We start from the raw sequence: 47902 nt of genomic DNA on the forward strand, positions 1-47902 counted from the left end.
ACGCCCGGTTACATTCCGAACCCGGAAGCTAAGCCTTACAGCGCCGATGGTACTGCAGGGGGGACCCTGTGGGAGAGTAGGACACCGCCGAACAATCATTCAAAAGGGTTGGACTCTGAACTTCGGTTCGGGGTCCAACCCTTTTTTGTTTGTGGTCACTTGAAGTTCATGTTCCGTCCGCAGCATCCACGGCATGAGTACTGCTGCAATGCTCAGAGCTGCCGGCGTCGGAATCGGTGACGAGGTCATCGTGCCGGCCTTCGGGAATGTGGAAGTCGCCGGAGCGATCGCCCTCGCCGGTGCGCTGCCGGTGTTCGCAGATGTCGACCCGGTAACCTACTGTCTGGATCCGGCCGCCGTCGAAGCGACCATAACTCCCCGTACCGTGGCCGTCGTTGTCGTTCATCGCTTCGGGCGGCCCGCGGATGTCCGGCGGTTGCACGAGGTGGGGCAGCGGCAGGGGTTGTTGGTGTTGGAGCAGGGGGAGTCCGAGGCGCCGTACGACGAGATCGCGCAGCGTCGGGAGCGGGCCGCTTATCTGGACGGGCGGTTGCGTGGTGTTCGGATGCCCGATGGCGGTGACGGGCATACGTATCAGCAGTACGTCGTGCGGGTGCCGGGGAACGGGCGGCCGGATCGGGATGCGTTCGCGCGGGCGTTGCGGGGGAGGCGAATCGACTGCCGGATTCCGGTGCGGACTCCGCTGCACCGGTTGCCCGAGTTCAGGCAGTGTGTGGCACTGCCGGCGACCGAGCTGGCCGCTGACGAGACGCTCGCGTTGCCGGTGGATGCCTCGTTGACGAAGCGGGACATGCAGCGGATCGTCTCGGCCTGTAATGCCCTCGGCGGACTGCTTCAGCCCGCCTTCTGAACGGGTTTGGGAACACCGGCCTGTTCGGGGTATGATCTATTCCGTTGCCGCGAGGGAAACCTCGAAAAGTGACTGGCCCCCTTAGCTCAGTCGGCAGAGCGTCTCCATGGTAAGGAGAAGGTCAACGGTTCGATTCCGTTAGGGGGCTCCACGAAGAAAGCCCCCGCCCTTTCGGGCGGGGGCTTTTCTCATGCCGTTCTTCTCATGCCACCCGCATGGCCAGGATCGCCATGTCGTCGGACGGGGCGTCGGATGCGAAGCGTTCCACCGCGCGCATGATGCGGGCCGCGACCGCGCCGGCCGTGAGGCCCGTGCAGGTGGTGAGGACGTCGGCGAGGCCGTCGTCGCCGAGCATGCGGGCGCCCTCGCGGCGCTCGGTGACGCCGTCCGTGACGCAGAGCAGGACGTCGCCCGGGTCGAGGGTGATCGTCTGCTCGTAGAGCTCCAGGTCCTCGATGACGCCGAGGAGGGGCTGGGGTTCGGCCGCGGGCTCGACCGTGCCGTCCTGGCGGAGGCGGAGGGGGAGCGGGTGGCCGGCGCAGACCACCTTCAGCTCGGCGCTGCCGTCCGCCTGGGGGCGCATCTCGCCGTAGAGGAGGGTCAGGAAGCGGCTGCGCGCGCCCTCGTCGAGGATGGCCGAGTTGAGGCGTTCCAGGACGGCCGGGCCGCTGAGGCCTTCTCTCGCCAGGAGGCGCAATGCGTGTCTGGCCAGGCCCGTCACTGCCGCCGCGTTCGGGCCGGTGCCGCAGACGTCGCCGATGGCGAAGCCGTAGACGCCGTCGCTGATGGGGAAGACGTCGTAGAAGTCGCCGCCGACCTCGTTGCCCTCGCCGGCCGCGCGGTAGATGACCTCGACCTCGACGCCGTCGATCTTGGGGGTCTCCGGGGGCAGCAGGCTGCGCTGGAGGGCCTGGCTGATGGCTGTCCGCTCGGAGTAGAGGCGGGCGTTGTCGAGGGCGAGGGCCGCTCGGCGGCTCAAGTCCTCGGCCAGTTCGAGGATTTCCTGGCGGAAGTGTTCGTCGGTGGGCTTACCGAGCGTCAGCATGCCGATGACGCGGTTGCGGGCGACCAGGGGGAGCACGACCGTCTCGCCGCCGACGGCGGACGCTGTGGCGAGGGTCGGGCCGATGCCCGAGGAGACCTGGTGGGTGGGGCCGCCGGTCAGGCCGAGGCTGCGCATGGAGCTGCGCAGGGCCGCGTCGTGGGCCGCCTCCGCGGGGGCCGCCCAGACGCGGGCGCCCGGGGTGGGGACCGGGTCCGGGGGTGCGATCTTCGACAGCAACGACTTGATGCCGTCGATGAGTTCCTCGTCCTCGTGCAGGACGTAGGAGAGGTACGGGTCGGAGGCCTGGTCGGCGATCGTGTAGACCGCGCACCAGGTGGCCAGCGTGGGGACCGTCATCTGGGCCATCAGGGCGAGGGTCTGGTCGCGGTCCAGGGTGCCGGCGAGGAGGTCGGAGGCCTCGACGAGGAAGCTCAGGGAGCCTCTGCGCAGGCGTTCCAGCTCGCCGAGGCGGGCCGACTCCACGGCCAGCGCGATGCGGTCGGCCGCGAACTGCAGGCGCAGGGCCTCCTCGTTGGAGTAGCGGCCGGGGGCCTCCGCCGCGACGCCGAGGGAGCCGGTGAGGCGGCCTTCGACCTTGAGCGGGACGGTGACGACCGAGCGCATGCCCGTGCCGTTCAGCAGCGGAACGGCGCCGGGGACGGCCAGGAGGTCCTCATGGACGGCCGGCATGCGGGCCGAGCCGTAGCGGCCGGGGCCCGCCTCCACGGGCACGCGCGCGAAGCGCTGGCGGGCGGAGGGCAGGCCGGTGGAGGCACGGACCTCCAACTCCGTCTCGTCGTCGGTCGCGAGGAGGAGGAAGGCGGAGTCGGCGTCGAGCATGTCGCGGGCGCGTTCCACCGTGCGCTGGAGGAGGCCGTCGAGGTCGTCCGGGGCCGGGGAGCCGATGAACACCTCGAAGGGGTCGGCGCTCTGGCCGTCGGAGCCGACGGGCGGGTCGGAGGCCGGGACGCGCAACGGGGTCTGCAGGACCGCGCGTTCGTGGTCGCGCACGAGCAGGCAGACGGTGGAGGGCTCGCCGCCGGTGTCGCGGACGCGCAGGTGGGAGGCGTACACGGGGGTGACACGGCCGTCGGCGCCGCGGATGCCGTAACTGCCCTCCCAGCGGGAGAGTTGGAGGGCCTCCACGATGCCGGTGCTGGTGCCGGGGGTGTGCGGCCAAGCCGCGATGTCGGTGAGGGGTTTGCCGGTGACCTGGTCGGCGGGGTGGCCGAAGAGTTCCTCGGCGTCCTCGTTCCACGCCGAGATGGCGCCCGCGCGGTCGATCTGGACGACCGCCACGCGTACCCGGCTGTCCGCGATCGGCAGGAGATCGGCCGGGAGGGACGGGCCGGCCGCGCGCGTGCCCACCGGGCGGTCGGGGAGGTCGAGTCGGAACCAGACCTGTTTGTGGGTGGGGGTGTACTCGACGCCCCAGCGGCCGGCGATGGCCGCGCACAGCTGGAGGCCGCGGCCGCCTTCGCGGTCCGGGCTGCCCATGGTGGCGAGGGAGCCCTGGAGGGGGATCTCGCGCTCGGGATAGCGGTCGGCGACCTCGATGCGCACGCCGTCGTCGCTGCGCAGACAAAGGACCTCGGCGTGGGTGCCCGCGTGGACGACCGCGTTGGTGACCAGTTCGCTGGTGAGGACCACGGCGTCGTCGACGATGTCGGCGAAGCCCCAGCCCTGGAGGGTGTCGCGGACGAAGGCGCGGGCGGTCGCCACCGATCGCCCCACGGGCTCGAAGCTGGCAGCCGCGCGCGCGGTGATCACTGAACTCCTCGGCCGGTCGTCTATGTGCAGGGCTCCCGGGCCGGTCTGGTCGCGCCGCTGCTGTGGTGCGCGCGTGCTTGAAGGCCGGGGGTCCGGGGTCTGTCCCCCCGGGATCAGTCCGGTGGTCATGTGTGCGGCCGCCCCTCCGATGCCCGCTCGTGCTCGTGCCACCGCCCAGGCCGGTCGGACCGGTGTGGCTGGACAGCCGCATGCAAGGTTACTTACCTTCCCGGTCCGTGCGGATGCCGGTCACCAAGTGTTTCCGCCGAGGGTGTGCGGACCATGTGCGAAGCTGCCGAACTGTTATGGCCTGGTTCCGCAAGGGTGAAACACTGGGCAAGCTTCTTGTGAAGGTCCGGGCAGACTGGGTGTCTTCTGAGTACAGGGGGCAGCAGCCTCCCGGGTCGGCCTGGTTTCATCAGGCGGAAAACCCGGCGGCGACAGGCACGGCGGGCAGCAGCACCCAGCACGGCAGCAGAACCCAGGCACAGCGGTAACGGTCGACCCCTGCGGGAGGGACAAGTGGAGTCTGGCGCAGCGACGCGGGGCACTAAGACGCGCGCGAAAGGCGGACAGTCCCCTAGCAGGCAGCGCTCACCACGCGGCGGGACGACCGTTGTGGACACAGCGGCCCTGGACCGGCTGCTGGTCGCTCTGGGCTCGATGCGGGACGGGAATTTCCGCCGACGGCTGACGGTGTCCGGCGACGGCGTGATGTCGGAGATCGCCGCCGTGTTCAACGAGGTGGCGGACCGTAATCTCCACCTCACGGGTGAGCTCTCGCGCGTACGTCGCATGGTCGGACGGGAGGGCAAGCTCACCGAGCGGCTGGAGACGGGCGCCTGCGAGGGGTCCTGGGCGACCGCGATCGACAACTCGAACGCGCTGGTCGACGACCTCGTACGGCCGGTGTCCGAGGTCGGGCGGGTGCTGTCGGCGGTGGCCGAGGGTGATCTGTCGCCGCGTATGGAGCTCAGGACGCACACGCCGGAGGGGACCGGGCATCCGCTGCGCGGGGAGTTCCTGAAGGTCGGGCGGACGGTCAACAACCTGGTCGACCAGTTGTCGACGTTCACCGACGAGGTCACGCGGGTGGCCAGTGAGGTGGGCACCGAGGGCAAGCTGGGCGGTCAGGCCCAGGTGCGCGGTATGTCGGGTTCGTGGAAGGACCTCACGGAGTCCGTCAACACGATGGCGTACCGGCTGACGGCGCAGGTGCGGGACATTGCGCTGGTGACGACGGCGGTGGCCAAGGGTGATCTGTCACGGAAGGTGACGGTTCACGTCGAGGGCGAGATGCTCGAGCTGAAGAACACCGTCAACACGATGGTGGACCAGCTCTCCGCGTTCTCGGTCGAGGTGACCCGGGTGGCCCGCGAGGTGGGCACCGAGGGCATCCTCGGCGGCCAGGCGCAGGTGTCCGGTGTGGACGGGGTGTGGAAAGAGCTCACCGATTCGGTGAACACCATGGCCGGGAACCTGACGGCCCAGGTGCGCGGGATCGCGGAGGTGACGACGGCGGTCGCCAACGGCGATCTGTCGCAGAAGGTGACGGTGTCGGCGCGCGGTGAGGTCGCGCAGCTCGCGGACACGATCAACCAGATGACCGAGACGCTGCGGACCTTCGCGGACGAGGTCACGCGCGTGGCCAACGAGGTGGGAGCCGCGGGGCAGCTGGGGGGCCAGGCGAACGTGCCGGGCGCGGCCGGTACCTGGAAGGACCTGACGGACTCCGTCAACACGGTGTTCCGCAATCTCACCACTCAGGTGCGGGACATTGCGGCCGTGACGACGGCCGTGGCCAGCGGTGATCTGTCGCAGAAGGTCACGGTGGACGTGGCCGGCGAGATGCTGGAGCTGAAGAACACCGTCAACGGGATGGTGGACCAGCTGTCGGCGTTCGGCGCCGAGGTCACCCGGGTGGCCCGGGAGATCGGGGTCGAGGGTGAGCTGGGCGGGCAGGCACAGGTGTCGGGCGCGGCCGGCACGTGGAAGGACCTGACGGACTCCGTCAACACGGCGTTCAGGAATCTCACCGGACAGGTGAGGAACATCGCGCAGGTCACCACGGCGGTGGCCAACGGTGACCTTTCGCAGAAGGTCACCGTGGACGTCTCCGGCGAGATGGCCCAGCTGAAGAACACCGTGAACACGATGGTGGACCAGCTGTCGTCGTTCGCCGATCAGGTGACCCGGATGGCGCGGGACGTGGGCACCGAGGGTCGGCTGGGCGGGCAGGCGCGCGTGGACGGCGTCTCGGGCACCTGGAAGGAGCTCACGGACTCCGTGAACTCCATGGCCGGGAACCTGACCTCGCAGGTGCGCAACATCGCGCAGGTGACCACGGCCGTCGCCCGGGGCGATCTCTCGCAGAAGATCGACGTCGACGCGCGCGGCGAGATCCTGGAGCTGAAGAACACCATCAACACGATGGTGGACCAGCTGTCGGCCTTCGCCGATCAGGTGACCCGGGTGGCCCGTGACGTGGGCACCGAGGGGCGGCTGGGCGGGCAGGCGCAGGTGCCCGGGGTGGCCGGTGTGTGGCGGGACCTGACGGACTCGGTGAACGGCATGGCGGGCAACCTGACCGCCCAGGTGCGCAACATCGCCCAGGTCGCCACCGCGGTGGCGAGGGGTGACCTCTCCCAGAAGATCACCGTGGACGCGCGCGGGGAGATCCTGGAGCTGAAGAACACCCTGAACACGATGGTGGACCAGCTGTCGTCGTTCGCCCAGGAGGTCACCCGGGTGGCCCGTGAGGTGGGTACGGAGGGGCAGCTCGGCGGGCAGGCCGAGGTGCAGGGGGTCTCCGGCACCTGGAAGGACCTCACGCAGTCCGTGAACTTCATGGCGAACAATCTGACCATCCAGGTGCGTCAGATCGCCGAGGTCACGACCGCGGTCGCCAAGGGCGATCTGTCGAAGAAGATCACCGTCGACGCCAAGGGCGAGATCCTCGAACTCGTCACGACCGTCAACACGATGGTGGATCAGCTGTCGTCGTTCGCCGAGCAGGTGACCCGGGTGGCCCGCGAGGTGGGCACCGAGGGCATTCTGGGAGGTCAGGCGCATGCGTCGGGTGTCACGGGCATCTGGAAGGACCTCACCGACAACGTCAACCTGATGGCCAAGAACCTGACCATGCAGGTGCGCAACATCTCCCAGGTCGCGGCGGCCGTCGCCAACGGCGACCTGACGCGGACGGTGACGATCGAGGCGCGCGGCGAGGTGCAGCAGCTCGCCGACACCTTCAACACCATGGTGAAGACGCTGAGTTCGTTCGCCGAGCAGGTCACCAAGGTGGCCCGTGAGGTGGGCACGGACGGCATCCTGGGCGGTCAGGCGCATGTGCCGGGTGTGGCGGGCACGTGGAAGGACCTCACCGACTCGGTGAACGGCATGGCGTCCAACCTGACCGGCCAGGTGCGCAACATCGCCATGGTCACGACGGCCATCGCCAAGGGCGACCTGACGAAGAAGATCGACATCGACGCGCGCGGGGAGATCCTCGAGCTGAAGACGACCATCAACACGATGGTCGACCAGCTGTCGTCGTTCGCCGAGGAGGTCACCCGGGTGGCCCGCGAGGTGGGCACCGAGGGTCAGCTCGGCGGTCAGGCACGCGTGCGTGACGTCGACGGCACCTGGCGCGACCTCACCGAGTCGGTGAACGAGATGGCCGGGAACCTGACCCGGCAGGTGCGCGCCATCGCGCGCGTGGCGACCGCGGTGACCCGCGGCGACCTGAACCTGAAGATCGACGTGGACGCGTCCGGGGAGATCCAGGAGCTCCAGGACTACATCAACAAGATGATCGCCAACCTGCGTGACACCACGATCGCCAACAAGGAGCAGGACTGGCTCAAGGGCAACCTCGCGCGCGTGTCCGCTCTGATGCAGGGCCGGCGCGACCTTCAGGACGTGGCCTCGCTCATCATGAGCGAACTGCCGCCCCTGGTGGCCGCGCAGCACGGCGCGTTCTTCCTGGCGATGCAGCCGGCCGACGGCGGCGGCGAACAGTACGAGCTGCGGATGCTGGGCTCGTACGGCTACTCGATGGGCTCCATGCCGACGTCGTTCCGGCCCGGTGAGGCGCTGGTGGGGACGGCCGCCGAGGAGAAGCGCACGATCCTCGTGGCGAACGCCCCGTCCGGCTATCTGAAGATCTCCTCGGGGCTCGGCGAAGCGCCGCCCGCGCAGGTGATCGTGCTGCCGGTGCTCTTCGAGGGCAAGGTGCTCGGGGTGATCGAGCTGGCGTCGTTCACGCCGTTCACGCAGATCCAGAAGGACTTCCTCAACCAGCTCGCGGAGATGATCGCGACCAGCGTCAACACGATCTCCGTCAACACCAAGACGGAGCAGCTGCTGAAGAACTCGCAGGAGCTGACCGAGCAACTGCGGGAGCGGTCGGCGGAGTTGGAGCAGCGGCAGAAGGCCCTGCAGGCGTCCAACGCCGAACTGGAGGAGAAGGCCGAGCTGCTGGCCCAGCAGAACCGTGACATCGAGGTGAAGAACACCGAGATCGAGGAGGCGCGCCAGGTCCTGGAGGAGCGCGCCGAGCAGCTCGCGGTGTCGATGCGCTACAAGAGCGAGTTCCTCGCCAACATGTCGCACGAGCTGCGCACTCCGCTCAACTCGCTGCTGATCCTGGCCAAGCTGCTCGCCGACAACGCGGAGGGCAACCTCTCGCCCAAGCAGGTCGAGTTCGCCGAGACGATCCACGGGGCCGGTTCCGACCTGCTCCAGCTGATCAACGACATCCTCGACCTGTCGAAGGTCGAGGCGGGCAAGATGGACGTCTCGCCGACGCGGATCGCGCTCGTCCAGCTGGTCGACTACGTGGAGGCCACGTTCCGTCCGCTGACGGCGGAGAAGGGCCTCGACCTGTCGGTGCGGGTGTCGCCGGAGCTGCCGGCCACGCTGCACACCGATGAGCAGCGGCTGCTGCAGGTGCTGCGCAACCTGCTGTCCAACGCGGTGAAGTTCACCGACTCCGGGTCGGTCGAGCTGGTCATCCGACCGGCCGGGGCGGAGGTGCCGGTGGCGATCCGGGAGCAGTTGCTGGAGGCCGGTTCGCTGACGGACGCGGATGCGCCGCTGATCGCGTTCTCGGTGACCGACACCGGCATCGGGATCGCGGCCAGCAAGATGCGGGTGATCTTCGAGGCGTTCAAGCAGGCGGACGGCACGACCAGCCGCAAGTACGGCGGCACGGGCCTCGGGCTGTCGATCTCGCGGGAGATCGCGCAGCTGCTCGGCGGTGAGATCCACGCGCAGAGCGAGCCGGGCCGCGGTTCGACGTTCACGCTGTATCTGCCGCTGCACCCGAGCGAGCTGCCCCCGCAGGGCTACCAGCAGGTGGTGCCCGCGCTGGAGGCCGGCGACCTGGTGGCCTCGGAGAACGGGGCGCGCGAGCTGTCGGAGCTGTCCGAGGCGGAGATCGCGATGCCGGCCGAGGTGAGGTCGTACCAGGACGCGCAGAACGGTCCGGCGGCCCTCTTCCGGCGTCGGCGCCGGCTGGTGAGCGGCGGCGAGCAGGTCGGACAGCCGGAGCAGTGGCCGGCCCGCGGGCAGCAGACGGAGGCGCACGCGCGCGTGGGCATCCGCTTCGGCGGCGAGAAGGTGCTGATCGTCGACGACGACATCCGCAATGTGTTCGCGCTGACCAGCGTCCTGGAGCAGCACGGCCTGTCGGTGCTGTACGCGGAGAACGGCCGGGAGGGCATCGAGGTCCTGGAGCAGCACGACGACGTGGCGGTCGTCCTGATGGACATCATGATGCCCGAGATGGACGGCTATGCGACGACGACGGCGATCCGGCGCATGCCGCAGTTCTCCGGGCTGCCGATCATCGCGCTGACGGCGAAGGCGATGAAGGGCGACCGGGAGAAGGCGATCGAGTCCGGCGCGTCCGACTATGTGACCAAGCCGGTCGACCCGGATCACCTGCTGTCCGTGATGCGGCAGTGGATGCGGGACGAGTGAGTGGGCCTGCGGCGTGAGGGGGACCGCGGCGTGACGGGAACCTTCGGGGTGCGCTCGGAGTTGCTGACTCTGGGTGGCCGCCGCCGTGTAGCGGGGCGGAATTCGGGGAACCTTCTGGTCTCCGCTTACGTTCCTGCTACGTGCACAGTGACATCACGGTGACAGGGTGTGGCGACGGTCGGGGTGCGGCTACCATGACCGGCACAAGGAAGGGCGGCGCAAAGGAGTCGTCCCCAGGGGCGGCGCCCGGTGCACTGCCGGGGCGAGGAGGGCGGGCCATGGTGCAGAAGGCCAAGATCCTCCTGGTCGATGACCGGCCGGAGAATCTGCTGGCGCTGGAGGCGATCCTCTCTGCGCTCGATCAGACGCTGGTTCGGGCATCGTCCGGGGAAGAGGCGCTCAAAGCACTGCTGACGGACGACTTCGCGGTCATTCTGCTGGACGTCCAGATGCCGGGAATGGATGGATTCGAGACGGCCGCGCACATCAAGCGGCGAGAGCGCACCAGGGACATCCCGATCATCTTCCTCACCGCGATCAACCACGGGCCGCACCACACTTTCCGCGGTTACGCGGCGGGTGCGGTGGACTACATCTCCAAGCCGTTCGACCCGTGGGTGCTGCGCGCGAAGGTTTCGGTGTTCGTCGAGCTGTACATGAAGAACTGTCAGCTGCGCGAACAGGCGGCGCTGCTGCGGCTGCAGTTGGAGGGCGGTGCCGGCAAGACCTCGGCGGGCGGCGGCGCCAAGGAGTCGCCCGGGCTGCTCGCGGAGCTCTCCGCGCGGCTTGCGGCGGTCGAGGAGCAGGCGGAGGCCCTGTCCAAGCAGTTGGACGACGAGTCGGCGGACGCGGCGGCGGTGGCCACCGCGGCGCATCTGGAGCGCAAACTGACCGGCCTGCGCAGGGCGCTGGACGCGCTGGAGCCGGGAACCGGCAGCGGCACGGCTTCGGTGCCGTCGCAGAACTAGCCGGCAGAAGTGGCTTGCAGAGGTGAGCTCGTAGAACCGGGCTTGCAGAGGTGAGCTTGCGGGCCGGAACTGACGCGTGTCATGCGAGGAGTTGTGCATGAGGACGCGTCAGTTCCGGGCCTCCGTCAGTTCCGGGCCGCTGCGAGAGCGACACGAACGGGTGAAGCAGTAGGCACACGTGTCCGTTGTGGCCTCCACCGGTAACCTCACACCCATGGCCTCACGTCCCTCCGCAGCCAAGAAGCAGCCCGCCAAGAAGGCGGCTGCTCCCGAGAAGGCTCCGGCGAAGAAGGCCGCTGCGAAAAAGGCCCCGGCGAAGAAGGCGCCCGCCAAGAAAGCCGCGGCCAAGAAGCCCGAGCCCGCGCCCGCCCCCAGCCCGACCGGGGGCATCTACCGGCTCGTGCGCGCCGTCTGGCTCGGCCTGGCGCACGGTGTGGGCGCCGTGTTCCGCGGCATAGGGAACGGCGCGAAGAACCTCGACCCGGCCCACCGCAAGGACGGCGTCGCCCTGCTGCTGTTCGGCGTCGCCCTGATCGTCGCCGCGGGTACCTGGGCCGACCTGCGCGGTCCCGTCGGCGACCTCGTCGAGATCCTGGTCACCGGCTCCTTCGGCCGGCTCGACCTGCTCGTGCCGATCCTGGTGGCGGTCATCGCCGTGCGCTTCATCCGGCACCCGGAGCAGCCCGACGCCAACGGCCGTATCGTGATCGGCCTGTCGGCGCTCGTGATCGGCGTCCTCGGCCAGGTCCACATCGCCTGTGGATCGCCCGCCCGCAGCGACGGCATGCAGGCGATAAGGGATTCCGGCGGCCTCATCGGCTGGGGCGCGGCGACCCCGCTGACGTACATGATGGGCGAGGTCCTCGCCGTACCGATGCTGGTGCTGCTCACGGTCTTCGGGCTGCTCGTCGTCACGGCGACCCCGGTCAACGCCATCCCGCAGCGGCTGCGTCAGCTCGGCGTGCGGCTGGGCGTGCTGCACGATCCGGCCGAGGACGAGTTCGACGGGTTCGACGACGGCGCGCGCTACGAAGAGCAGTGGCGCGAGGCGCTGCCCGGGCGCCCCCGCCGACGCTCGGGCGCCCCCCAGGAGTACGACCCCGACAGCGCCGAGCAGGAGGCGCTCTCCCGGCGGCGCGGACGCCCCCGGCGCTCCGCGGTGCCGCAGCCGGCCATGGACCGGCAGCTGGACGCGGTGGACATCGCCGCGGCCGCCGCGGCCGACCTCGACGGCGCCGTCCTGCACGGCATGCCGCCCTCGCCGATCGTCGCCGACCTCACCCAGGGCGTCGGGCTCGGCGACCGGGAGCCGACGACGCCGACGCCCGTCCCGGCGCCGGCCTCCCGCCCGAAGCAGGAGAAGCTCAAGGTCGGGGCGGTGCCCGATCTGACCAAGTCGGCCCCCGAGGAGATGCGCGAGCTGCCGCCGCGCGCGGAGCAGCTCCAGCTGTCCGGTGACATCACCTACGCGCTGCCCTCGCTCGACCTGCTGGAGCGCGGCGGACCCGGCAAGGCGCGCAGCGCGGCCAACGACGCCGTCGTCGCCTCGCTGACGAACGTCTTCACCGAGTTCAAGGTCGACGCCGCCGTCACCGGCTTCACCCGCGGGCCGACGGTCACCCGCTACGAGGTCGAGCTCGGCCCCGCCGTGAAGGTCGAGCGGATCACCGCGCTCGCGAAGAACATCGCGTACGCCGTCGCCAGCCCCGATGTGCGGATCATCAGTCCGATCCCGGGCAAGTCCGCGGTCGGCATCGAGATCCCGAACACCGACCGGGAGATGGTCAACCTCGGCGACGTGCTGCGGCTCGCCGAGTCCGCCGAGGACGACGACCCGATGCTGGTCGCCTTCGGCAAGGACGTCGAGGGCGGCTATGTCATGCACTCGCTGGCGAAGATGCCGCACATCCTGGTCGCCGGCGCCACCGGCTCCGGCAAGTCGTCCTGCATCAACTGCCTGATCACCTCGGTGATGATAAGGGCGACACCCGAAGACGTCCGGATGATCCTGGTCGACCCCAAGCGCGTCGAGCTGACCGCCTACGAGGGCATCCCGCACCTCATCACGCCGATCATCACCAACCCCAAGCGGGCCGCCGAGGCGCTCCAGTGGGTCGTGCGCGAGATGGACCTGCGCTACGACGACCTGGCCGCGTACGGCTACCGGCACATCGACGACTTCAACCGCGCGGTGCGCGAGGGGACCGCCAAGCCGCCCCTGGGCAGCGAGCGCGAGCTCCAGCCGTACCCGTATCTGCTGGTGATCGTCGACGAGCTCGCCGACCTGATGATGGTCGCGCCGCGCGACGTCGAGGACTCGATCGTGCGCATCACGCAGCTCGCGCGCGCGGCCGGCATCCACCTGGTGCTGGCCACCCAGCGCCCGTCGGTGGACGTCGTCACCGGTCTGATCAAGGCGAACGTGCCCTCCCGGCTCGCGTTCGCGACCTCCTCGCTCGCCGACTCGCGCGTCATCCTCGACCAGCCCGGCGCCGAGAAACTGATCGGCAAGGGCGACGGGCTGTTCCTGCCGATGGGCGCCAACAAGCCCACCCGTATGCAAGGCGCCTTCGTGACCGAGGCCGAGGTCGCGGCCGTCGTCCAGCACTGCAAGGACCAGATGGCGCCGGTCTTCCGGGAAGACGTCACCGTGGGCGCCAAGCAGAAGAAGGAGATCGACGAGGACATCGGCGACGACCTCGACCTGCTGTGCCAGGCGGCCGAACTGGTCGTCTCCACCCAGTTCGGGTCGACGTCCATGCTCCAGCGCAAGCTGCGGGTCGGCTTCGCCAAGGCCGGCCGCCTGATGGACCTCATGGAGTCGCGGAACATCGTCGGGCCCAGCGAGGGCTCCAAGGCGCGAGACGTCCTCGTGAAGCCGGACGAGTTGGACGGAGTGCTCGCGGTGATCCGAGGGGACTCCGCGGGGTAGACGTCAGGGAGAGAAGCGGCGATCGGCCGTGACTCACCCGTTAGAGAGAGATGGGCAACCGTTTCCCTTTGACGTACGTCCAGTTGAGCGAGAGGACAGGTGCGGCTCCCCGCCGGGGCCGTAACCGGCCCGTCATCGGCGTGTCCGGCCATACCGATGGCGTACAAAGTCGTACCGCCCGGTTGCCCCTCCCTTTGGCACCCCCCCTAGACTGAACTTCCAGCACAGGTGGCTACACGCTCGAAAGGCGCCCCCGTGTCCATCGGCAACTCCCCTGAAGACGAGCGTCCCTTCGAAGACCCGTCCGAGGAAGCCTCCTTCTCCATCGGTCGCGCCCTGCAGCAGGCGCGCATCGCGGCCGGGCTGACCGTCGACGACGTCAGCTCCGCCACCCGGGTCCGTATCGCCATCGTCCACGCCATCGAGGCGGACGACTTCGCCCCCTGCGGCGGAGACGTCTACGCGCGCGGGCACATCCGGACCCTGGCCAGGGCCGTCCACCTCGACCCCGTCCCGCTGATCGACCGGTACGACGCCACCCATGGCGGCCGTCCCGCACCCACCCCGGCTGCACCCATGTTCGAGGCGGAACGTATCCGCCCCGAGCGGCGTGGGCCGAACTGGACCGCGGCCATGGTCGCCGCGATCGTCGCCGTCGTCGGCTTCGTCGGCTTCACCGCCTTCAAGGGCGGCGAGGACGACGGCACGAAGCAACAGGTCGCCGAGGGCACCACACCGGCGGCCGGCAAGACCGCCTCGCCCACGCCGAAGACCGACAAGACCGTCGACGAGAAGCCCGAACCCTCCGACAGCGCCATCGCCGCGGCCCCCCAGGACAAGGTGACCGTCCAGGTCACCGCCCCCGACGGCCGCAGCTGGATCTCCGCCAAGGACCACAACGGCCGGCTGCTCTTCGACGGCCTGCTCAAGCAGGGCGACTCCAAGACCTTCCAGGACAGCGAGAAGATCAACCTCGTGCTCGGCGACGCCGGCGCGATCGATCTCTACGTCAACGGAAAGAAACTCGACGACGACTTCCAGCCCGGCGCGGTGGAGCGACTGACCTACACGAAGGGCGATCCGCAGGCCGGATGAGCCAGGCGGGCCTTCGGACGAACGGGGTTGGCGATCTTCGCCAACCCCGTCGACGTTCGGTGTCGGTGGGACAAAGTAGTCTTGAGCCCATGCCTGAACGCCGTACCGTCGCACTCGTCACCCTTGGCTGCGCCCGTAACGAGGTGGACTCGGAGGAGCTCGCAGGCCGTTTGGAGGCGGACGGCTGGCACCTCGTGGAGGACGCCGAGGACGCGGACGTCGCCGTCGTCAACACCTGCGGTTTCGTCGACGCCGCCAAGAAGGACTCCGTCGACGCCCTGCTGGAGGCGAACGACCTCAAGGGGCACGGCAGAACCCAGGCCGTCGTGGCGGTGGGCTGCATGGCCGAGCGATACGGCAAGGAGCTCGCCGAGGCGCTCCCCGAGGCCGACGGCGTGCTCGGCTTCGACGACTACGCCGACATCTCCGACCGCCTCCAGACCATCCTCAACGGCGGCATCCACGCCTCCCACACCCCGCGCGACCGGCGCAAGCTGCTGCCGATCAGCCCCGCCGAACGACAGTCGGCCACGGACGTGGCCCTGCCCGGGCACGGCGCGCCCACCGATCTGCCCGAGGGCCTGGCCCCGCAGTCCGGCCCGCGCGCGCCCCTGCGCCGGCGGCTGGACGGCGCCCCCGTCGCCTCGGTCAAGCTCGCCTCCGGCTGCGACCGGCGCTGCTCCTTCTGCGCCATCCCGTCCTTCCGCGGCTCCTTCATCTCACGCCGGCCGAGCGATGTGCTGAACGAGACGCGCTGGCTGGCCGAGCAGGGCGTCAAGGAGATCATGCTGGTCTCCGAGAACAACACCTCCTACGGCAAGGACCTCGGCGACATCCGGCTGCTGGAGTCGCTGCTGCCCGAGCTCGCCGCGGTCGACGGCCTGGAGCGGGTGCGCGTCAGCTACCTCCAGCCGGCCGAGATGCGGCCCGGTCTGATCGACGTGCTGACCTCCACGCCGAAGATCGCGCCCTACTTCGACCTCTCCTTCCAGCACTCCGCGCCCGGCGTGCTGCGCGCGATGCGCCGCTTCGGCGACACCGACCGCTTCCTGGAGCTGCTCGACACCATCCGGGGCAAGGCGCCCCAGGCGGGCGTGCGCTCCAACTTCATCGTCGGCTTCCCCGGCGAGTCCGAGGCCGACCTGGCCGAGCTGGAGCGCTTCCTCAACGGCGCGAGGCTGGACGCGATCGGCGTCTTCGGCTATTCCGACGAGGAGGGCACCGAGGCCGCGACCTACGCCGACAAGCTCGACGTGGACGTGGTGGCCGAGCGGCTCGCCCGGATTTCGCGGCTCGCCGAGGAACTCGTCTCGCAGCGGGCCGAGGAACGGGTGGGTGAGACCGTGCACGTGCTCGTGGAGTCGGTGGACGACGAGGGCGTGTACGGGCGCGGCGAGCACCAGGCGCCGGAGACGGACGGCCAGGTGCTGCTGACATCGGGCGCGGGTCTGAGCGTCGGCCGTATGGTCGAGGCGAAGGTGATCGGTACGGAGGGTGTCGACCTGGTGGCCGAGCCGCTGCAGAGTGCACTGCACGGTTCGCCGCAGGGTTCGCTGCAGGACTCGTCGCAGGGCTCGTCGCAGGGTTCGTTCGGGTGTAGTGAGGAGGCGGGCAGATGACGGGTGTTCCGGCATCGGCTGCGGGCGGCTCCTCGCCGGCATCGGCCGCGACGGCCGAGGAGAAGACCGTCACGGCGGCTTCGGACGGGTCAGCCGACGTCGGCGCGAGCGCCGATCCGCAGGGCGCCGGCCGGCCGCCGCGGGGCGCGAAGCTGGCGGCCGCCGCCGTCAACCAGGCGAGCGTCTGGAACATCGCCAACTTTCTGACGATGCTTCGGCTGATCCTGGTCCCCGGCTTCGTCGCGCTGATGCTGGCCGACGGCGGCTACGACCCGGCGTGGCGTTCGCTCGCCTGGGCGGCCTTCGCGATCGCCATGATCACCGACCTGTTCGACGGGCACCTGGCGCGGACCTACGACCTCGTCACCGACTTCGGGAAGATCGCCGACCCCATCGCCGACAAGGCGATCATGGGAGCGGCGCTGATCTGCCTCTCCTCGCTCGGCGACCTGCCGTGGTGGGTGACGATCGTGATCCTCGGCCGGGAACTCGGGATCACGCTGATGCGTTTCCTGGTCATCAGATACGGCGTCATCCCCGCGAGCCGGGGCGGCAAGCTCAAGACGCTCACCCAGGGCGTGGCGGTCGGGATGTACGTCCTGGCGCTGACGGGCTGGCTGGCCACGCTGCGGTGGTGGGTCATGGCCGCGGCGGTCGTCCTGACCGTGGTGACCGGGCTCGACTATGTGAGACAGGCCATTGTGCTGCGCAGGCAGGGAATCGCCGAGCGCAAGGCGGCGTCGGGGGAGACGGAAGCGTGAGTTCCACGGCCGCCGACGTGGTGCGACTACTCACGGTGAGCGGATCCACGCTTGCCGTGGCCGAGTCGCTGACCGGTGGCCTGGTCGCCGCGGAGATCACCTCGGTCCCCGGGGCGTCCAGGGTGTTCCGCGGGTCGGTCACCGCGTACGCCACCGAACTCAAGCATGAACTGCTCGGTGTCGACGCCGCTCTGCTGGCGGCCCGCGGCGCGGTGGACGCGCAGGTCGCGGCCCAGATGGCGGCCGGCGTACGCAAGGCACTCGGCGCCGACTGGGGCGTCGCGACCACCGGCGTCGCCGGTCCCGACCCACAGGACGGACAGCCCGTCGGCACGGTTTTCGTGGCCGTGGACGGGCCGTTCGGGGCGGATTCCGGTTCCGCCGCTGGCGGAAAAGTGGAGGCCCTGCGGTTGAACGGCGACCGGGCGGAAATTCGTAGAGAGAGTGTACGGAGCGTACTCGCACTGCTCCTGACAGAGCTTGCGGGCGAACAGACCGGGAATGAGCGGGCACAGGATACGGAACAGAACGGGGGGTTTTGATGTTTGCAGCCCTGAGTGAACACGACATCGCTCCCCGCACGGCCGCAGCGCAAGGCGGTACGGTGGGGCGTGAAGGATGCGGCTACGCGGTCCGAGGAGGGAGCCACCGATGATTCTGCTCCGTCGCCTGTTGGGTGACGTGCTGCGTCGGCAGCGCCAGCGCCAGGGCCGTACTCTGCGCGAAGTCTCCTCGTCCGCCCGAGTCTCACTCGGCTATCTCTCCGAGGTGGAGCGGGGGCAGAAGGAGGCATCCTCCGAGCTGCTCTCCGCCATCTGCGACGCGCTGGACGTACGGATGTCCGAGCTCATGCGGGAAGTGAGCGACGAGCTCGCCCTCGCCGAGCTGGCCCAGTCTGCTGCCGCCACCCCCAGCGAGCCTGTGCCCGCGTCGGTCCGTCCGATGCTGGGTTCCGTGTCGGTGACCGGTGTGCCACCGGAGCGGGTGACCATCAAGGCGCCCGCCGAGGCGGTGGACGTGGTCGCGGCGTAGGCATATGCAGCACGAGGCACGTGTGTAGACGCGCGTGCAGGATTGTGTGAGGCCCCGGCCGGGGCTTCTCCGGGGAGACCCGGGGAAGGTGCGGCCGGGGTTTTTCGCGTCCTCGGCCCGTCGTCCGTTTGCCGGTGCCGGGCGCCGCGGTCATCGTGGAGGGGCACGGGCACCGCGGGGGCTGCCCACCACCCGGGGGTACGGAGGTACGGATGTACGTCGTGAAGAGTCCCCTGTCCGAGGCCGATCTGAAGACCGTCTCCGGGGCGTTGCAAGGCGCGCTCGTCGATCTGATCGACCTGTCGCTCGTCGCCAAGCAGATCCACTGGAACGTCGTCGGGCCCCGCTTCCGGTCCGTGCACCTCCAGCTCGACGAGGTCGTGGACGTCGCCCGCACGCACTCCGACACCGTCGCGGAGCGCGCCTCGGCGCTGGGCGTCTCGCCGGACGGGCGGGCGGCGTCGGTGGCGGCCGGCAGCGGGATCGGTGCGGTGTCCGAGGGATGGATCAAGGACTCCAGAGCGGTCGGGACGCTGGTCGACGCTCTGGGCGCTGTGATCACCCGGATGAGGGAACGGGTGGCTGCCACGGGTGACGCCGATCCCGTGAGCCAGGACATCTTCATCGGGATCACCGCCGACCTGGAGAAACATCACTGGATGTTCCAGGCGGAGAACGTGTGAGGGTCCCTGCGGTGCGTGCGGTGTGTGCGGTGCGTGCGCAGGGCGGCGGGCATGGGGTGGGAGCGGGAGGCTGCGGGAGGCGCTCGGGTCGGGTGATGCGCCGGTGTGCCACCCGTGCGCCCTGCCGGGAGTGAGGGTGGGCGCTTAGCGTCGTCCTCTTCGGAGGTGTGCGGTCCGCAGATGTGCGGGCTTTTCTGATGTCGTGGAGGGACTCCGCGTGAGGCTCGGGCTGGAGGTGACGGCCGTGGCGGGACGAATAGTGGGGCGGGGGGTCGTACTCGGGCTCGGCCTGGGGCTCGGCGCGGTGTGGTGGTGGGCCGTGGTGCGGATCGCCGTGCTGCCCGACGCGGGGGCGCTGGAGGGCGCCGTCGCCGCCGGAGGGTGGGGGCTGAGCCTGTTGCCGGTGCACTGCGTGGCGAAGGCGCGGGCCGTGGGCGCGGTGGGGGACGGGCGGTGGAGGGCTGCTTGGCGGGGGTCGGGGCAGGGGTCGGGGATGGGGCAGGGGCAGGAGCGGGGGGATGACGGAGAGGGGGGTCGGGCGGTGGGGAGTGACTGCGGGGGTGGTGGGAGTGCGGGTGCGGAGGGTGATGGGGGTGTCGGGGAGACGGTGCGTTAGGTGGCTGGGGGCGTGGGCTGGGGAGTGGGGCGTGGGCGTGGGCTGGGGGTAGGGCCGCGATGGCGGTTGTGACGCTTGGGGGGGCTGAGGGTGGGCTGGTGGCGGGCTGGGGGTGTCGTGGGGAGGGGCTCGGCAAGGATGTTCGTAAGGGCGTCCGTGAAGGGGGCCGGGGTTACCAGGGCATCGCTACGCCGCCGTTCGGGCGGAGGATCTGGCCTGTTGTGAACGCGGACGCGTCCGAGGCCAGGTGGAGGACGGCGTGGGCGATGTCCTCCGGTTCGCCGACCCGGCCCAGCGGTGACATGCGGGACATGACCGCCTCGGTGCGGGCCTGTGCGGCGGTGTCGTGACGGTCGGTCATGGGGGTGCGGATCCAGCCCGGCGCGACCGCGTTGACGCGGATGCCGTGGCGGCCGACCTCCGTCGCCAGAGTCTTCGTCAACTGGACGACGGCTGCCTTGGCGACGCCGTAGCAGAGCAGGCCGGGGCCCCCGGTGTCCACGGCGCCCGAGGCCATGGTGACGATGCTGCCGCCGGTCTCGCGCGCCAGCATCAGCCGGGCCGCCTCCTGGCAGGCGTACAGCACGCCCTTGAAGTTGACGGCGAAGACCCGGTCCAGGTCCTCGTCCCGGGTCTCCAGGACCGGGCTGCTGTGCATGATCCCGGCGACCGCCGCCATGACGTCCAGCCGTTCGCAGGATTCCACGGCCTGCCGGACCTGGACGCGGTCGGTGACGTCGAGGTGGTGGGTGCGGGCGGTTCCGCCCTGGTCCTTGATCAGCGTCGCCGTCTCGTGCAGGCCCTGGGCGTCGAGGTCCGCGCCGTGCACGGTGGCGCCTGCCTGGGCGAGCAGTACGGCGCAGGCGCGGCCGATTCCGCTCGCTGCGCCGGTGACGAATGCGGTGCGTCCGGTGAGGTCGTACGCCTTCACGGCCATGTAGGGACGGTACGAGGGTTTCTGACGGTCCGTCAATTGTGGTGCGTGGTGCGGGGCGTCATCGCGTGGTTCTGGGGCGGATGCGGTGTGTCGGCGGGGAACCCGGGGGCGGTGCGGGGCCCGTCTGGCAGGTGGGGCACCAGTAGGTCGGGCGCTCGCGGGAGCCGTCGCCCTGGTCTGCCGCGCGGATCGGTGTTCCGCAGCGCAGACACGGGCGGGGTGACCGGCCGTAGACGAACAGGTCCTGGCCTCGGCGACCCGTGGTGCTGCGGACCGGACGGTCGCGGTTGGCCTCCAGCAACTTCTTCGCGAGCGTGGGCAGTTCGGCGGCGCGGGCGGCGGGGAGCGCCCCGACCGGGAGCCAGGGGGTGGCCCCGAGGAGGAAACAGAGCTCGCTCTTGTAGATGTTGCCGATGCCGGCGAGATTGCGTTGATCGAGGAGGGCCTCGCCGAGGGGGCGGGCAGGGTCGGTGAGGAGGTTGGCCAGGGCTTGTTCGGGGTTCCAGTCGGGGCCCAGCAGGTCGGGGCCGAGGTGGCCGACGACGCGTTGTTCGTCTGTGGTGCGCAGCAGGTCGAGGACGGGGAGACGGTAGCCGACGGCTGTGCGGTCGTCGGTGCCGAGGATCACCCGGATCTGGTGGGCCGGTCCGCCGGTCCACCGCTGGTCGTGTCCGTACACCTTCCAGGAGCCGTCCATCCGCAGGTGCGAGTGGAGGGTCAGGCCGCCTTCGATACGGGTGAGGAGGTGCTTTCCGCGCGGGGTGACCTCCAGGACGGTGCGGCCGGTCAGGTCGGCGGTCGCGTACTTGGGGACCCGGAGATCCGAGCGGATCAGCGTCTTGCCCGCGAGGGCGTCGTGCAGCCGCCTCGCGGACTGCCAGACCGTGTCACCTTCGGGCATGCGTCAAGGGTGACATGGGAGTCGCTCTCAGGGGGGATGCGGTGGCGGGGGTGCGGTCTGTGTGTGGGCGGTCTGTGGTTCGTGCGGGGTGCGGGGTGCGGGGTGCGGGGTGCGGGGTGCGGGGTGGGGCGTGCGGGGTGGGGCGTGCGGTTGTGCGGGATGTGGTTGTCATGCGCGCAGCCGCAGGCCTCGTGGGGTCGCGATGAAGCCTGCTCCTTCCAGGAGGGCGCCTATGGGGGAGGTGAGGGCCGAGGCGCCGTTGACGCGCTCCACGGTGACCGTGCCGAGGGAGCCCGCGCGCGCGGCCTGCGCGAGGGCCTCCGCGGCGGTGTGCAGGCGGGGGTCGTCGGCGGGCTTTTCCTGGCCTTCCGGGGCGGAGGGCCAGGCCAGCAGGGTCTTACCGCCGCGCTCCATGTAGAGCGTCAGCTCGCCGTCGACGAGCACCACCAGGGAGCCGGCTTTGCGGCCCGGCTTGTGCCCTGCGCCGCTCGGTGGTTCGGGCCAGCCCAGGGCGGCGCCGTACGCGTTCGCCGGGTCGGCGGCCGCGAGGACGACGGCGCGAGAGGCGAGGGACCTGTCGGCTCCGTGGTTGCGGTCATGTGCGTGGCGGTGGTGGGGGCGACTGGGGCGGCGGCCCGAGCCGTTCGGGAAGCCGCTGCCTCCTCGGGGGCCGCCGGCGCCTGGGGCGTCGAAGTCGGTGTCGAGATCGGGGAGGGCGCTCCACGCGTCGTCGGCCGGCGCATTGCCGGACCAGGCGATCGGCGCGTTGCCGGACCACGCATCGCCGGACGGCGCGTCCTCGGGGAACGCGAAGTCGTCCCGGGTGCCCGCTGTCGGGTTCGGGACGGGGAGGGGTTCGCCACGGTCTCGTGCGTTTGCCACCGCGCGCAGACGGTCCACCGCGCCGTCCATGGCGAACTGCGCGGCGCCGAGGCCTTCGACGACGTACCCGCGCCGGGCCTGGCCGCTCTCCTCGAAGACGGACAGGACGCGGTAGGTCGCCGAGAAGCCGCCCTCGATGCCCTCCGCCGCGACCGCGCCCCGGGTGACCACGCCGTGCCGGTCGAGGAGGGTGCGGGCGACCGCATGCGCGCGGACCGTCGGGTCGGGCTCGTGGGCCGGCAGGAGGGACCAGCGCCCCGCCACGGTCGGGGGACCGCTCCGGGAGGCGGGGCGGGCCGCGGCCGTCAACGAGCCGTAGCGCCCGCGCGGGACCGTCCGCTTGGCGCGATGGGCCGTGGAGCCGGCCGTGCGACCCGAGCCCAGCAGGGAGCGCATGGGCGCGAGCGTGTCGTTGGTGAGCCGGCCGGACCAGGCCAGATCCCAGACGGCGTCGGCGAGTTGGGGGTCGGTGGCGTCGGGGTGGGTGGTGGCGCGGACCTGGTCGGCGATCTGGCGGAAGAACAGGCCGTAGCCGCCGGAGAGTGCGTCCAGGACGGAGCTGTGCAGTGCCGTCGGCTCCAGGGGGTGGGGCGGAGGCAGCAGCAGGGGCGCCGCGTCCGCCACATAGAGGGAGACCCAGCCGTCCTTCCCGGGGAGGGCGCCCGCCCCGGCCCAGACCACCTCGCCGGCCGCGGTGAGTTCGTCGAGCATTGCGGGGGAGTAGTCCCGTACGCGCGACGGCAGGACGAGCTTCTCCAGGGCCGAGGCGGGCACCGACGCGCCCTGCAACTGCTCGACGGCGCGCACCAGTCCGTCGACGCCGCGGAGGGAGTGGCCCTTGCCGATGTGCTGCCACTGGGGCAGGAACTGGGCGAGCGCGGGCGGCGGGACCGGCTCCAGCTCGTGTCGCAGGGCGGCCAGGGAGCGGCGGCGCAGCCTGCGCAGGACCGTGGCGTCGCACCACTCCTGGCCGATGCCGGCCGGGTGGAACTCGCCCTGGACGACGCGCCCGCTCGCCGCGAGCCGCTGGAGGGCGCCGTCCGTCACGGCCACGCCGAGGCCGAAGCGGGCGGCGGCGACGGTGGAGGTGAAGGGGCCGTGGGTGCGGGCGTAGCGCGCGAGGAGGTCGCCGAGGGGATCCCTGACCGGTTCCGTGAAGGCCTCCGGCACGCCTACCGGCAGTGCGGTGCCGAGCGCGTCGCGCAGGCGGCCCGCGTCCTCGATCGCGGCCCAGTGGTCGGTGCCGGCGATCCGGACCCGGATGGCGCGGCGGGCGGCGGCCAGCTCCTGCGCCCAGTGCGGCTGCGCGCCCCGCTCGGTCAGCTCGGCTTCGGTGAGCGGGCCGAGGAGGCGCAGCAGGTCCGCGACGCTTTCGGTGTCCTTCGCCCGGCGGTCCTCGGTGCGCCACTGGAGTTCTCGTTCCAGTTCGGTGAGGACCTCGGCGTCGAGCAGTTCGCGCAGCTCCGCCTGGCCGAGCAGCTCGGCCAGCAGCCGGGAGTCCAGCGAGAGCGCGGCTGCGCGGCGCTCGGCGAGCGGGGAGTCCCCCTCGTAGAGGAACTGGGCGACGTAGCCGAAGAGGAGCGAGCGGGCGAACGGGGACGGCTCCGGGGTGGTGACCTCGACCAGCCGTACCTTGCGGGACTCCAGGTCGCCCATCAGCTCCACGAGACCGGGGACGTCGAAGACGTCCTGGAGGCACTCGCGGACCGCCTCCAGGACGATCGGGAACGAGCCGAACTCGCTCGCCACCTGAAGCAGTTGGGCGGCGCGCTGGCGTTGCTGCCACAGCGGGGTGCGCTTGCCCGGGTTGCGGCGCGGAAGCAGCAGGGCGCGGGCGGCGCACTCGCGGAAGCGGGCCGCGAACAGGGCCGAGCCGCCGACCTGGTCGGTGACGATCTGATCGACCTCGCCCTTGTCGAAGACGACGTCCGCCGCGCCGACCGGCGCCTGTTCGGCGTCGTACTCCGTGCCCGCCTTCATCGGCTCCTGGTCGAGGAGGTCCAGGCCCATGAGGTCGGCGTCGGGCAGCCGCAGGACGATGCCGTCGTCCGCGTGCATCACCTGGGCGTCCATCCCGTACCGCTCGGAGAGCTTGGCGCCGAGGGCGAGCGCCCAGGGGGCGTGGACCTGGGCGCCGAAGGGGGAGTGGACGACGACCCGCCAGTCGCCCAGTTCGTCCCGGAAGCGCTCCACGACGATCGTGCGGTCGTCCGGGACATGGCCGCAGGCCTGCCGCTGTTCGTCCAGGTAGGAGAGCACGTTGTCGGCCGCCCACGCGTCCAGGCCCGCGGTGAGCAGGCGGAGCCGGGCGTCGTCCTTGGGCAGGGAGCCGACCTCGCGCAGGAACGCGCCCACCGCGCGGCCGAGCTCGAGCGGGCGGCCCAGCTGGTCGCCCTTCCAGAAGGGCAGCCGGCCCGGGACGCCGGGGGCCGGGGAGACCAGGACCCGGTCACGGGTGATGTCCTCGATGCGCCAGGAGCTGGTGCCCAGCGTGAAGACGTCACCCACGCGCGACTCGTAGACCATCTCCTCGTCCAGCTCGCCGACCCGGCCGCCGCCCTTCTTGGGGTCGGCGCCCGCCAGGAAGACGCCGAAGAGGCCCCGGTCGGGGATCGTGCCGCCGGAGGTGACGGCGAGGCGCTGGGCGCCGGGGCGGCCGGTGATCGTGCCCGCGACGCGGTCCCACACCACGCGCGGGCGCAGCTCCGCGAACGCGTCGGACGGGTACCGGCCCGCCAGCATGTCCAGGACGGCCGTGAACGCGGACTCCGGGAGCGAGGCGAAGGGGGCGGCGCGGCGGACCATGGCCAGCAGGTCGTCCACCTGCCAGGTGTCGAGAGCCGTCATGGCGACGAGCTGCTGGGCCAGGACGTCCAGCGGGTTGGCGGGGACCCTCAGGGACTCGATCGAGCCCGTGCGCATCCGCTCCGTCACCACGGCCGCCTGCACCAGGTCGCCGCGGTACTTCGGGAAGACCACGCCGGTGGACACCGCGCCCACCTGGTGCCCCGCGCGGCCGACGCGCTGGAGACCGGAAGCCACGGACGGCGGGGACTCCACCTGGACGACGAGGTCCACCGCGCCCATGTCGATGCCGAGCTCGAGGCTCGACGTCGCCACTACGGCGGGCAGCCGGCCCGCCTTCAGATCCTCCTCCACGAGCGCGCGCTGCTCCTTGGAGACCGAGCCGTGATGGGCGCGCGCGATGACGGCCGGGGCGCCCTGGGCCGCGCCCGAGCCGCCCATGAGCTGGGCGGGGGAGTGATGCTCGTCCAGAGGCTCGCCGGTGGCCCGCTCGTAGGCGATCTCGTTCAGCCGGTTGCACAGGCGCTCGGCGAGCCGGCGGGAATTGGCGAAGACGATCGTGGAGCGATGGGCCTGCACCAGGTCGGCGATCCGCTCCTCCACGTGCGGCCAGATCGACGGGCGCTCCGCCCCTTCGGAGCCGTCGGCGACCGGGGAACCGCCCAGCTCGCCCAGATCCTCCACCGGGACGACGACCGAGAGGTCGAACTCCTTGCCGGCCTTCGGCTGGACGATCTCCACCTTGCGGTGCGGGGAGAGATAGCGCGCCACCTCGTCGACCGGCCGGACCGTCGCCGAGAGGCCGATACGGCGGGCCGGCCTCGGCAGCAGTTCGTCGAGCCGCTCCAGGGACAGCGCGAGGTGTGCGCCGCGCTTGGTGCCCGCGACGGCGTGCACCTCGTCCAGAATCACCGTCTCGATGCCGGTCAGTGCGTCGCGCGTGGCCGACGTCAGCATCAGGAACAGGGACTCGGGGGTCGTGATCAGGATGTCCGGCGGGCGAGTGGACAGCGCGCGGCGCTCGGCGGGCGGGGTGTCCCCGGAGCGGATGCCCACCTTGACCTCCGGCTCGGGCAGGCCCAGGCGCACGGACTCCTGGCGGATGCCCGTCAGCGGGCTGCGCAGGTTGCGTTCCACGTCGACCGCGAGGGCCTTGAGGGGGGAGATGTAGAGGACTCGGCAGCGCTTCTTCGGGTCGGCGGGCGCAGGAGTCGAGGCGAGCTGGTCCAGGGCGGCGAGGAAGGCGGCCAGGGTCTTGCCGGAGCCGGTGGGGGCCACCACCAGCACGTCCGAACCCTCGCCGATGGCCTGCCACGCGCCGGACTGGGCCGCGGTGGGCGCGGAGAACGCCCCCGTGAACCAGCCGCGGGTCGCGGGGGAGAAGCCGTCGAGGGCTCGGTGTGCGGAGCTGACCATGCGTCCATCCTGCACCCGCCCACTGACAATGGCTCTGAGCTGCGACTTTGCTGCGGGTGCGGGTGCGGGTGCGGGGGTGGCTGCGGTGCCGGTGCCGGTGCCGGTGCGGGTGCGGTGCCGGTGTGGCGGTGCTGGGGCGGGGCGGCCGCAGGGCTGCGGGGCGCTTTCGTTCGTGGCGGGTCGCCGAGCCGCGGACCGCGAGGCGGGCGCCGTGGCCGTGGGCCTGGGCCTCGGGTGCGCGGCTCGGCCCCGGGTCAGCCGATGGTGCGGCCGTAGGCCCGCAGAGTCCGAAGCGCCTCGATCGTCACCATGGGGCGGGCCTCGATGGCGGTGCCGGGCGCCCAGCGGCGCCAGCGGATGGGCCAGCCGCCGTCCTTCTGCTGCTCGTCGGCGAGGTGGTCCAGGGAGCGGGTCATCTCGTCGTCGGTGAACCACGCGCGCGCGAGGGAGTGCGGTGTCCGGGCGAAGTCGTACGGGAAGTGGTGCTCGCCGGGCGCGTAGCCGGGGGCGACCGGGTACGCGTCCAGGTGGTCCGGGTCCAGCGCGGCGAGCCGCTGGCCGCGCACCAGACGGCCCAGGCGGTCGGCGGCAGCCTCCGCGCGCGGGCGGTCCGGGGCGGAGTCCAGGAAGGCCACGGCGGCCTCGATCTCGTACGGATGGGACCGCTCCAGGGAGTCCACCGCCTGCCAGCAGAAGTCCGTGGCCCTGAACAGCCAGGCGTGCCACACCTCGTTGCGGTGCAGCAGACCCACCACCGGACCGGTGGACAGGAGTTCGCTGGGTGGGTCGTCCACGATCGGGATGAACGGGGCGGCCGGGTATCCGCGCTGGCTGGGATGGATCGCCGGCAACGCTCCGTCGCCGGTGGAGACGGCTGTGAGGTAGCGGCACACCCGCTCCACGCGGCGCCCGCCCAGGCGTCCGATGGAGTCCAGGACGCGCAGTGCGTGCGCGGTGTGCAGGGGCTGGCTGACGGGACCGCGCAGATCGGGCTCCAGCGCGTGGCCGTACCCGCCGTCCTCGTTGCGGTAGGCGTCGAGGGCGGTCTCGACGGGATCGGCGCCGCCGTGCAGGAAGTCGTGTGCGAAGAGGCGCTGTTCCAGCACGCGCGCGGTGAGCCAGACGAACTGCTCGGCGCGCAGGAGAGGGGAGTGCGCCGAGGGCGTCGGGGGGAGTGGGGGTGCTCCGGTTTCGGCCATGCGTCGACCGTAGGACGGAAAGCGGTCTCGGCAGACGCTCACGGCGGGGCGCACCCCCGGGCGCGGGATACTGGTGTCATGCGGTTGACGGTCTTCTGGCAGCGGATGGACGAGCACTTCGGCACGGGGTACGCGGAAACCTTCGCGCGCGATCACGTGATGACGGAGCTTGGCGGGCGCACGGTGCACGGGGCGCTGGCGGACGGCTGGGAGGCCAAGGACGTGTGGCGCGTGGTGTGCCTGGTGATGAACGTTCCCCAGGAAATGCGCTGATCCGGAAGCGAAGATCGCAGGCGGCTCCCCGATTGTCGGTGGCGTAGGCGAGACTTGCTCCGTGGCACCCACTGACGAGACCGGGCAGGACGCCCGGAACGCATCCCCGCACGGCGCGACGCCGCCCACCGGGCCGCCCCCGGCCGACGGCGGCGCTGTGCAGAGCGCGGGCATGCCGCGCTGGCTTCCGCGCGCCATGGTGCTCGCACTCGCTCTCCTCGGTGTGTTCCAACTGGGCATCTGGGCGTTCCACCAGCTCATCGGCCTGCTGCTCAACATCCTCATCGCGTTCTTCCTGGCCCTCGCGATAGAGCCCGCGGTCAGCCGGATGGCCGCCCGCGGGATGCGCAGGGGGCTGGCCACCTTCCTGGTCTTCTTCGGCGGCCTGATCGTGGCAGCCGGCTTCTTCACGCTGCTCGGCTCGATGCTCGCGGGACAGATCATCAAGATGATCGAGGGCTTCCCGGAGTACCTCGACTCCGTGATCAACTGGGTCAACAGCACGTTCCACACCGACCTCAGGCGGGTGGACGTCCAGGAGGGCCTGCTTCACTCGGATTGGCTGAAGAAGTACGCCCAGAACAGTGCCGCCGGCGTCCTGGACGTCTCCACGCAGGTCCTCGGCGGTCTCTTCCAGCTGCTGACGATCGCCCTGTTCTCGTTCTACTTCGCCGCCGACGGACCGCGCCTGCGCCGCGGACTGTGCTCCGTCCTGCCGCCCGCCAGGCAGGCCGAGGTGCTGCGCGCGTGGGAGATCGCCGTCGACAAGACCGGCGGCTACCTGTACTCCCGCGGGCTGATGGCGTTGATCTCCGGCGTCGCGCACTACATATTGCTGCAGGTCCTCGGCATCCCGTACGCGCCCGTGCTCGCCGTCTGGGTGGGCGTGGTCTCGCAGTTCATCCCCACCATCGGCACCTATCTCGCGGGCGCCCTGCCCATGTTGATCGCCTTCACGGTCTCGCCCCTGTACGCGCTGTGGGTGCTGATCTTCGTCGTGGTCTACCAGCAGTTCGAGAACTACATGCTGCAGCCCAAGCTGACCTCGAAGACCGTCGACATCCACCCCGCCGTCGCCTTCGGCTCCGTCATCGCCGGCACCGCCCTCCTGGGCGCGGTCGGCGCGCTGATCTCCATCCCGGCGGTCGCCACGCTCCAGGCGTTCCTGGGCGCCTACGTGAAGCGCTACGACGTCACGGACGATCCCCGCGTCCATGGGCACCGGCGCCGTGGCGAGGGGCCGGGACCGGCCGCCCGCGCGCGGCGACTGTGGACGCGCTTGCGGCCCCCGGCGGACGGCCCTCGGGAGGGGTCCGGGTCCGGGTCCGAGTCCGACTGAGGACCGGCGCGGGAGTCGGCGGCAGTCAGTACGTGAGACCGCCCACACCTCGTCCACACCCTGCCCACGCCCCCGCTCGCTCCCTGGCCACGGTCACTGCGGCTGCGTCGCAGCCCATCGCCACGGCCATGACCCGCCACCGCACGGTACGCCGGTGCCTGGTGCCTGGTGCCTGGTGCCTGGTGCCTGGTGCCTGGTGCGTCGCGCGCCGTCGTCGTCCTGTCGAAGACACCCGCAGTACGCCTGATGACACCCGCCGCCCGCCCCGTGACGTGGCCGGGAGCCCGCGGGGCAGGGAGTGCGCCGGGGCTGTTCCGCGGGCGGATCGGGGGCGGATCGGGGGTGTTGTCGGTCCGTGAACGTAGCCTCGGAAGTGCCGCGTGGTGCGCTTGACACGAAAATCGAACATCCATTCTGATGGAGGCTCCGGTGAGGCTCTCGGTGGGGATTCCATCCCGTTTTGGGTGGATAAGCACCTGAGTTATCCACAGGCCGGACCGGCGTCGAGGCGCATTGTCAGTGGCAGGCGTTAGCGTCTTTGACGTGAAGCGATCGACTCAAGCAAACCGGGTGGAACCCATGGCAGGAACCGACCGCGAGAAGGCACTGGATGCCGCACTCGCACAGATTGAACGGCAGTTCGGCAAGGGCGCGGTGATGCGCCTCGGCGAACGACCGAACGAGCCCATCGAAGTCATCCCCACCGGGTCGACCGCACTCGACGTCGCCCTCGGCGTCGGCGGTCTGCCGCGCGGCCGCGTGGTGGAGGTGTACGGCCCGGAGTCCTCCGGTAAGACGACGCTGACGCTGCACGCGGTGGCGAACGCGCAGAAGGCCGGCGGCCAGGTCGCGTTCGTGGACGCGGAGCACGCCCTCGACCCCGAGTACGCCAAGAAGCTCGGCGTCGACATCGACAACCTGATCCTGTCCCAGCCGGACAACGGCGAGCAGGCCCTGGAGATCGTGGACATGCTGGTCCGCTCCGGCGCCCTCGACCTGATCGTCATCGACTCCGTCGCCGCGCTCGTCCCGCGCGCGGAGATCGAGGGCGAGATGGGCGACAGCCACGTCGGTCTGCAGGCGCGTCTGATGAGCCAGGCGCTGCGGAAGATCACCAGCGCGCTCAACCAGTCCAAGACCACCGCGATCTTCATCAACCAGCTCCGCGAGAAGATCGGTGTGATGTTCGGCTCCCCGGAGACCACGACCGGTGGCCGGGCCCTGAAGTTCTACGCGTCGGTGCGGCTCGACATCCGCCGCATCGAGACGCTGAAGGACGGCACCGACGCGGTCGGCAACCGTACCCGCGTCAAGGTCGTCAAGAACAAGGTCGCCCCGCCGTTCAAGCAGGCCGAGTTCGACATCCTCTACGGGCAGGGCATCAGCCGCGAGGGCGGCCTGATCGACATGGGCGTGGAGAACGGCTTCGTCCGCAAGGCCGGCGCCTGGTACACGTACGAGGGCGACCAGCTCGGGCAGGGCAAGGAGAACGCCCGTAACTTTCTGAAGGACAACCCCGACCTCGCCAACGAGATCGAAAAGAAGATCAAGGAGAAGCTGGGCGTCGGCGTCCGTCCGGAGGAGCCCGCCGCCGCACCGGGCGCAGACGCGGCGGTGGCCGCGGGCGCGCCGGCGGACGACGCCGCCAAGGCGGTTCCCGCTCCCGCCGCCAAGGCCGCCAAGACCAAGGCCCCGGCTGCCAAGAGCTGATCCGTGACGCGACGAACGGACTGGGCCGAGTACGCCCACCCCACCCCTGCCCAGGAGGCGGGGAGCGGGGCCGACGTCGGCTTCGCCCAGGGCGGCGACGATCGGGACGATCGGTCGGAGGGCGGTCGGCGTCGGAGTGCGGGGGCGGACGGCGACGACAGGCCCGGTGGCGGCCGGGCACGGCGCGGCGGCGAGGGTGGCCCACAGGGCGGGCGTGGGCGCCGTCGGCGCGGCTTCGGAGAACCGTCCGCCGAGGACGGAGGCGCCTCTTCCTCGTCGAGGGCCGAGCAGGGGCAGCCTTCAGGGGACCCGGCTGAGCGGGCACGGGCGATCTGCCTGCGCCTGCTCACCGGGACCCCGCGCACGCGGAAGCAACTCGCCGACGCCCTGCGCAAACGAGAGATCCCGGACGACGTGGCGGAGGAGGTGCTCTCGCGGTTCGAGGAGGTCGGGCTGATCAACGACAGCGCCTTCGCGGACGCCTGGGTGGAGTCCCGGCACCACGGCAGAGGGCTGGCCCGGCGGGCGCTGGCCCAGGAACTGCGGACCAAGGGGGTCGACTCGGCACTGATCGAGGAGGCCGTCGCCCAGCTCGACTCCGAGCAGGAAGAGGAGACGGCGCGCGAACTCGTCGCCCGCAAGCTGCGCTCGACGCGAGGCCTCGACCGCGACAAACGGCTGCGCCGCCTCGCCGGCATGCTCGCACGCAAGGGCTACCCCGAGGGCGTGGCCCTGCGGGTGGTCCGGCAGGCGCTGGAGGCGGAGGGCGAGGACACGGAGTCCCTGGAGGACGACGGGTTCTGAGCTCGGCGGGGGCGAGGACGCGGGCGAGTGCGGGGGGGCGGGGGAGGGGGAGGGGCCAGGGCGGGGCGGGGCGAGGAAGCGGCCGGGGGACCCGAGGGGCCCAGGCCGACTGGAGGAGGCCGAAGGCGGCGCGAGGCTCGCGCCTTCGCCGAACGGCTCGGTTCGGTTCGGCTTGGTCCGGCTTGGTTCGGTTCGGTTCGGTTCCGGACACGGTGGACGCGCGGGGGTGCCGATCGCGTCCAGAACAGAGCACACCCGGATCGCCGTCGGCTTCCCGTCCCGGGGGGTGGGGATAACCCCCCACTGAGGACGCCGGACCACCTCAGTGCACAAGGACCTGTGCACAGACGACTGTGTACGCATGTCCCAGGAACCCGGCGCAAAGGAGCCCCCCGAGGCGCACGCCTCCGCGGCCTCCGTCGAACTCGGCGACCTCGCCGCGCTCAAGGCGCTCGCCCAGCCACGCCGTCAGCGCATGCTCGAACACCTCACCCTGCACGGCCCGGCCACCTCGGCGACCCTCGCCCGGGCCCTCGGCCTGAACACCGGATCCACCAGCTACCACCTGCGCGAGCTGGCCAGGTACGGCTTCGTCGAGGAGACGGACGCGGCGGACGGGGACAAGGGGGACCAGTCCGCGCGCCCGGGTGAGAAGACGGCCGAGCTGCGGCGGGCGGAGCCGTCCGCGCATCGCGAGCGCTGGTGGCGGGCGGTCCCCGGCGACCTGCGGTTCCCGCCGCGCAGTCGGCAGAGTCCCGAGATGCGGCACGTCATGGACGAGCTGAACCACCATGCCTACGCGGCCGACCTGGACCTCTTCGAACGGCTCCAGCGGGACGCGGACGACGCCGACCCATGGGCGGACGCGTTCCCCTACTCGCGCGGCAGCATCCGGCTCACGCTGCCCGAACTTCGCAGGTTCTTCGAGGAGTACATCGCCCTCCTCAACCGCTACAAGCGCCCCGAATCCGAGACCCCGCCGGACGCGCGCACCCTGCTCACCCGCTTCCTGGCCTTCCCCGCCCCTGCCCCCGCCACCACCCCCGCCCGCGACACCCGCGACACACGAGAGGCCGACCCCTCATGATGCTGCGCTACGCCCTGAAGACCGTCCGAGCCCGGAAGGCCGGCTTCGCAGGCGCCTTCGTTGCGCTGATGTGCGCGGCCGCCCTGATCACCGCGTGCGGCACCCTCCTGGAGACAGGGCTGCGGGGCGCCATCCGTACCGAGCGCTATGCCGCCGCCCCGGTGGTGGTCTCCGCCGACCAGAACGTCCACCAGACGACCGTCAAGCACAAGAAGGGCAAGACCAAGGTCAAGCACAAGGCCAAACCCATCGCCGAACGCGCCTGGCTTCCCGCAGACCTCGAGCGCAGGCTGGCCACCACACCCGGTGTCGCTCGCGTGATCCCCGAACTCACCTTCCTCGCAGAGCCGTTGACCCCGGACGGCACCCCGGTCGCCGACGGCAGGCCCGCCTATGGGCACGCCTGGGACTCCGCGGGGCTGACGCCGTACCGCCTCACCGCGGGCACCGCTCCCGCAGCCGCCACCGACGTGGTCGTCGACAGCGACCTCGCCGCCCGCGCCCACCTCGCACCCGGCGACCGGCTCACCGTCCAGTCGACCCAGGCGCCGCGCACCTACCGCGTCTCCGGTATCGCTTCCCCCGCCCCCGCCCCCGCCCCCGCCTCCCCCTCCCCCTCCGCCGTACGTCACCAAAGCGCCCTCTTCTTCTCCACCGCCGAGGCGCGCCGTCTTGCCGCGCGTCCCGGGCAGGTCACCGCGTTCGGGCTGGTGCCCGAGGCGGGCGTCAAGGCTGGGCAGCTCCGGGACGCGGTGGCCGCGGCGCTGCACGGCACCGGGGCGCAGGTCAGTACCGGTGATGCCCGTGGTCCGGTCGAGTTCCTGGACGCCGCCGCAGCCCGCACCAGGCTGGTCAGCATCGGCGGAGCGATGGGCGGCACCTCGCTGCTCGTGGCGATACTCGTCGTCGTCGGGACGTTCGCGCTCTCCGTCCAGCAGCGACAGCGCGAACTCGCCCTGTTGCGCGCCATCGCCGCCACCTCCGGGCAGATCCGCAGGCTCCTCGGGCGCGAGGCCCTGATCGTCGGGTCGGCCGCGGGCGCGGCCGGAGCCCTCCTCGGACTGCCCCTGGGCGGCTGGCTGCACGGCAGGTTCGTCGCCCTGGGCGCCGTGCCCGCCACACTTCAGCACACCGTGAGTGTGTTCCCGCCGCTCGCCGCCGTCGCCGTGACCCTGTTCGGCGCCTGGGCCTCCGCACGGATCGCCTCCCGCCGGGTGGCCCGGATCCGCCCGGCCGAGGCGCTCGCCGAGGCCCGTACCGAGCGCACCCGCCCTGCCTGGGGCCGCATCCTGGCAGGTCTGCTGCTCCTCGCCGGCGGTGTGGTCCTCGTCGCCGTGCTGAGCGTCCTGCGGACCGAGCCCGCGTCGACGCCCGTGACGTTCCTCGCTGTCGTCGTGCTCTCCACCTCCGTCGCACTGCTCGGGCCGCTCCTGGTCAAGGCGGCCGCTCTGCTCCTGTCCCGCCCACTGCGCCTGACCGGTCCCGCCGGCCGGCTCGCCACCGCCAACCTGCGCGGCAACGCCGTCCGCATGGCCTCCGTCGTCACCCCTCTCACTCTGCTCATCGGTATGACGTGCACCGTGCTGTTCGTGCAGCCCACCCTCGGCGACGCGGCCCGCGCCCAGGCCCGCGACGGCGTGCGCGCCGACTGGGTCGTCGCCTCCCAGGGGCCCGGCGTCCCGGGCGCCGCGGCCCGCCGACTCCGGGCGCAGCACGACGTCGTCACCGAGATGGTCCGCACCACCGTCCGGGTCGGACTCGACAAGTACGCGGCTCAGGGCGTCACTCCGGCCGGTCTGACCCGAACCTGGGATCCGGACGTCACCGCAGGCTCCCTCGACGGGCTCACCGAGCGCACCGTCGCCGTCAGCGAACTGGCCGCGGACCAGCTGCACTTGGCGCCAGGAAGCACCCTGAAGCTCACGCTCGGCGACGGGACGCCCGCCACGCTCACCGTCACCGCCGTCTACGCCAGGGGTCTCGGGTTCGGAGACCTCACCTTCGCGCACGACCTGGTCGCACGACACGTCGACAACCCTCTCTCCTCCTCTCTCCTCGTCAGCACGGCCCGTACACAGACACAACTCTCGACTACGCTGCGTGAGTTCCCGGGACTCGCGGTGATTTCTCCGGCCGCCGCCGACTCGGTGCAGGCCGAGCGGCAGCAGGCGAACGCCGAGGTCAATCTCCTGGCCATGGGACTGGTCCTGGCGTTCACCGCCATCGCTGTGGTCAACACGCTCGCCATGTCGGTCTCCGAGCGCGTCCGGGAGTTCGCGCTGCTGCGCCTCGCAGGGGCGACCCGCCGTCAGGTGCTGCGGATGCTGCGGACCGAGGCCCTGTCGGTTCTCCTGCTGGCCGCAGCCCTCGGCAGCGCGGTCGCCCTGGCCGTCCTGACCGCGTTCAGCGTCGGCATGACCGGGCGGGCGGCGCCGGCGGTCGTACCGCTCGTGTACGCCACGGTGGTCGCCGGGGCGGGACTTCTCGCCCTGGTCGCCACGGCGGTGCCGGGACGCGTGGCGCTCAGGGTGCGCGCGGTGACGGTCGCGACGGCCAGGGACTGACGCCTTCCCCCGCCGGTCCGACCGGCGGGGGAACGTGAGGAGCGGGGCGGCTACCGCGTCACCGGGAGGCCGGCCGCCTTCCACGCCTGGAAACCGCCGACGAGGTCGGTGGTCCGGTGCAGCCCCAGTTGGTGCAGCGACGCCACGGCCAGGCTCGACGCGTACCCCTCGTTGCAGATCACGACCGTCCGCACCTCGTGGCTCGTGGCCTCGGGGAGACGATGACTGCCCTGGGGGTCGAGCCGCCACTCCAGCTCGTTGCGCTCGACGACCAGGGCGCCGGGGATCAGCCCGTCCCGCTCGCGCAGGGCCGCGTACCGGATGTCGACGAGCAGCGCCTCGCCCGCGCGGGCAGCCTCGTACGCCTCCCGGGCCGCCACGCGCGCGTACCCCGCGCGGACCTGTTCCAGCAACTCGTCTATGCCGGGTGGCTGTTCGCCGCCCGGGCGCTGCGGCCCAGGTGTGTTCGCGCCGCTCACTGCCAGTCCTCCGGACGCTCGACCTGCTCCAGTCGCAGCACCTGCCCGCTGCGGCTGTAGCGGCGGATGCGCGGCAGCGGCGGGTAGTAGGCGTGGACGGAGATCGCGTGCTCCTCGGTGGACTCGTTGAGGACCTCGTGGACGTGGTGATGTCCGAAGGAGCGGCCCCGGCCGGCCGGCAGCGTGCGCGACCGGTCCACGCCCTCCGTCAGTTCCAGGGTCTTCCAGCCGTCGCTGGGCAGCCGCGCGGCGAGCGAGTACTCCTTCAGCTCGCCCCGCGCGGTCAGGAAGGCGCCCACCGAGTCGGCGTGGTCGTGCCAGCCGGTGCCCGTGCCGGGCGGCCAGCCGATCAGCCAGGCCTCGCTGCCGCCGGGGCCCTCCAGACGCACCCAGGTGCGGCCCTCGGGGTCGAGGGGGAGCGAGGAGATCAACTCGGCGTCGGCCGCGCTGCGCCGGACGAAGTCGAGGAGCTCCGCCTGCGTGGGCGCGGCGGTGGCGGTGCCGGCGGTGGGAAGGGAGGGAGAGACAGACACGGAAACCGTCCTGAGAACGTTCGCGGGGAGCGCGGCTGAGCACGAGCGCTGGTGCGCATCGGCGGCGCGCGCCGGAGAAAGGGGGTGCGAATTCAGCAGGACGGGCGACACACGCAGCCCGCATAGCGGACGAGGTCCATATGGACCCTCCGCCACAGGCGCACACAGGTGTCGGTCACGATCCGGAGTACACCATGGCGGTGCGACCCGGTCAACTCGCTGTCACCATGTGGACCGCACAGTGACAGCCGATGCGGCCGCAGGGCCGCTGGTGCGCGACGGGCGACGAGGCGGGCTGCGGGCGTACGAGGGCGTCGGGTCGTCGCCCGTGCCGTCACTTGGCCGCCGAGCCCGCCGTGGCCGCCGCCGCGGCCGTCTGCGGCGCCCCCGCCGGACCGCCGACCGCGGCTTCCGCCGCCGCGTACAGATCGGCCGCGCGCACCCCGTTGAGCGCGGTGACCAGATGGCCGTCCGGCCGGATCAGCAGGACGGTGTGGGCGGCCGCCCCGGGGTAGCTCTCCGCCACCAGCAGCTCGGCCGGGCTGGGCAGGGCCGTCACCGCGGCGGCGAGCCGGGGCATGATGCCGGCGCTCACCCAGTGCCTGCGCTCCCACACGCCCGTGCCCGGCGCGATCAGCAGCACGAGCAGCGCGCCGCGCCCCAGACGGTCGCGCAGCTGTACGAAGGTGCCGTCCTCGGCGGTCACCCGGACGTCCTCGACCGGCGCGCCGGGAGCCGTGTCCACCGGCACCTCCGCCTCCAGGTGCCGGGGCGCCAGCGGGGAGTCGCCGTACGTGCCGGGCGCGCCCAGCGGGCCGCGCCCCAGGTGGCCCTCGGCGAGCAGCACGTCGTGGCCGCGGACCGCGCCGGGGACGTAGGCCCTTATGCCGGCGCCGCCGCGCAGCAGCGGGAGCGCCTGGTCGGCGGCGCGCAGCCGGGCGGCGACGGCCGCGCGCCGCTCCGCCTGGTAGCTGTCGAGCAGGGCCTCGTGCGGCCCGTGGTGCCAGGCCAGGCCCAGCTTCCAGGCGAGGTTGTCGGCGTCGCGCAGGCCTTCGTCGAGGCCTTGGGTGCCGAGCGCGCCGAGCAGATGCGCGGCGTCCCCGGCGAGGAAGACCCGCCCCACGCGCCAGCGGCGGGCCAGCCGGTGGTGCACGGTGTGCACGCCGGTGTCCAGCAGTTCGTACGGGGGCGTGGAGCCGTTGCTCCAGCCCGCCAGGGTCTCGCGGATGCGGGCCACGAGGAGTTCGGGCGTGACGAGGTCCTTGCCGGGCGGCAGCAGCCAGTCCAGTCGCCAGACGCCGTCCGGCAGCGGACGTCCGGTGACTTCCCCGGCGGAGGGACCGGACGTCCGCCACGGCGGCGTCCGATGGAGCAACGCCTCGTCGGCCCACGGAAGTTCCGTGCGCAGCGCGGCCACGGCGTGTCGTTCCACCGCCGTGCGGCCGGGGAAGCGGATGTCGAGCAGTTTGCGGACCGTGGAGCGCGGGCCGTCGCAGCCGACCAGGTAGCTGCCGCGCCACCAGGTGCCCTTGGGGCCGCGGGTGTGCGCGGTGACACCGGAAGGTTCCTGCTCGACGCCGTCCAGCCGGCTGTCCACGGCGATCTTCACCAGGCGCTCGCCAGCGAGGGCGGCGCGCAGGGCGTCCGTCAGCACATGCTGGGCGATGTGCAGCGGAGCGGGGTCGCCGGCGTCGTCGAAAGCGATCTCACGGGTCACCTGCTTGCGCCGCATCGACCGCCATCCGGCCCAGTGCGCCCCGGCCGCGTCGAGGGGCGCCCCGGTCAGGCGGGCCAGGAGGGCGGCGGTGTCCTCGCGCAGGACGACGGTGCGCGCGAGCCGCGGCTCGTCCTTGCCCGGTCCCTCGTCGAGGACCACGGACGGCACCTGCTGGCGGGCGAGCGCCAGGGCGAGCGTGAGCCCGACCGGCCCCGCTCCGACGATGATCACCGGGTCCACGGCGTGCCGCCCCCTGCCCGCGACGGTGTCCTGAGGGACGTAAGTGAACAAGAGGTAGGAGCAGGGTGCACGATCACAGAACGTATGCAACCCATTGCCGCTGCTTGCGTCAAGTGACGGAGGCAGCGGCGCGCACGCCACTGCCTCCGTACAGGTCACCTGACTTGAGGGTACGTCAGATCTTGCCGCCCGCGCCGGTGCCGAACGTGCCGCCCACCGCCGCCGGGTTGAGCTCTTCCATGTCCTCCGCGCCGAGCACCGCGCCCGTGCTGCGCTTGCTGCGCCGCAGACGGCGCTCCAGCCAGCTCGCGAAGCTGGTCAGGATGAAGTTCAGGACGATGAAGATGACCGCGACCACGATGAAGCTCGGGATCACGTTGGCATAGTTGGCCGCGAGCGTGCCGCGCGAGTTGAGCAGCTCGTTGAAGCCGATCATCACACCGCCGAGTGCGGTGTCCTTCACGATGACCACGAGCTGGCTGACGATCGCCGGGAGCATCGCGGTGACCGCCTGCGGAAGCAGGATGCTGCTCATCGTCTGGCCCTTGCGCAGACCGATGGCGTACGCGGCCTCCGTCTGCCCCCTGGGCAGGGCCAGGATGCCCGCCCGGACGACCTCGGCGAGGACCGCGGCGTTGTAGAGCACCAGACCGGTGACCACCGCGTAGAGCGGCCGGTCCTCCGGGGTGATGTTCGTGGAGCGGGCGTAGAACTCGTTGGCGAACAGCATCAGCAGCAGCACCGGGATGGCCCGGAAGAACTCCACCACCGTGCCGGCCACGCCGCGCACCCAGCGGTGGTCGGACAACCGGGAGATGCCGAGGACGGCGCCCAGCGGAAGGGCGATCACCATGGCGAGCGCCGCTGCCTTCAGCGTGTTGGCGAGGCCCGGCAGCAGATACGTCGTCCAGGCCTCGGACTCGATGAAGGGCTTCCACAGAGCGGAGGTGAGCTGGTTCTTCTCGTCCATTTTCTGCCATGCCCACACCACGAGCAGGGCGAGGAGCACGAAGAAGATCACCGAGAGGACGGTGTTGCGCAGTTTGGCACGGGGGCCGGGTGTGTCGTAAAGGACCGAACTCATCGCTTCACCGCCAGTCGCTTGCCCAGCCAGCCGAAGACGAGTCCGGTCGGCAGGGTCAGTACCACGAACCCGAACGCGAAGACCGCGCCGATGAGCAGCGTCTGCGCTTCGTTCTCGATCATTGTCTTCATCAGGTAGGCGGCCTCGGCGACGCTGATGGCGGCCGCCACGGTGGTGTTCTTGGTCAGCGCGATCAGGACGTTGGCGAGCGGGCCGATGACCGAGCGGAAGGCCTGCGGGAGGATGACGAGCGTGAGGGTCTGGCTGAAGCTCAGCCCGATGGCCCGGGCCGCCTCCGCCTGGCCCATGGGGACCGTGTTGATGCCCGAGCGGATCGCCTCGCAGACGAAGGCCGCGGTGTAGCCGACCAGGCCGAGCACGGCCAGCCGGAAGCCCTGCACCTTGAAGTCGTCGGCGCCCATGGTCATACCGAAGACGTCGGCCAGGCCGAACGAACTGAACAGGATGATGACCGTCAGGGGGATGTTCCGGACGATGTTGACGTACACGGTCGCGAACCCGCGCATCAGCGGGACCGGGCTCACCCGCATCGCGGCCAGCAAAGTGCCCCAGATCAGGGAGCCCACGGCGGACAGGACGGTGAGTTTCACCGTCATCCAGAACGCCCCTAGGACGTCGTAACCTTCAAGAAAGTCGAACACGATCTCCCGCGCTTCCGGCTGGGTGGCGTATGAGGAGGGCGCGGCGCGCCGCCGCCGTGATCGCGACGGACGGCGGCGCGCCGCGGGAAACCCCGCTGAGCTGGGCTGTGACTACGAGGCCTTCGGGACGATGACGCCGATCTTCGGGGCGTCCTCGTTCTTGTAGTTCGCCGGGCCGAAGTTCGCGTCGACCGCCTTCTGCCAGGAGCCGTCGCTGACCATCTTCTCCAGGGCCGCGTTGACCTTGTCCGTGGTGGCCGTGTCGCCCTTCTTGACGCCGATGCCGTAGTTCTCGTTGCTGAGCTTCAGGCCCGCGAGCTTGAACTTGCCCTTGTACTGGTCCTGGGCCGCGAAGCCGGCGAGGATCGAGTCGTCCGTGGTCAGCGCGTCCACGGAGCCGCTCTGCAGACCGGCCAGGCACTCCGAGTAGGTGCCGACCTCCTTCAGGTTCGCCTTGGGCGCGATCGACTTCTGGACGTTCTGCGCCGACGTCGAACCGGTCACCGAACACAGGTTCTTGCCGTTGAGGTCCGTGCCCTTGGAGATGTCCGAGTCCGACTTGATCAGCAGGTCCTGGTGGGCCAGCAGGTACGGGCCGGCGAAGTCGACCTTCTGCTTGCGCTCGTCGGTGATCGAGTAGGTGGCCGCGATGAGCTTCACGTCGCCGCGCGAGAGTGCGTTCTCGCGGTCGGCGCTCTTGGTCTCGACGAACTCGATCTGGTTCGGCTCGTAGCCGAGCTCTTTGGCGACGTACGTGGCGACGTCCACGTCGAAGCCGGCGAACGACCCGTCGGGCTTCTTCAGACCGAGGCCGGGCTGGTCGTACTTGATGCCGATCTTGATCTTGTCGCCGCTCCCGCTCCCGGTGGAGGCGCTGCTGCTCGTGTCGTCCTTGTCATCGCTGCCGCACGCGGTGGCGGTCAGGGCGAGGACGAGGGCTGCGGCCGAGGCGGCGGTGACCTTGCGAAGCTTCATGAGGAACTTCCTTAGAAGAGTGATGACGTACTGCGGGCGGTGCGGATTCCGTCAGTGACGCGGGTCAGTGGTGCAGGATCTTCGACAGGAAGTCCTTGGCACGGTCGCTGCGCGGATTGCTGAAGAACTGATCGGGCGCAGCCTCTTCGACGATGCGTCCGTCGGCCATGAAGACCACGCGATTTGCAGCCGATCGTGCGAAGCCCATCTCATGGGTGACGACGATCATGGTCATGCCGTCCCGGGCCAGCTGCTGCATGACCTCGAGGACCTCGTTGATCATCTCAGGGTCCAGGGCCGAGGTCGGCTCGTCGAAGAGCATGACCTTCGGGTCCATCGCCAGCGCCCGCGCGATGGCGACGCGCTGCTGCTGGCCGCCCGAGAGCTGCGCAGGGTACTTGTCGGCCTGGGTGCCCACGCCGACCCGGTCGAGGAGGGCGCGGGCCTTCTCCTCGGCCGCCTTCTTGTCCGTCTTGCGGACCTTGATCTGGCCGAGCATCACGTTCTCGAGAACGGTCTTGTGCGCGAACAGGTTGAACGACTGGAACACCATGCCGACGTCGGCGCGCAGCCGGGCGAGTGCCTTGCCCTCCTGGGGCAGCGGCTTTCCGTCGATGGCGATCGCGCCCTCGTCAATGGTCTCCAGGCGGTTGATGGTGCGGCACAGGGTCGACTTCCCGGACCCGGAGGGTCCGATGACCACGACGACCTCGCCGCGGTTGATCGTGAGGTCGATGTCCTGGAGAACGTGCAACGCGCCGAAGTGCTTGTTGACGCTCTTCAGGACGACCAGTTCACCGCTCGCGACCGCGTCTTGCTTGGTCACCGATACTTCGGTCATCGCTCGGGGGCTCCGTCCTCCTCGGTTTCGGAGGACAGTAGTGACCAGCCGCGACCAGCGTCATTACATCTGAGGGGAATCTGAGCATCACGATCCGATAGCAATCGGACACGTGTCGTAGCACTTGTGACCTGCGCGCGTATCGGGCGAGTAACGGAAGGCGAGCGCAACCGGAACTCTCTTGACTGCGTCTTCGTCCATCAGCGTGACTGCCATGATGCACACACACGCGTGCCCGGGTTTTTTTCCGTCTCTGAGAACCGTACGCCCGTTTCAGTGAGTCAGACCGTATGCCCGATGAACCGAAGGAGGCCGGGATGAGACTGCTGCTCGTCGAGGACGACAACCATGTCGCCGCTGCCCTGTCCGCGGTCCTCAAGCGGCACGGTTTCGACGTCACGCACGCGCGTAGCGGCGAGGAAGCGCTCCAGGCGCTCGTCCCGGAGGGCCCCGGCTTCGGGGTCGTGCTGCTCGACCTGGGCCTGCCCGACCAGGACGGATACGAGGTCTGCGGCAAGATCCGCAAGCGCACCGCCACGCCCGTGATCATGGTGACCGCCCGCTCCGACGTCCGCTCCCGCATCCACGGCCTCAACATGGGGGCCGACGACTACGTGGTGAAGCCGTACGACACCGGGGAACTGCTCGCCCGCATCCACGCCGTCAGCCGCCGCACCGTCCACGAGGACCAGGCCGTCGGCGGGGAGAGCGCGCTGCGCCTGGGCGCCGTGCACATCGAGCTGCCCACCCGGCGCGTCACAGTGGACGGCACGGTCGTCCAGCTCACCCGCAAGGAGTTCGACCTCCTGGCGCTGCTCGCCCAGCGCCCCGGGGTCGTCTTCCGCCGGGAGCAGATCATCAGCGAGGTGTGGCGCACCAGCTGGGAGGGGACCGGGCGCACCCTGGAGGTGCATGTGGCCTCCCTGCGCGCCAAGCTGCGCATGCCCGCGCTGATCGAGACCGTGCGCGGCGTCGGCTACCGGCTCGTCGCCCCGGCCGCGTAGCGGGGATCCTCGTTGCACAAGCGTCTGCTGCCGTTGCTCATCGTCCTGCTGGCCGCCGTGCTGCTGGCCCTCGGGGTGCCGCTGGCCGTCAGTGTCGCGGGCGCCCAGCAGCAGAACGTGGTCGTCGACCGCATCGACGACACCGCGCGCTTCGCGGCGCTCGCCCAGTTCGTCAGCCTCTCTTCGAGCACCGGCGAGGACGCGTCGGCGTCCACGAACGAGCGACGCGAGACCCTCAGGCGCGAGCTCGACAGCTACTACGACGTCTACGGCATTCGTGCCGGGGTCTTCTACGGCACCGACACCCCCATGGCTCATGCTCCGCGTGACTGGTACCTCCCCGAATCGGGTGAGGTGCGGGACGCGTTCGAGGAGGCGCTGCTCAGCCGTCGCAGCCACGATCCCCAGCAGGTGTGGCCGTGGCAGCGCAACCGGCTCGTCGTGGCGTCGCCGGTCATCCGGGACGGCGACGTCGTCGCGGTCGTCGTCACCGACTCGCCCACCGGGCCGATGCGTTCGAGGATCCTGCACGGCTGGCTGATCATCGGCGCCGGCGAGGTCGCCGCGATGCTGCTCGCCATCGGCGCCGCCCTGCGGCTCACCGGCTGGGTCCTCAAGCCCGTGCGCGTCCTGGACACCACCACCCACTCGATCGCCAGCGGCCGGCTGAAGTCCCGGGTCGCGGTGGCCGGCGGACCGCCGGAACTCCGACGGCTGGCCCGGTCGTTCAACGAGATGGCGGACAACGTCGAGGACGTGCTGGAACAGCAGCGCGCCTTCGTCGCCGACGCCTCGCACCAACTGCGCAACCCGCTCGCCGCACTGCTGCTGCGCATCGAACTGCTGGGCTACGAGCTGCCGGAGGGCAACGAGGAGATCGCCTCCGTCCAGAACGAGGGCAAACGCCTGGCCCAGGTCCTGGACGACCTGCTCGACCTGGCCCTGGCCGAGCACGCCGAGGCGCATCTGCGGGTCACCGACATCGGCGCGCTGGCCGCCGAGCGCGTCGCCGCCTGGGCGCCCACCGCCGAGGCCAAGGGCGTCCGACTGGTGGGCGACTGCCCGCCCACCACGGCCTGGGCCGACCCGGTGACGCTGTCCAGCGCGCTGGACGCCGTGATCGACAACGCGGTGAAGTTCACTCCGCAGGGGGAGAGCGTCGAGGTCGCCGTCGCGGCCGACGGCGAGACCACGACGATCGTCGTGACCGACAACGGTCCGGGGCTGACCGACGAGGAGCTCACGCGCGTGGGCGACCGCTTCTGGCGCAGCGGCCGGCACCAGAACATCAAGGGCTCGGGCCTGGGCCTGTCCATCTCCCGGGCGCTGCTCGCGGCGGCCGGCGGCTCCCTGACGTACGACCACCATGAGCCCAGCGGGCTGACGGCGACGGTGTCGGTGCCGAGGTCGCCCGCGTCGTAGCGGGAGCGGGGAGCGGGGAGCGGGGAGCGGGGAGCGGGGAGCGGGGGAGCGGGACCGGCGGCGGGGACGGGGAGGGCTACGGCTTGACCGAGCGGTAGTAGCGCCGGGCGCCCTCGTGCAGCTTGAGGGGGTCGGTGTAGATGGCCGTGCGCAGGTCGACCAGCTGCGCGGAGTGCACATGCGCGCCGATGCCGTCGCGGCTCTTGATCACGGTCCGGGTCAGCCACTCGGTGAGCCGGGGCGCCATGTCCGTGCGGGTCATCAGCAGGTTGGACACCGCTATCGTCGCGACGGTCGAGCCGTTCTGGATGGTCGGGTAGGCGGACTCGGGCATGTTCGTGGCCCGGTAGTAGCCGGTGGAACCGTCCAGGTCGTGCATCTTGGCGACGAGGTCGGGACCGATCGGCACGAACCGGAAGGTGAAGCTGTCGGCCAGCTTCTCCAGCCCCGCCGTCGGCACCCCGCCGGACCAGAAGAACGCGTCGATCTTGCCCTGCTTCAGCTGCTCGGGGCCGGTGTCGATGCCCTCCGACTCGGCCTTGATGTCCTTCACCGGGTCCAGTCCGGCCGCCTTGAGCACCCGCTCGGCGATCAGCCGCACCCCCGAGCGCGGCAGCCCGGTCGCCACGGTCCTGCCCCGCAGATCCGCGACGGACCGCACGTCCGAGTCGCGGGGCACCACCAGCTGCACGTAGTCGTCGTACAGACGGGCCACCCCGCGCAGCCGGGCGGCCGAACCCGGGTGCTGCACCTCGTAGGCCTCCACGGCGTCGGCGGCGGCGATGGCGAAGTCGGCGTCGCCGGTCGCCACGCGCGCGACGTTCTCCTGCGAGCCGTTGCTGGCCGTCAGGTTCACATCCAGGTCGGGCATGTCCTCGGCGAGCTCCGCGCGCAGCCGGCTGCCGTACTCGTAGTAGACGCCGCTCGTCGTGCCCGTGCTGAACGTGATCGAACCGCTCGGCGGCTCCTCGCCCAGCGGCAGCAGCCACCACAGCAGCAGCCCGAGGACGACGGCGCCGACGGCCGTGCCCTGCAGCGCACGACGCCTGTCGATCCGGGAGAACACCTTGGACATGGCCGCGATCCTGCCAGCCGGAACGCGGTGCTGACCAGGGCAGAGCGCAGCGGCCCCGGTCGCGGATCGGCCTGCGGAACGGTTCGAGGACCGTAGTGTCAGTGGTCGTCGTTACAGTCTGTGCATGAGTTCCTCGCCCGCCGACCTGGTCCGTGAATTCCACCGCGCCTTCGGGCTCGACGCCCGCAACACGCCTACGGAGGTGTCTTCCCGGCTCGCCGCGCACCGCGGGGAGCTGCTCGCCGAGGAGGCCGCGGAGGTCGCCGAGGTGTCGGTGAGCGGCCCGCTGGACCGGCTCGCGCACGAGCTGGCCGATGTCGTCTACGTCGCCTACGGCACGGCTCTGGTGCACGGGATCGATCTCGACGCGGTGCTCGCCGAGATCCACCGGGCCAACATGTCCAAGCTGGGTCCCGACGGCCAGATCGCCCGCCGCGCCGACGGCAAGGTCCTCAAGGGGGAGCACTACGAGGCGCCGGACGTGTCCGCGGTGCTGCGCCGCCAGGGATGGATACCGGGCGGCGCAGCCTGAGGCCGGGGCGCCGCGTCAGGGCGTCCCTGCGCCCGCCAGCTTCCACTCGCGGTGCAGCGCGCCCAGCGGGATGTCCCGTTGGAACACGGGCGTGCCGAAGACGCTCAGTTGCAGCCGCAGGACGCCGCTGAGGTCGACACCGCCGTAGACGGCCCATGAGCCGTCGGCCTCGAACACGTCGTCGGTGCCGGTGACCGTGCCGGTGCCCTCGCCGCGGACATAGGGCGCCAGGTCGGCGACGACCCCGACGCTGCCGTACAGGCCGACCGAGGCCTGGGCCCCCAGGGCCGCCTTGACGCTGCCGGCGGTGGTGACGGACGTGCGCACCGGAGTGCTCTTCATGTCCGAGGCGCTGACGGGCGTCCAGCCCTGGCCCAGGCCGAAGGTGCCGCCCGCCTTGAAGTCGCCTTCGAGGCTCTGCTCCACGTCGACGGTGATCCTGCCGTCGCCGCTGATCTCGACGTAGCAGGTCAGGTCGAGGTTGACCACGACGGGGACGGGGCCGACCTGGAGAACCGGATCGGCGTGCAGGGTGGCGAACGGGATCCGCACCGGGTTGGCCGAGGCGCCGGCGCGGCCCTCCAGGGACCAGCCGGAGGTCCAGTCGCCGGAGACGCCCAGGTAGGCCGAGGCGGGCGCGACGTCGGCGCCCTCACCGCCGTAGCGGAAGTCGACCTGCGGGGCGACCTGCACAAAACCGGAGACCGAGGCGGTGGCGGAGGCCGACTCGTTCCCGACGGTCGGCAGGTCGGCGCGCACGTCGAGCCGCAGGCTGCCGAGCGGAACCGTCGCTCCCTCGGGACCGACGTGGACGTCACCCGTCCGCGACCAGGAGACGTCGACGTCGGGCAGCAGCTTGTCGATGTCGAAGGAGGCCGGGTCGACCGGCACGCTGCCCTTGGCGGTGTCGTCCCCGAGCAGGGCGTTGAGCTGGGCGGGCTCGGTCTGCACCGCCGTGCCCTCGGCGGTCTCGCCGATCACCTTCGTGACCTCGGCGAGGAGCCCGTTCGGCGCACCGGGGGCGGGCGCGCTGGCGATGACATCGCCCACGGCCGTGCGGTGCGGAGCCTCCGACGCGGTCGGAGAGGGCGTCGCGGGGGAACTCGCGCCGCCTGTGGCGTCGTTGGAGGGAGTGCCGGTGGTGGAGGAGTCGTGGGAGGAAGCGTCGGATGAGATGACGGCTCGACCGGTCTTGCTGTCGTACGAGTCGACGCTGAGCTTCGTTCGGTGGGCTTCTCCGTCTGCGTCACCGGGACGGGCCGCGGCGGTCGCGGCACCGCCGGCGGGTGCGGCCGCCACCGCGAGCGAGCGGTCGGCGGAGGAGGCGGAGGTCTCCGCGTCCGCCTGGCGGCCGGCCGACGAGGAGGGGGGTTCGGCCTGGGAGGAGGGGGAGGAGCAGCCCGCGGCGAGAAGGAGAGCGGATGCGGCTAAGGCGGGCATGAGGGCACGCGTGTGCCTCGTGCGTCTGCGCAAGGTCAGTCCTGAGGTGGGGATGGAAAAGCAGGAGGGACCGGCCGGACAGACAGTTTCCTACCGGCAGGTAACTAAGCATGAGCATGCCATGCGGCTCCCCTGGGCCCTTCAAGATTCCCCAGGTCGACGATGTGAGGTACGCCATGCGCTGCGCTGCGCGGGGCTGTGTTGGGCTGCGCGGTGCTGCGTTGCGTTGTGTTGCGCTGCGGTTGGGGCGGGCGGGGCGGGGCGGGGCGCACGAGCACACTGCGCGCGCCCCACGACACCCCAGTCGCCGGATGCCGTCAGCGCCTGGTGTGCCGCCCGCCGGGATCGGCGTCGGCGCCTCAGCCGGCCCTTCCGCCGTCGGCGTACCGCGGCTCAGCCGGTCCACCGCTCTCGGCGGGCTCACCTCACCCGATCCACCGCCGTCAGCGGCAGCGCCCGAGCCGACTCTGCGTCGCGCGCGCCCGCGCCTCAGCTGACCCTCTGCCGCCAGCGGCAACGCTTCAGCCGGCCCCTCCGCCGTCGGCGATCGCGCCTCAGCCGATCCACCGCCTTTAGTGCCCGCGCCTCAGCCGACCCTCCGCTG

Annotated in this window: 34 protein-coding genes, 1 tRNA gene and 1 rRNA gene; 21 read left to right on the forward strand and 15 right to left on the reverse strand. The window is 71.1% G+C overall.

Annotation, left to right across the window (positions count from 1 at the left end; genetic code table 11):
* From rrf to ACWCPF_RS27950, 3 genes are all read left to right on the forward strand, one after another.
* Positions 1 to 93 (forward strand): 5S ribosomal RNA (gene rrf, locus ACWCPF_RS27940); the annotation flags it as partial.
* A gap of 115 nt (positions 94 to 208) precedes the next feature.
* Entirely contained in the window at positions 209 to 871 is a 663-nt protein-coding gene (locus ACWCPF_RS27945) for a DegT/DnrJ/EryC1/StrS family aminotransferase (RefSeq protein ID WP_451047972.1), read from the forward strand.
* A gap of 75 nt (positions 872 to 946) precedes the next feature.
* Positions 947 to 1022: transfer RNA gene (locus ACWCPF_RS27950), tRNA-Thr, on the forward strand.
* 51 nt (positions 1023 to 1073) lie between these two features.
* On the opposite strand, the gene ACWCPF_RS27955 is transcribed toward ACWCPF_RS27950, so the two are convergent.
* Positions 1074 to 3815, reverse strand: a complete 2742-nt coding sequence (locus tag ACWCPF_RS27955; RefSeq protein ID WP_451047867.1) for a SpoIIE family protein phosphatase — start codon at positions 3813 to 3815, stop codon at positions 1074 to 1076.
* A gap of 393 nt (positions 3816 to 4208) precedes the next feature.
* Here ACWCPF_RS27955 and ACWCPF_RS27960 point away from each other — a divergent pair, with 393 nt between their 5' ends.
* From ACWCPF_RS27960 to ACWCPF_RS28000, 9 genes are all read left to right on the forward strand, one after another.
* Positions 4209 to 9671: a HAMP domain-containing protein gene (locus ACWCPF_RS27960; protein ID WP_451047868.1), complete on the forward strand. Its 5463-nt coding sequence runs from the start codon at positions 4209 to 4211 to the stop codon at positions 9669 to 9671.
* A 278-nt stretch (positions 9672 to 9949) separates the two neighbouring features.
* Entirely contained in the window at positions 9950 to 10639 is a 690-nt protein-coding gene (locus ACWCPF_RS27965) for a response regulator (protein ID WP_451047869.1), read from the forward strand.
* Positions 10640 to 10853: 214 nt separating this feature from the next.
* Positions 10854 to 13571, forward strand: coding sequence for a DNA translocase FtsK (locus ACWCPF_RS27970; protein ID WP_451047870.1), 2718 nt, complete (start codon positions 10854 to 10856; stop codon positions 13569 to 13571).
* 255 nt (positions 13572 to 13826) lie between these two features.
* Complete coding sequence (locus tag ACWCPF_RS27975; protein WP_451047871.1) at positions 13827 to 14666, forward strand: helix-turn-helix domain-containing protein; 840 nt, start codon at positions 13827 to 13829, stop codon at positions 14664 to 14666.
* A gap of 89 nt (positions 14667 to 14755) precedes the next feature.
* On the forward strand, positions 14756 to 16285 hold the full coding sequence (rimO, locus tag ACWCPF_RS27980) for a 30S ribosomal protein S12 methylthiotransferase RimO (protein ID WP_451047872.1): 1530 nt from the start codon (positions 14756 to 14758) through the stop codon (positions 16283 to 16285).
* A complete protein-coding gene (pgsA, locus tag ACWCPF_RS27985; protein ID WP_451047873.1) occupies positions 16282 to 17046 on the forward strand; it encodes a CDP-diacylglycerol--glycerol-3-phosphate 3-phosphatidyltransferase in 765 nt (254 codons plus the stop codon). The genes rimO and pgsA overlap by 4 nt, the downstream gene beginning before the upstream one ends.
* Entirely contained in the window at positions 17043 to 17588 is a 546-nt protein-coding gene (locus tag ACWCPF_RS27990; RefSeq protein ID WP_451047874.1) for a CinA family protein, read from the forward strand. Before pgsA ends, ACWCPF_RS27990 begins: the two co-directional genes overlap by 4 nt.
* Positions 17589 to 17697: 109 nt before the next feature.
* Positions 17698 to 18078, forward strand: coding sequence for a helix-turn-helix domain-containing protein (locus ACWCPF_RS27995; protein WP_062650917.1), 381 nt, complete (start codon positions 17698 to 17700; stop codon positions 18076 to 18078).
* Positions 18079 to 18290: 212 nt separating this feature from the next.
* Positions 18291 to 18761: a Dps family protein gene (locus ACWCPF_RS28000; RefSeq protein ID WP_451047875.1), complete on the forward strand. Its 471-nt coding sequence runs from the start codon at positions 18291 to 18293 to the stop codon at positions 18759 to 18761.
* 788 nt (positions 18762 to 19549) lie between these two features.
* Here ACWCPF_RS28000 and ACWCPF_RS28005 read toward each other — a convergent pair.
* The 4 genes from ACWCPF_RS28005 to ACWCPF_RS28020 form a co-directional block, all read right to left on the reverse strand.
* Positions 19550 to 20314 carry an SDR family NAD(P)-dependent oxidoreductase gene (locus tag ACWCPF_RS28005; protein WP_451047876.1) on the reverse strand — a complete coding sequence of 255 codons (765 nt, stop codon included), beginning with the start codon at positions 20312 to 20314 and terminating at the stop codon, positions 19550 to 19552.
* A gap of 58 nt (positions 20315 to 20372) precedes the next feature.
* Positions 20373 to 21215 (reverse strand): Fpg/Nei family DNA glycosylase, encoded by an 843-nt coding sequence (locus ACWCPF_RS28010; RefSeq protein WP_451047877.1) that lies wholly within the window; start codon positions 21213 to 21215, stop codon positions 20373 to 20375.
* 168 nt (positions 21216 to 21383) lie between these two features.
* Complete coding sequence (locus ACWCPF_RS28015; protein WP_451047878.1) at positions 21384 to 26318, reverse strand: ATP-dependent helicase; 4935 nt, start codon at positions 26316 to 26318, stop codon at positions 21384 to 21386.
* Between the two features lie 254 nt (positions 26319 to 26572).
* Positions 26573 to 27517 carry a hypothetical protein gene (locus ACWCPF_RS28020; protein WP_451047879.1) on the reverse strand — a complete coding sequence of 315 codons (945 nt, stop codon included), beginning with the start codon at positions 27515 to 27517 and terminating at the stop codon, positions 26573 to 26575.
* 78 nt (positions 27518 to 27595) lie between these two features.
* Here ACWCPF_RS28020 and ACWCPF_RS28025 point away from each other — a divergent pair, with 78 nt between their 5' ends.
* From ACWCPF_RS28025 to ACWCPF_RS28050, 6 genes are all read left to right on the forward strand, one after another.
* Positions 27596 to 27790, forward strand: coding sequence for a DUF3046 domain-containing protein (locus ACWCPF_RS28025; protein ID WP_351909453.1), 195 nt, complete (start codon positions 27596 to 27598; stop codon positions 27788 to 27790).
* 61 nt (positions 27791 to 27851) lie between these two features.
* Positions 27852 to 29129: an AI-2E family transporter gene (locus tag ACWCPF_RS28030; protein ID WP_451047880.1), complete on the forward strand. Its 1278-nt coding sequence runs from the start codon at positions 27852 to 27854 to the stop codon at positions 29127 to 29129.
* A gap of 579 nt (positions 29130 to 29708) precedes the next feature.
* On the forward strand, positions 29709 to 30839 hold the full coding sequence (gene recA / locus ACWCPF_RS28035; protein ID WP_451047881.1) for a recombinase RecA: 1131 nt from the start codon (positions 29709 to 29711) through the stop codon (positions 30837 to 30839).
* A 3-nt stretch (positions 30840 to 30842) separates the two neighbouring features.
* Entirely contained in the window at positions 30843 to 31643 is an 801-nt protein-coding gene (recX, locus tag ACWCPF_RS28040) for a recombination regulator RecX (RefSeq protein ID WP_451047882.1), read from the forward strand.
* 361 nt (positions 31644 to 32004) lie between these two features.
* Positions 32005 to 32730, forward strand: coding sequence for an ArsR/SmtB family transcription factor (locus tag ACWCPF_RS28045; RefSeq protein ID WP_451047883.1), 726 nt, complete (start codon positions 32005 to 32007; stop codon positions 32728 to 32730).
* Entirely contained in the window at positions 32727 to 35294 is a 2568-nt protein-coding gene (locus tag ACWCPF_RS28050) for an FtsX-like permease family protein (protein WP_451047884.1), read from the forward strand. Before ACWCPF_RS28045 ends, ACWCPF_RS28050 begins: the two co-directional genes overlap by 4 nt.
* A gap of 50 nt (positions 35295 to 35344) precedes the next feature.
* Here the strand turns inward: ACWCPF_RS28050 and ACWCPF_RS28055 are convergent, their stop codons facing one another.
* From ACWCPF_RS28055 to ACWCPF_RS28090, 8 genes are all read right to left on the reverse strand, one after another.
* Positions 35345 to 35773, reverse strand: a complete 429-nt coding sequence (locus ACWCPF_RS28055) for a rhodanese-like domain-containing protein (RefSeq protein WP_451047885.1) — start codon at positions 35771 to 35773, stop codon at positions 35345 to 35347.
* A complete protein-coding gene (locus tag ACWCPF_RS28060) occupies positions 35770 to 36306 on the reverse strand; it encodes a cysteine dioxygenase (protein WP_451047886.1) in 537 nt (178 codons plus the stop codon). Before ACWCPF_RS28060 ends, ACWCPF_RS28055 begins: the two co-directional genes overlap by 4 nt.
* 92 nt (positions 36307 to 36398) lie before the next feature.
* Entirely contained in the window at positions 36399 to 36644 is a 246-nt protein-coding gene (locus ACWCPF_RS28065; RefSeq protein WP_451047887.1) for a putative leader peptide, read from the reverse strand.
* On the reverse strand, positions 36641 to 38263 hold the full coding sequence (locus ACWCPF_RS28070; RefSeq protein WP_451047888.1) for an FAD-dependent monooxygenase: 1623 nt from the start codon (positions 38261 to 38263) through the stop codon (positions 36641 to 36643). Before ACWCPF_RS28070 ends, ACWCPF_RS28065 begins: the two co-directional genes overlap by 4 nt.
* A gap of 175 nt (positions 38264 to 38438) precedes the next feature.
* Complete coding sequence (locus ACWCPF_RS28075; RefSeq protein ID WP_451047889.1) at positions 38439 to 39347, reverse strand: amino acid ABC transporter permease; 909 nt, start codon at positions 39345 to 39347, stop codon at positions 38439 to 38441.
* On the reverse strand, positions 39344 to 40009 hold the full coding sequence (locus ACWCPF_RS28080; protein ID WP_451047890.1) for an amino acid ABC transporter permease: 666 nt from the start codon (positions 40007 to 40009) through the stop codon (positions 39344 to 39346). The genes ACWCPF_RS28075 and ACWCPF_RS28080 overlap by 4 nt, the downstream gene beginning before the upstream one ends.
* Positions 40010 to 40120: 111 nt before the next feature.
* Positions 40121 to 40984 carry a glutamate ABC transporter substrate-binding protein gene (locus ACWCPF_RS28085; protein WP_451047891.1) on the reverse strand — a complete coding sequence of 288 codons (864 nt, stop codon included), beginning with the start codon at positions 40982 to 40984 and terminating at the stop codon, positions 40121 to 40123.
* A 64-nt stretch (positions 40985 to 41048) separates the two neighbouring features.
* The gene (locus ACWCPF_RS28090; RefSeq protein ID WP_451047892.1) at positions 41049 to 41825 is read right to left on the reverse strand and encodes an amino acid ABC transporter ATP-binding protein; all 777 of its coding nucleotides are present in this window, start codon (positions 41823 to 41825) and stop codon (positions 41049 to 41051) included.
* A 317-nt stretch (positions 41826 to 42142) separates the two neighbouring features.
* Here ACWCPF_RS28090 and ACWCPF_RS28095 point away from each other — a divergent pair, with 317 nt between their 5' ends.
* Positions 42143 to 42829, forward strand: a complete 687-nt coding sequence (locus ACWCPF_RS28095; RefSeq protein ID WP_451047973.1) for a response regulator transcription factor — start codon at positions 42143 to 42145, stop codon at positions 42827 to 42829.
* A gap of 12 nt (positions 42830 to 42841) precedes the next feature.
* Positions 42842 to 44251, forward strand: a complete 1410-nt coding sequence (locus ACWCPF_RS28100) for a sensor histidine kinase (protein WP_451047893.1) — start codon at positions 42842 to 42844, stop codon at positions 44249 to 44251.
* 76 nt (positions 44252 to 44327) lie between these two features.
* Here the strand turns inward: ACWCPF_RS28100 and ACWCPF_RS28105 are convergent, their stop codons facing one another.
* On the reverse strand, positions 44328 to 45326 hold the full coding sequence (locus ACWCPF_RS28105; RefSeq protein ID WP_451047894.1) for a TAXI family TRAP transporter solute-binding subunit: 999 nt from the start codon (positions 45324 to 45326) through the stop codon (positions 44328 to 44330).
* Positions 45327 to 45450: 124 nt separating this feature from the next.
* Between ACWCPF_RS28105 and ACWCPF_RS28110 the strand changes: the two genes are divergently transcribed.
* Complete coding sequence (locus ACWCPF_RS28110; RefSeq protein ID WP_451047895.1) at positions 45451 to 45858, forward strand: pyrophosphohydrolase domain-containing protein; 408 nt, start codon at positions 45451 to 45453, stop codon at positions 45856 to 45858.
* Positions 45859 to 45873: 15 nt separating this feature from the next.
* Here the strand turns inward: ACWCPF_RS28110 and ACWCPF_RS28115 are convergent, their stop codons facing one another.
* The gene (locus ACWCPF_RS28115) at positions 45874 to 47298 is read right to left on the reverse strand and encodes a hypothetical protein (RefSeq protein ID WP_451047896.1); all 1425 of its coding nucleotides are present in this window, start codon (positions 47296 to 47298) and stop codon (positions 45874 to 45876) included.
* Positions 47299 to 47902 lie beyond the last annotated feature (604 nt).

Source organism: Streptomyces sp. NPDC001858, assembly GCF_053594615.1.

Excerpts from the sequence above, each read along its gene's own strand:
- ACWCPF_RS27945 (WP_451047972.1), top strand. The coding sequence starts at position 209 with ATGCTCAGAGCTGCCGGCGTCGGAATCGGTGACGAGGTCATCGTGCCG.
- ACWCPF_RS27955 (WP_451047867.1), bottom strand. The coding sequence starts at position 3,815 with ATGACCACCGGACTGATCCCGGGGGGACAGACCCCGGACCCCCGGCCT.
- ACWCPF_RS27965 (WP_451047869.1), top strand. The coding sequence starts at position 9,950 with ATGGTGCAGAAGGCCAAGATCCTCCTGGTCGATGACCGGCCGGAGAAT.
- ACWCPF_RS27970 (WP_451047870.1), top strand. The coding sequence starts at position 10,854 with ATGGCCTCACGTCCCTCCGCAGCCAAGAAGCAGCCCGCCAAGAAGGCG.
- rimO (WP_451047872.1), top strand. The coding sequence starts at position 14,756 with ATGCCTGAACGCCGTACCGTCGCACTCGTCACCCTTGGCTGCGCCCGT.
- pgsA (WP_451047873.1), top strand. The coding sequence starts at position 16,282 with ATGACGGGTGTTCCGGCATCGGCTGCGGGCGGCTCCTCGCCGGCATCG.
- ACWCPF_RS27995 (WP_062650917.1), top strand. The coding sequence starts at position 17,698 with ATGATTCTGCTCCGTCGCCTGTTGGGTGACGTGCTGCGTCGGCAGCGC.
- ACWCPF_RS28000 (WP_451047875.1), top strand. The coding sequence starts at position 18,291 with ATGTACGTCGTGAAGAGTCCCCTGTCCGAGGCCGATCTGAAGACCGTC.
- ACWCPF_RS28005 (WP_451047876.1), bottom strand. The coding sequence starts at position 20,314 with ATGGCCGTGAAGGCGTACGACCTCACCGGACGCACCGCATTCGTCACC.
- ACWCPF_RS28010 (WP_451047877.1), bottom strand. The coding sequence starts at position 21,215 with ATGCCCGAAGGTGACACGGTCTGGCAGTCCGCGAGGCGGCTGCACGAC.
- ACWCPF_RS28015 (WP_451047878.1), bottom strand. The coding sequence starts at position 26,318 with ATGGTCAGCTCCGCACACCGAGCCCTCGACGGCTTCTCCCCCGCGACC.
- ACWCPF_RS28020 (WP_451047879.1), bottom strand. The coding sequence starts at position 27,517 with ATGGCCGAAACCGGAGCACCCCCACTCCCCCCGACGCCCTCGGCGCAC.
- ACWCPF_RS28025 (WP_351909453.1), top strand. The coding sequence starts at position 27,596 with ATGCGGTTGACGGTCTTCTGGCAGCGGATGGACGAGCACTTCGGCACG.
- recA (WP_451047881.1), top strand. The coding sequence starts at position 29,709 with ATGGCAGGAACCGACCGCGAGAAGGCACTGGATGCCGCACTCGCACAG.
- ACWCPF_RS28045 (WP_451047883.1), top strand. The coding sequence starts at position 32,005 with ATGTCCCAGGAACCCGGCGCAAAGGAGCCCCCCGAGGCGCACGCCTCC.
- ACWCPF_RS28050 (WP_451047884.1), top strand. The coding sequence starts at position 32,727 with ATGATGCTGCGCTACGCCCTGAAGACCGTCCGAGCCCGGAAGGCCGGC.
- ACWCPF_RS28075 (WP_451047889.1), bottom strand. The coding sequence starts at position 39,347 with ATGAGTTCGGTCCTTTACGACACACCCGGCCCCCGTGCCAAACTGCGC.
- ACWCPF_RS28085 (WP_451047891.1), bottom strand. The coding sequence starts at position 40,984 with ATGAAGCTTCGCAAGGTCACCGCCGCCTCGGCCGCAGCCCTCGTCCTC.
- ACWCPF_RS28090 (WP_451047892.1), bottom strand. The coding sequence starts at position 41,825 with ATGACCGAAGTATCGGTGACCAAGCAAGACGCGGTCGCGAGCGGTGAA.
- ACWCPF_RS28095 (WP_451047973.1), top strand. The coding sequence starts at position 42,143 with ATGAGACTGCTGCTCGTCGAGGACGACAACCATGTCGCCGCTGCCCTG.
- ACWCPF_RS28105 (WP_451047894.1), bottom strand. The coding sequence starts at position 45,326 with ATGTCCAAGGTGTTCTCCCGGATCGACAGGCGTCGTGCGCTGCAGGGC.
- ACWCPF_RS28110 (WP_451047895.1), top strand. The coding sequence starts at position 45,451 with ATGAGTTCCTCGCCCGCCGACCTGGTCCGTGAATTCCACCGCGCCTTC.
- ACWCPF_RS28115 (WP_451047896.1), bottom strand. The coding sequence starts at position 47,298 with ATGCCCGCCTTAGCCGCATCCGCTCTCCTTCTCGCCGCGGGCTGCTCC.